This window comes from Luteimonas sp. 3794, assembly GCF_031456825.1.
Classification (GTDB): Bacteria; Pseudomonadota; Gammaproteobacteria; order Xanthomonadales; family Xanthomonadaceae; genus Luteimonas.
In genome coordinates, this window is record NZ_JAVDVJ010000003.1 from 282,145 (window position 1) to 335,387 (window position 53,243).

Consider the following 53,243-nt stretch of genomic DNA (forward strand, 5'->3'; position numbering starts at 1 on the left):
GGATCCAGCGAAGAAAAACCGGCGGCTTTGCGGCAATCGTAGAACGTTAGCGCGTCGTGTAGGAGCGCGCGTGCGCGCGATGACGCTGTTCCGGCAATGCCCATCGCGCGCAAGCGCGCTCCTACAGCCGTGCTGTTGCGATTACGGCTCGCAAGCCAGCGCTGAAAGTTCCAGACGCCCGTCGGCATACGCACGCAACACCGAGCCCTGCTCGAACCAGTCGCCCAGTACGATACGTCGGCAGTCTCGACCGCCAACCTGCAGTTCGTGGATCGCCGGGCGATGCGTATGGCCGTGGATCATCGTGTCGACGCCGTAGCGGCCGAACCAGTCCTCGACCGTGGCCGGCGCTACGTCGGTGACGGTTTCCATCGTGCCGTCGCCGCGCAGCGTGGCGGCACGCGCCTGGCTGGCGTCGCGCGCATGCTGGGCGAACGCGAGTCGCGCGGCCAAGGGCTGCGCCAGCATCTGCGCCTGCCACGCCGGATTGCGTACCTGCGCGCGTACCGCCTGGTACTGGACATCGCCGGTGCACAGCAGATCGCCGTGGGTCAGCAGCACGGGGCGGCCGTAGAGCGTGATCACCGCGGGATCGGGCAGAAGTGACATGCCGGCGCGACGCGCGTAGTCGTGACCGACGAGGAAATCGCGATTGCCGTGCATGAAGGCGACCGGCACGCCGGCGGTCGACAGCGCGGCCAGACGTTCGGCGACCTGGGCACCGGCTTCGGATGGATCGTCGTCGCCGACCCACGACTCGAACAGATCGCCGAGCACGTAGAGCGCATCCGCGCAGCGGGCTTCGCCGTCGAGGAATGCGAGGAACAGCGCGGTGATCTCCGGACGCGCCGGGTCCAGATGCAGGTCGGAGATGAAAAGCGTCGTCATGGCGCCATTGTAATCCGGCCGCCGGGGCCGGCCGGACGCGCCGGTTAGAATGCGCACTGTCCCCACGCCGAGTTCCGCGCATGTCCTGCCGCACCCGTTTCGCCCCCAGTCCCACCGGCTACCTGCACATCGGCGGCGCGCGCACCGCGCTGTACTGCTGGCTAGAGGCGCGGCGTCGCGGCGGCGAGTTCGTGCTGCGCATCGAGGACACCGACCGCGAGCGCAGCACCCAGGCCGCGATCGACGCGATCCTCGAAGCGATGGAGTGGCTGGGCCTGGGCTACGACGAGGGCCCGATTTACCAGACCCACCGGCTGGACCGCTACGCCGAAGTCGCCGAGCAACTGGTCGCGGCCGGCAAGGCGTATTACGCCTACGAGTCGAAGGCCGAACTCGACGCGATGCGCGAGGCCGCGATGGCCGCGGGCGACAAGCCGCGCTACAACGGCGCGTATCGCGAGCGCAACGCGCCGAAGCGCGACGACCCCAACCGCGTCATCCGGCTGAAGAATCCGCTCGACGGCACGGTGGTCTGGGAGGACAAGGTCAAGGGTCGCATCGAGATCGCCAACAGCGAACTCGACGACCTAGTGATCTTCCGCCCAGACGGATACGCGACCTACAACTTCGCGGTCGTCGTCGACGATCTGGACATGGGCATCACCGATGTCGTGCGCGGGGACGACCACGTCAACAACACCCCGCGGCAGATCAACATCTACCGCGCGCTCGGCGCCGACGTGCCGGCGTTCTCGCATCTGCCGATGATCCTCGACGAGCAGGGCGCCAAGCTCTCCAAGCGCACCGGCGCCGCCGATGTCATGCAGTACCGCGACGCCGGCTACCTGCCGCACGCGCTGCTGAACTACCTGGTGCGCCTGGGCTGGTCGCATGGCGATCAGGAGATCTTCTCGATCCCCGAGATGCAGCAGCTGTTCGACCTCAAGGACGTTAACGCCAAGGCCGCGCGTCTGGACATGGCCAAGCTCGGCTGGCTCAACCAGCAGTACCTGAAGTCCGACGACCCGGCCGCGGTCGCCGCGCATCTGGAATGGCATCTCCGCAATGACGGGTACGACCTGTCGGGAGGTCCGGCGCCGGCCGATGTCGTCATCGCGCTACGCGACCGCGTGCAGACGCTCAAGGAAATGTCCGAGCGTGCGGCGGTCTGGTATCGCCCGATCGCGGCCTACGACGAGAAGGCGGTCGCCAAGCACCTGAAGGCCGAAGCCCGCGCACCGCTGACCGATGTCCGCGCGCGCTTCGCCGCGCTGCCGGACTGGAACGTTGACGCGATCGACGCCGCGTTCCGAGCAACCGTCGAGACGCTGGAGCTGGGCATGGGCAAGGTTGCGCAGCCGCTGCGCGTCGCGATCACCGGGACCCAGGTCAGTCCGGACATCGGGCATACGGTGTATCTGGCGGGGCGCGAGGCAGCGCTCGCGCGGATCGATGTGGCGATCGGGATGATTCCGGAGGCCGACCCCGCCTGAGGCCGCGTCGCCATCGGGTCCGCGCGACGGGCGCCCGTCGCCGCGTCCTGGCATCGTGGTCAATAAGCCCCGCTTGCATGGGCTGGAACGATCGTCTTGGCCGATCATCGCCGCGGTCCGGCCGGGCTCACACAGGCGCCGGCGCCTCAGTGCGCGGTTACGATCCGCCGCCTGGCATCCAAGGTGACCACCGTGTCCGCCAGCGTCGGCAAGGACCGCAACGCCTGCCGGCTCACCCGCTCGTAGTGCTGCACGAACCGTGCGACGGCGCTCGCATCCATGCCGCCGCGACCGGGCTGGGCAGCCTGCAACGCCTGTTCCTGCTGCAGGCGCCAGTCGAACACCACGTCAAAACCCGGCGGCTGCAGGAACAGCAGCCGGTCGAGGCCGGCCCACAGGGCCGGGTAGTCGCGGGCGAGGGCGGTGTTGCACCAGCGGCGCCAGGTGCCGGCGGGGTCTTCGTCGCGTTCGAGTGCGTTGACCGGTTCAACGAGCGCGGTCGCGGGCTCGGGCGGGGTGCCGACGCACCAGCCTTCGAACAACAGCAGGTCGAGGCCGTCGACCGTCGGCCAGTCAGTTTCCGGCACGCGGCGGTCGCCGAGTTTGTCGAAGCGCGGCAGACGCATCTGCTTGCCGGTGCGCGCCGCGTCAAATGCGGCCAGACCCAGCGCGATTTCGTGGGTGCCGGGCGGCCCGCGGGTCGCGAGCAGCGGATGCACCTCGCGCGCAAGCGCCTGGCGGGCGTCGCGATCCAGATAGAGATCGTCGAGCGAAAGGACGGCGGCGCGCAGACCGCGTGCTTCGGCGGCATGCATCACCTGCGCGGCCAGGGTGGATTTGCCGGTGCCCTGCAGGCCGCTGATGCCGAGCACCTGCGGCGCGCCACCGGGCTGCAGGTCGGCGAGCAGGGTGTCGACGAGGGCGTCGGGCCAGGGCGAGGACGGTGCGGCGTTCATCGGGGGAACGATAGCGCGGCCTGCGTGTGCTGCGCCGCGGTTCGACATCGCGGCGGGCTGCGGCGATCATCGACGCATGACCACTGCGACCACCACCCTGCTGTCCGAAGCCCTCGACACCTTCGCCACGCTGTTCGACGAGGCGCAGGCCGCCGGCGAACCCGATCGCACCGCGATGACCGTCGCCACCGCCGCGCTCGACGGCCGGCCGTCGGCGCGCACGGTGCTGCTGAAGGCCTGGGACGACCGCGGCTTCGTGTTCTACACGCATCTCGATGGCCGCAAGGGTCGCGAGCTGCAGGAGAATCCACACGCGGCGCTGCTGTTCCACTGGCCGCGGGTGCGCAAGGGCGTGCAGGTGCGGATCGAGGGGCCGGTGGTGATCGTCGCCGACGACGAAGCGGATGCGTATTTCGCCTCCCGGCCGCGCGGCAGCCAGCTGGGCGCATGGGCGTCCAAGCAATCCGAGGAACTCGAGAATCGCGAGGCGTTCGAACAACGACTCGTCGATCTTGAACACGAGTTCGAAGGTCGCGACGTGCCGCGCCCGCCGCGCTGGTCGGGACTGCGCGTGCGGCCCGATCGCGTCGAATTCTGGTACGGCGCCGAATACCGCCTGCACGAGCGCTGGCTCTACGAATGCGACTGCGCCGGCGATTGCCGCAAGCGGATGTTGTATCCGTGACGAGCGGTCCGCGCCGGATCGTCTGCCTGACCGAGGAGCCGACCGAAGTCCTGTACGCGCTCGGTGAGCAGGACCGCATCGTCGGCATCAGCGGCTTCACCGTGCGTCCGCCGCAGGCGCGCAAGGAGAAGCCGAAGGTCAGCGCGTTCACCAGCGCGAAAATCGACGAGATCCTCAAGCTCGAACCGGATTTCGTCGTCGGGTTCTCCGACATCCAGGCCGATATCGCCGCTGAACTCGTGCGCCGTGGCGTCGAGGTGTGGATCAGCAATCACCGCAGCGTCGACGGCATCGTCGACTACGTGCGTCGGCTGGGTGCGCTGGTCGGCTGCGCGGCGCGCGCCGACGCCTACGCGGATGATCTGCGCCGCGGGCTGGATGCGATCGAAACGCAGAGCGCGCGGCTGTCCCGACGCCCGCGCGTGTACTTCGAGGAATGGGACGAACCGATCATCACCGGCATCCGCTGGGTCGCCGAACTGGTGCGCATTGCCGGTGGCGACGACGTGTTCCCGGAACTGTCGATCGAGCCGTTGGCGAAGGCGCGCATCCTCGCCAATGGCGATCCGGTGATCGCCCGCGCGCCCGACATCATTCTCGGCTCGTGGTGTGGCAAGAAATTCCGTCCCGAACGCGTCGCCTCGCGTCCGGGCTGGGATGCGATTCCGGCGGTGCGCGACGGCGAACTGCACGAGATCAAATCGCCGCTGATCCTGCAGCCGGGCCCGGCTGCACTGACCGACGGCGTGGCTGCGATCGCCCACATCGTGCAGGCCTGGGCCCAGCGGCACGACTGAGGCCCGTCCAGCGCGTCGAGGGCAGCATCGCTCCCGTCCCTCGCACCGGCACCCGGAACAGTGGGTTGCGGGCTCGTGCCCCCACCTGCGCCAGCAGACGCCTAGCATGGCGCCTCCCCACACCGCAGGTGCAGTCCCATGCAGCGCATCGCTCTTCTCGGCATCACCGGACGCGCGGGCTCGCGTATCGCCAGCGAACTGCTGGCCCGTGGCCATCGCGTGACCGGCATCGCCCGCAATACCGCCGATATCCCGGCCCAGGCCGGTCTGACCCTGCTTTCGGCCGATGCGGCACGTGCCGAGGCGATTGCGCCATTGCTGGAGGGGCACGATGCCGTCGTCAGCGCAATGCGGTTCGACGGTGGCCCGACGGCCGATGTGCTGCTCGATGCCGTGCGTCAGGCCGGCGTGCGCCGCCTGCTGGTCGTCGGCGGCGCAGGCAGCCTCGAAGTCGCGCCGGGCGTGGCGCTGATCGACACGCCGGACTTTCCCGAGGCTTACAGGCCCGAAGCCGGCGCGGGCCGCGCGTTCCTCGACACCCTGCGCGGCGTCGACGATGTCGACTGGACCTTCGTCTCGCCCGGGGCGGTGTTCGAGCCCGGCACGCGCACCGGTACGTTCCGCATCGGTGGCGATGCCTTGCTGGCGGATGCCGATGGCAACAGCGCGGTCTCGATGGAGGACTACGCGATCGCCTTCGCCGACGAGATCGAGCACCCCGCCCACGTGCGCGAGCGTTTCAGCGTGGCTTACTGATGGCAACGGCGGGACGCGGTACCGGCCGCTACTGGGCGCTGGTATTCGCCGGCGGTCTGATCGAGACGGTCTGGGTAGTCGGGCTCAAAGCGGCGACCACGCCACTGGGCTGGGCGCTGACGATCGGCGCGATCGCGCTGAACTTCGCGCTGCTGATGCGCGCGATCCGCTTCCTGCCGGTCGGTTCGGTCTATGCCGTGTTCTGCGGTCTCGGCGCCGCGGCGTCGGTGATCGCCGAGACCGTGTGGTTCGGCGAGCCGGTGCAGCCGGCGAAGATCGCGTTGATCGCCGTGCTGATCGTCGGCGTCATCGGTCTGAAGCTGGTGACGCCCCTCGCGCCGGGGCCCGACGTGGAGAAGTCGCCATGACCGGCTGGCTTTTCGTGTTCGCGGCCGGCCTGGCGGAAGTGGCCGGCGTGATCGCGATGAACGCGATCAAGCAGCGGCCGGGTGCGCTGGCCTATGCGCGGCTGGTGGCGTGTTTCGGCGTGAGCTTCGGCCTGCTGTCGCTGGGCCTCAAGAGCGGCATGTCGATCGCGATCGCCTACGCGGTCTGGGTCGGCATCGGCACGGTGGGCGCGGTGGTCGTCGGTATCCTGCGCTACGGCGAATCGGCGCGGCCGCTGCGGCTGTTCTGCGTCGCGCTGGTGCTGGCAGCGGTGGTCGGGCTCAAGCTGATCGGCTGAGCCCGCGTCGTCAGCGCGGGATGTCGCGATTGAAGCGCAGCGTGGTGCGGGCACCGTCTTCGGCGGTGATCTGCAGGTCGAGACGCAGCGTGTCCGGGCCGCTGACGCGCGCGACGGCGACATGTTCGACCAGGCCGTCGAGATCGACGGCATCGAAGGTCAGCGTCTGGCGCACGCCGCGCAGGTCGCGCGCATCGCCGGTGATCTGCACCGGCACCGACACGTCGCCGCGTTGCACGCTGACCAGCACCAGCGCCCGGTCGCGTGCCGGCTCGATCGCATAGCGCCGCGCGACCGCCGCGCCCATGTGCGCGGCCGGTACCACGCTCGCCATCACTTCGGCATCGCCGAGCATCGTCTGCGCGGGCATCGCCGCGTTCTGCGCGCTGGTCTGTGCGTCCGCTTCGTTGGAGGGCGCTTGTCCGCAGGCGGTCGCGAGCAACGCGAGTCCGGCGAGGCACAGCGCGCGCGTGATCTCAGTCATTGGCAGCCGACAGTTCGCCGCCGCGACGCGCGGCGTTGGCGATCGCGTCCGCCACCAGCGCGCGCAGCCCGCCGGCTTCGAAGGTCTCGATCGCCGCCTGGGTGGTGCCACCCGGCGAGGTGACGCGACGGCGCAGTTCGGACGGCGCCTCGTCGGACTCGACCAGCATCCGCGCCGCGCCGAGCACGGTCTGCAGCACCAGCGTGCGGGCATCTTTCGCCGGCAGGCCCTGCGCGATCGCAGCGTCTTCCATGGCTTCGGCGAGCAGGAAGATGTAGGCCGGGCCGCTGCCCGATACCGCGGTCACCGCGTCCATCCGCGCCTCGTCATCGATCCACACGGTCTCGCCCGCGCTCTCCAGGAGCGCCTGCGCGCGTGCGCGTCCGGCATCGTCGACGCGCGCATTCGCGAACAGGCCGGTCACACCGGCGCCGAGCAGGGCAGGCGTGTTGGGCATCGTGCGCACCACCGGCACGCCGCCGCCCAGCCAGCGGTCGAGCTGGGTCGCGGTGATGCCTGCCGCGATCGACAGCACCAGCGGCCGCGTGGCCTGGGCCAGGTCGGCCAGCGATTCACAGACCCCGCGCAGCACCTGCGGCTTGGTCGCCAGCACCCAGGTCGCAGCGCCGTCCACGGCCTGCGCCGCGTCGGCGAACGTGTGCACGCCGAAGTCGCGGGCGAGCGCATCGCGGCTGTCGGCGTTGGGATCGACGACGCGCACCGATGCGGCGTCGCCGCCGCGCGCGACCAGGCCGCCGATCAGGCTGCGCGCCATGTTGCCGCCACCGATGAAAACGATGGGTGCGGCAGGGGTGTCGTGGGTATCGGTCATGGCGGCTTCGCAGTCGGGAACGCGTCGATGGTAGCCGACCGTCTGCGTGGTACCGGTCAGCGCGCCGGGCGCGCGCCGAACAAGGCTGAGCCGACGCGCACCATCGTCGCGCCTTCCTGGATCGCCAGTTCCAGGTCGTCGCTCATGCCCATCGACAGCGTGTCGATGGCTGGGTCCTGCCCGGCCACGGTGTCGAACAGCCGGCGCATCCGCGCGAAGGCATCGCGCCGGCGTTCGGGCTCGGCATGCGGGGCGGGAATCGCCATCAGTCCGCGCAAGCGCAGGCTCGGCGCGGCACGGATCGCCGCGACCAGTGCGGGCACCTCGGACGGCGCGCACCCGTGCTTGCTGGACTCGTCGTCGATGTTGACCTGGACCAGCACGTTCAGCGCGCCGCGCGCAGCCGGGCGGTGCGCAGCCAGCGCGTCGACGAGTTTCATCCGGTCCACGGTCTGCACCCAGTCGAACAGCTCGGCGGCCTGTTTGGCCTTGTTCGACTGCAGATGGCCGATCAGATGCCACTCCAGGCCCAGACCGGCCAAGGCTTCGATCTTGCCGGCGGCCTCCTGCACGTAGTTCTCGCCGAACGCGCGCTGGCCGGCGTTGGTGAGCGCGGCGATGGCCTCGGCCGAATGGAACTTGGAGACCGCCAGCAGGCGCGCCTGCACTGGCCGCGCAGCGGCGCGGTCCGCGTTGTGGATCCGCGACATCACGGCGTCGAGGGCGGCACTGGCAGGGGTCGAAGTCACGGGCAACGGGGGCGTCCGGGGCAGTGTGGGTGCGCTGGTTTTGCGCGGGGAATACCGGTCTATACTGCCGCCGGGGACAGGGAGGCGCCAGCCGGGAAGGCTCGTTGCGCGCCCTGCGCGGATCATCATCAAGGGGTGTTGCATGGATATCGCCGAACTGTTGGCGTTCTCGGTCAAGAACAAGGCGTCGGACCTGCATCTGTCCGCAGGACTGCCGCCGATGATCCGCGTCGACGGCGACGTGCGCCGCATCAACATCCCCGCGCTCGAGCACAAGCAGGTGCACGCGCTGATCTACGACATCATGTCGGACAAGCAGCGCCGCGACTTCGAAGAGTTCCTCGAGGTCGACTTCTCGTTTGAGATTCCGGGTCTGGCCCGCTTCCGCGTCAACGCGTTCAACCAGAACCGCGGCGCTGGCGCCGTGTTCCGCACGATTCCGTCGGAAGTGCTGACGCTCGAGGACCTGAACTGTCCGCCGATCTTCCGCCAGCTGATCGACCAGCCGCAGGGTCTGATCCTGGTGACCGGTCCGACCGGTTCGGGCAAGTCGACCACGCTCGCGGCGATGATCGACCACATCAACAAGAACGAATACGCGCACATCCTCTCCGTCGAGGATCCGATCGAATTCGTGCACACCTCGCAGAAGTGCCTGATCAACCAGCGCGAAGTGCACCGTGACACCCACGGCTTCAACGAAGCGCTGCGCTCGGCGCTGCGCGAAGACCCTGACTACATTCTGGTCGGCGAGTTGCGCGACCTCGAAACCATCCGCCTGGCGCTCACCGCCGCGGAAACCGGTCACCTGGTGTTCGGCACGCTGCACACCTCCAGCGCGGCCAAGACCATCGACCGCATCATCGACGTGTTCCCGTCGGGCGAAAAGCCGATGGTGCGCTCGATGCTGTCTGAAAGCTTGCGCGCGGTGATCTCGCAGTCGCTGCTGAAGAAGGTCGGCGGTGGCCGTACCGCGGCCTGGGAAATCATGACCGGCATCCCGGCGATCCGGAACCTGATTCGCGAGGACAAGGTCGCGCAGATGTATTCGGCCATCCAGACCGGCCAGCAGTACGGCATGCAGACGCTCGACCAGCACCTGCAGGATCTGGTCAAGCGCGGCCTGATCACGCGCCCGGCCGCGAAGGAATACGCCAAGGACAAGCGTCTGTTCGAGTGAGCAGACGCGGGGATTTGGAATTCGGGATTCGGGATTAGAAAAAGCCAGGGCTCGCGATCGGGATGGATTCGTTCTTTCGAATCCCCAATCCCCAATCCCGGATCCCGGCTCCAACGGAGCCACCCATGAGCAGCATCGACTTCACCTCGTTCCTCAAGCTGATGGCCCACCAGAAGGCCTCGGACCTGTTCATCACCGCCGGCATGCCGCCGTCGATCAAGGTACACGGCAAGATCTCGCCGATCACCCAGAACCCGCTGACGCCGCAGCAGGCGCGCGATCTGGTGCTCAACGTGATGACCCCGCCGCAGCGCGAGGAATTCGAGAAGACCCACGAGTGCAACTTCGCGATCGGCGTCTCGGGCGTCGGCCGCTTCCGCATCTCGTGCTTCTACCAGCGCAACCAGGTCGGCATGGTGCTGCGGCGGATCGAGACCCACATCCCGAGCATCGAAGAGCTCAACCTGCCGCCGATCATCAAGACGCTGGCGATGACCAAGCGCGGCATCATCATCTTCGTCGGCGCCACCGGCACGGGTAAATCCACGTCGCTCGCGGCGATGATCGGCTACCGCAACCAGAACTCGACCGGCCACATCATCACGATCGAAGACCCGATCGAATTCGTGCACAAGCACGCCGGCTGCATCATCACGCAGCGCGAGGTCGGCATCGATACCGACAGCTGGGACGCGGCGCTGAAGAACACCCTGCGCCAAGCGCCGGACGTGATCATGATCGGCGAGGTGCGCACGCGCGAGGGCATGGACCATGCGATCGCGTTCGCCGAAACCGGGCATCTGGTGCTGTGCACGCTGCATGCGAACAACGCCAACCAGGCGATGGACCGCATCATCAACTTCTTCCCCGAAGACCGCCGCAACCAGCTGCTGATGGATCTGTCGTTGAATCTCAAGGGCGTGGTCGCGCAGCAGCTGATCCCGACCCCCGACGGCAAGAGCCGGCGCGTGGCGATGGAAATCATGCTCGGCACGCCGCTGGTGCAGGACTACATCCGCGAAGGCGAGATCCACAAGCTCAAGGAGGTCATGAAGGAATCGACCAACCTGGGCATGAAGACCTTCGACCAGGCGCTGTTCGAGCTCTACCAAGCGGGCGAGATCTCCTACGAGGACGCGCTGCGTTACGCCGACTCCGCGAACGAGGTGCGGCTGCGCATCAAGCTCGCCCAGGGTGGCGATGCGCGCACGCTGTCGCAGGGTCTGGACGGCGTCGAGGTGGCCGAGGTCCGCTGACTCCCCCCACACGGCGCGTCACCGGATCGGTTCGACGGCTATCCTCCACGTCGGCTGCCGTCAGGCGGCGGAGTCGGACGCGATACCCACACAAAAAGGACGATCCATGACGAAGACAGTAACCCGTTGCCTCCTCGCCACCGCGCTGATTGCGGTTGTACTGCCGGCTGCCCACGCACAGAGTGCGCTCGAGCGCATGCGTGGCCTCGGTGGGGGCAAGGCCCAGACGGTGCTCGATGTCGGCAGCGATGCGCTCAAAGGCCTGAGCCTCACCGATGCCGAGGTCGCCGCGCTGGGCGCAGAGGCGGCCGCCGCCTACGACGCCGAGAATACGGTTGCCGCAGCGAACGATCCGTACGCGCAGCGCCTTGCGAGACTTGTCTCGGGCTGGGAAAACGACGCGGGTCTGTCGCTGAATTTCAAGGTCTACAAGACGCCGGAGATCAACGCGTTCGCTCTACCCGATGGTTCTGTTCGGGTCTACAGCGGCCTGATGGACACACTGGACGATGACGAACTGCGTTTTGTCATCGGCCACGAGATCGGCCACGTCAAGCACGGCCACAGCAAGGCGCGTTTCCGCACCGCCTATCTCGCGCAGGCTGCACGCAAAGGCGTGGCCAGTGCCGACAACGTCGCGGGTGCTCTGGCATCGTCCGAACTGGGCGGGCTGGTGGAGTCGGTGGTCAAGGCCCAGCACTCGCAGTCCAACGAACTGGAATCCGACGGTTACGGTCTGGGACTGTTGCAGCGGGGCGGTTTCGAGCCGCAGGCCGCGGTGACTGCGTTGCAGAAGCTCGACGACGGCGGCCAGAAGGCCGACATGCTGTCCAGTCATCCGGATCCCGCCAGCCGCGCGCGCCGCATCCAGTCGCAGCTCCGCTGAGTTCCGCGCGACGCCCGCGTCCGCCGGGCGTCGCGATTGGGCACAGCGCAACGCTGTGTTGCCCAAGACCGTCACGTCGCAGCGGTATCGTGACGCTGCCTTGCCGCCAATTTGATCCCGTAAGGGAGACAATGGCACGCATTCATTCCTGAAGGAGATCGCTGATGGCCTACACCCTCCCCGAGCTGGGCTACGCGTACGACGCGCTCGAGCCGCACATCGATGCCAAGACGATGGAAATCCATCACACCAAGCATCACCAGACCTACATCAACAACGCCAATGCAGCGCTGGAAGGCACGCAGTGGGCGGACACGTCGGCAGAAGACCTGATCGCCGATCTCGATGCGTTGCCGGAAGACAAGCGCGGCCCGCTGCGCAACAACGCCGGCGGCCATGCCAACCACTCGCTGTTCTGGACGGTGATGTCGCCCAAGGGCGGCGGCAACCCGGTCGGCGATGTCGCCAAGCACATCGACAGCGATCTCGGCGGTTTCGACGCGTTCAAGGAGGCTTTCACCAAGGCCGCACTGACGCGCTTCGGCAGCGGCTGGGCCTGGCTGTCGGTCGACAAGGCGGGCACGCTCAAGGTCGAAAGCAGCGCCAACCAGGACAACCCCCTGATGAAGGGCATCGGCTCGGGCAATACCCCGATCCTCGGCCTTGACGTCTGGGAACACGCGTATTACCTGAACTACCAGAACCGTCGCCCCGACTACATCGCCGCGTTCTATAACGTGGTCGACTGGAACGAGGTCGAGCGTCGTTACCAGGCCGCTGTCGCCGGCTGATCCAGCGCCATTGAGACACCTGCAACGCCCGCCGCTCACACCGGCGGGCGTTCTGCTTTCTGCGTTCAGCGGAGGGCGTCTTCGGGTGCCGGGATGCGATCGACTGCCAGCACGCGACGCTCCGTCGCGAGCGCGATTTCGGCGATTTGCGTGCCCTGCCGGTCGTGCACCCAAGCCATACAGCAGCTCTGGCCGCCGGGTGCGCGGTAACTGCTCAGGAGGTTGACCACGGCGACCTCCACGCAGTGGCCGTTGTAGCGCACGGGAAACGCTGCCGCGTATTCGAAGGTGTAATGCCCGGCGCCGTGCCATGGCCTGGGCGCGTCGCCCGCGCGCTCGGGACACGCGGCGGCCGTGCCGGGGTGCTGCGCGAGTCCAGCAAGGCCCCGGCCGACCGCCGCGAGGAGTGCCGGTGGGTACGCCGTGTCCGCCGGCTGCGGCGCGACGCGATGGCGCAACGCATAGCGCACGCGCACCACGTCCTGCGCCGTGGGACCGGCGAAAGGACGGGCGAGGGTGATCGTGTCCTCGGCGTAGACGCTGTCGCGATAGACGACCAGGACGCGGCCATCGAGGGCGATGAGGTCGAATGCCTGGTCGCCGCCCCGGCCGTTGATCGAGAACGTCATGTGGTCGCGCGCGTCGGCATCGTCGAGCGCCGTCAGCGGGCGCGCGAAGCCGTCCGGTCCCTGACGGATCAGCTCGATCTGCGAGAACAGTCCGGTGCCACCGACATAGGTGTCGCGGACGAGGTCGAGACGGCCGTCGCTGTCGAGATCGCGCCGGCGGGCCGGGCGTTGCGCGGCAGACAGTCTGCCAGCGGCTCGCCATGTTCGTCTTCCAGGGTGACCTCGATCTCGATGCCCTCCCCATACCGGAGGGTCGAGACGACGGCCTCCACAGGATCGGCCGAACCGGTGGCGGCGGCGTCCAGGATCGCCTGACGCAGCCTGTCGACGGGCTGCTCGGCGCCCAGTGCCGTGGCGGGCAAGAGGGCGAGCGCCGCGATCAGCAGCGCACGCAATCCCGCGGGGCTCATTGCGCGGCGCGTCGAAGCGCGACCGCCACCGGGCAGTCCGGCCGGTGCGCGCCGGGGAGGTAGCCCAGGCTCATCAGGAATTCGCCAGTGATCTCGCCGCCGGTGAAGCGGAAGGTCTTCTTGAACAGCTTGACCCACGAGGCCTTGTCCCGCGGCGCGCCGTTTTCGGTCGCATGCGCGTCCAGCCATTCGACGAACCCCCCATGGGAGTCACGCAGGCCCTGGATCACTTGCGCGTTGTGGATCGCCGCATCCACCTTGAGCCGGTTGCGGATGATCGAGGCGTCGCCGAGCAGGCGCGCGCGATCCGCTTCGCCATAGGCGGCGACCGTGTCGACGTCGAAGCCGTCGTAGGCCGCGCGGAAGCCGCTCCGCTTGCGCAGGATGGTTTCCCAGCTCAGGCCGGCCTGGTTGATCTCCAGCAGCAGGCGTTCGAACAGCACGCATTCCTCGCGCTGCGGGAAGCCGTACTCGGTGTCGTGGTAGGGGCCGTGGACCGGATGGCCGGGGGCGATGTCGCAGTAGCCGCTCATCCACGCAGCATAGGGCGCGTGGGCAGGCGCCGCCATCGGGTGCGACCCGGGTTGCGGCTTCCACGCACCGCGGGTCACCATGCGGCGTCGCCCTTGCCGGATCCGTCGATGGAAATCGCCCACCGCCGCGTTGCCACCGTGCACTTCACCCTGTCCGACGACAGCGGCCAGCGCATCACCAGCACCCGCGGTCACGATCCGCTGGTCTACATGCACGGCAACGGCTCGATCATCGTCGGGCTGGAAGAAGCCCTCGAAGGCAAGAAGGCTGGTGAGCACTTCACCGTGGACATCCCGCCCGAGCGCGGATTCGGTCCGCGCCACGACAGTCTGGTGCAGACGCTGCCGCGCACGATGTTCAACGGCAGCGCGACGCCCGCGGTTGGCGAGAAGCTGCGCGCGCAGACCGAGAAGGGGCCGCTGGACGTGATCGTCACCGCGCTCGACGACAGCCAGATCACCGTCGACGGCAACAACCCGCTGGCCGGACGCACCTTGCGCGCCGAAGTGGAAGTCGTCGGCGTGCGGGTCGCGACACCCGACGAGCTGCAGTTCGGGCTCTAGTCGGCAGCGCCTGCTGCGCGGACGCGATTCCTGGCGTCATTCACTCCCGGTGCGGGCTCGCGAACACACCTCGGCAGCCTGCGTACACCCGGTTGGCTAGAATGGGCGCATGTCGTTCTTCGCCAACCACATGCTGGTCGCGCTGCCTGCGCTGCAGGATGCCCACTTCACGCGTGCCGTCGCGCTCATCTGCCAGCACGATGAAGACGGCGCGATGGGCGTGGTGATCAATCGTCCGTCGGAGTACACCTTCGGCGAGCTGCTGGACCAGATGCACATCACGCTGCGTGACGAGCGCCTGCGCGACCACCGCGTCCTGGCAGGCGGCCCCGTGCATCCCGAGCGCGGCTTCGTGCTGCATGACGGCCCGGGTGGCTGGGATTCGAGTCTGGAGATCGGCGAGGGCCTGCACGTGACCACATCGCGCGATGTGCTCGAGGCGATGGCGGCCGGCGAAGGTCCCGAACACGCGACCCTGGCGCTCGGCTGCGCCGGCTGGGGCAAGGGCCAGCTGGAGCGCGAACTCACCGAGCACAGCTGGCTGACCGTGCCAGCCGACCCGCAATTGATCTTCAACACTCCCCTCGACGCGCGCTGGCAGGCCGCCGCCGGGCGCATCGGCGTCGACATGATGCATGTCGCCAGCCACAGCGGACGCGCATGAGCGATCCCGCGCCCCCCGCGATCCGCCGCGATGGCACGGTGCTCGGCTTCGATGTCGGCTCGCGCCGGATCGGCGTGGCGGTCGGCAGCGCATTCGGCCACGGCGCGCGCGCGCTCGCGGTGATCGACGTGCATGGTGAGCAGATCGACTGGCAGGCGGTCGACCGCTTGCAGAAGGAGTGGCGGCCCGACGGCATGATCGTCGGCGATCCGCTGACGCTCGAAGGCGGCGATCAGCCGGCCCGGGCGCGCGCGCATGCGTTCGCGCGCGAACTGCGCGTGCGTTACCGGTTGCCCGTGGTGCTGGTGGACGAGCGCGCCAGCTCGATCGAAGCCGCGCAGCGCTTCGCGCTCGATCGCGCGGAAGGTCGCCGCAAGCGTCGCGATGCGGCGGCGCTCGATGCGGTGGCGGCCGCGGTGATCGTCGAGCGTTGGCTGGCAGCGCCTGGCGACGGCATACCGGTCTGAGGCCGGCCCGCGGCGGTCGGCCGCGGATCCGTGTGCGCTACGGGGCTCGGCGCGCGAACTGCAGGTACTGCCCAGCCGTTTGACAATCGCCTCGTTCCGGCCGCGCACCGCAGCCGCTCCACACGGCACTCGCCGCATCCGCGTCGCTGCGGGACAATGTCGCTCCCGCCGCTGCCTGTGTACCGCGATGATGTCCGCTCCTGATGCCCAGATCGACGCGACCGGCCGCCTGCGCCATCTGCTGACGCTCGAGGGGCTGCCGCGTACGACGCTCGAAGGCCTGCTCGACCGGGCGCAGACGATGGTCGATGCCGGGGAGGTCAATGCACGGCTGGCCGGCATCGCGGTGTGCACGTTGTTCTTCGAACCTTCGACGCGTACGCGTCTGAGCTTCCAGCGCGCCGCCCAGCGCCTCGGCGCCGACGTGCTCGGCTTCGACGCCTCCACCTCGTCGACGACCAAAGGCGAGACCGCGCTCGACACCTTCCGCAACATCGAGGCGATGGGCGTGCGGGGCTTCGTCGTGCGGCATTCGGATGACGGTGCCGTGGCCGCGCTCGCCGCGGCTGCCGCGCCGGACACCGCGCTCATCAACGCCGGCGATGGACGCAGCGCGCATCCGACCCAGGGCCTGCTCGACATGCTGACCCTGCGCCAGGCGAAAGGCGGCGACTTTTCGGGGCTCAAGGTCGTGATCGTCGGCGATGTCCGCCACTCGCGCGTTGCGCGCAGCGATCTGCATGCACTGCGCACGCTCGGCGCCGGCGAGATCCGCGTCTGCGGACCGGCATCGTTGCTTCCGGACGCTGCGTTGCTCGCCGGCTGCACGATCTCGCACGATTTCGATGCCGCGCTTGAAGGCGTCGACGCGGTGATGATGCTGCGCCTGCAGCGCGAGCGCATGGCCGAAGGGCTGGTCGATTCGCTCGAGGACTACCACCGCGACTACGGCCTCGATGCGCGACGCTTGCGCCGCGCCGCGCGCGACGCGGTCGTCTTGCATCCCGGCCCGATGAACCGTGGGGTCGAGATTGATGACGATGTGGCCGACGGCCCCCAATCGCTGATCCTGCGACAGGTCGCCAATGGCGTCGCTGCGCGCATGGCGGTGCTGGAGACGCTGCTCGGCTGAGCGGCCAGACCTTCGCGATTCCGGTATCGTGCGGCGTCCCCGAGCCGCGCCCAGATGATGTCCGCATACGATCCCGATGCCTCCCTGCCGGCGCAGGCCGCCGCAAGGCCCGCGCTTGCGCTGACCCCGCGCCAGCTGGTGATGATGGGGCTGGGCAGCGCGATCGGCGCCGGCCTGTTTCTCGGGTCCGGCGTCGGTATCCAGACCGCCGGCCCCGCGGTCCTGGTGTCCTACATGATCGCCGGCGCACTGGTGATCGTGGTGATGCACGCGCTGGGCGAGATGGCTGCCGCCAAGCCGGCCAGTGGCGCGTTCTCGGTCTACGCCGCCGACGCGATGGGCCCGGTCGCCGGCGCGACCGTCGGTTGGTTGTGGTGGCTGCAGGTGGTGATCGTGATCGCCGCCGAAGCGGTCGGTGCGGCCGGATTGCTGGCCTCGATCTGGCCATCGTTGTCGGTGCCCGGCCTCGCCTTGTGTTTCATGGTGCTGTTCACGGCGATCAACCTGCTGGGCGTGCGCAACTTCGGTGAGTTCGAATTCTGGTTCGCAATCCTCAAGGTCCTGGCGATCCTGGCGTTCATCGCGATCGGCGTGGCGCTGGTCGCCGGCTGGCTGCCGGCGGTGGTCTCGCCGGGCCTGTCGAACCTGCTGGGCCCCGACGGCTTCGCGCCACGTGGCTGGGCCGGCATCGGCGCGGCGCTGCTGGTCGTGGTGTTCGCCTTCGGTGGTACCGAGATCGTCGCGATCGCGGCGGCGGAAACCAGCGACCCGGCGAAAAGCCTCGCGCGTGCAATCCGCACCGTCGCCTGGCGCATTCTCGTGTTCTATCTCGGCTCGATCGCGGTGATCGTTGCGGTGGTGCCGTGGAACAGCCCGGCGCTGGCGTCACCATTTGCCGCGGTGCTGGAGATTGCGCGGATTCCCGGCGCGGCGACCGCGATCACGTTGGTCGCGGTAATCGCGCTGCTGTCGGCGCTCAACGCCAATCTCTATGGCGCGTCGAGGATGATCTGGTCGCTCGGTCGCCGCGGCGATGCGCCGGCGATGCTCGGCCGCAGCGACCGCCGCAATGTACCGATCGCGGCGGTCTTCGCCAGCGTGAGCTTCGGTTTTGCCGCGGCCGCGCTGGAACTCGCATTTCCGCAGCGGGTGTTGCCGCTGCTGCTGAGTGTCGTCGGGGCGACCTGCCTGCTGGTCTGGACGCTCGCATTGATCTCGCAGTTCATCCTGCGCCGCCGCGCGGATCGCGCGCACACGCCGTTGCCGTTCCGGATGCGTGCGTTCCCTGTGCCGACGCTCGCCGCGTTGGCGGTGCTCGCGGTGATTTTCGCGATGCTGATCGCATCGCCCGACACGCGCGCGCAGTTCCTGTCGATGGCCGCGCTGACGCTGGCCATCGCCGGACTCAACGCGCTCGCGCAGCGCCTGCGACGGGCGCCGCCGGCAGGCTGAGGCGCCTCAGCGCCGCTGCGCGAACAACCAAGGCCACAGCGCCTCGGTGCGATAGGCCGCATCCCAGCTGTTGTGGTTGGCGTCTGGGAATTCGGTGTAGCGCACGTCGGCGCCGGCATCGCGCAGCGCGGCGTGCATGCGGCGCGATTGTTCCGGCGGCACGACGTCGTCGAGCGCGCCGTGGAAGATCCAGCTCGGAATCGCGCGCAGCTGACGCGCGGCATCGGCGAACGGATCGGCCGCGGATTGCGTGGACTCGACATACAAGGTGTCCAGATCGGGCCGCGTGCCGGGCGGGGTGATGCCGCCGCACACGGGGACCAGCGCGGCGAAGCGTGCCGGCTCACGCAGCGCCAGCGACCAGGTGCCGTAGCCGCCACGCGACATGCCCGTCAGCGAAGTCCGCCTGCGGTCGCCGTCGAACTCGTCGGTTGCCGCATCGAGTGTCGCCAGTGCCATCGTCGCGGTGTCGCCTTCCCAGGACTCGCTTTCTGGCGACTGCGGAAACACCACCAGCGCCGGGAAATCCGCCGCATGCGCGCGCACGTACGGCCCGAGTCCGGCCTGGATCTGCTTCTCGCCATCGTCGCCGCGTTCGCCGGAGCCGTGCAGGAACAGCACCACCGGCAACGGACGCGGTAGCTGTGCCGACGGTACGAAGACCTGGTACGCGTAGCGGCGCCCGTTCGAGGTCAGCTCGCGGCGCACGAAGCTGCCGGGTGACGTGGTGGAAGAGGGGAGGGCGCTTACGCAGCCCGCCAACATGGCAGCGCCGCCGGCAAGGGCGAGGCCGCGCAGCAGGCGGCGGCGCGTATGAGAATCGGGCTGATGCATCGCGCGTCTCCAATGATTTGATTGAACGGATTATGGAAGTTCGCGTGCGACGCCGTGAATGGTCGGACTGGATGCCCGGCCAGCGCCCGGCGCTATCAGCCTACAGCGCGTGCTCCGGTTCGACGTTGCGCGAACAGCCATTGCCAGAGTGCTTCGCTCCGATAGGCCGCATCCCAGCTGTTGTGATCGGCATCGGGGAACTCGGTGTAGCGCACGTCGCGCGCGCCTGCAGCCGTCAGTGCATTGGCCATGCGGCGCGATTGTCGCGGGGGCACGACATCGTCCCTGCCGCCGTGGAAGATCCAGGTCGGCATCCCGCGCAGGCGCGCCGCTGTAGCGGCGAAAGGATCCGCTGCGCCAGCCACGCTATGCGCGCGCAGGCCCGGACTCGGATCATCCCAGTCGACCGTGATACCTCCGCAAATGGGCACCAGAGCCGCGAACGTATCCGGTCGTTGCAGCGCCAGCTCCCAAGTGCCGTACCCGCCCATGGAGATGCCACTCAGATAGATCCGGTCGGGATCCACTTCGAACGCCTGACGCGCCAAGTCGAGCGCCGCGAGCGCGATCGGTCCGCCCCGATCCGTCCATTCCATGTCGTCGGGGATCTGTGGAAACACCACCAGCGCCGGGAAATCCGCTGCATGCGCGCGTACGTACGGACCGAGGCCGGCCTGGATCTGCTTCTGCCCATCGTCGCCGCGCTCGCCCGAGCCGTGCAGGAACAGCACTGCCGGCAATGGACGCGGCAGTTGCGCCGACGGCACGAAGACCTGGTAGGCGTAGCGGCGGCCGTTCGAGGTCAGCTCGCGCCGCACGAATCTGCCGGGTGACGTCGTCGAGGAGGGAAGGGCGCTTACGCAGCTCGACAGCATGGCAGCGCCGCCGGCAAGGGCGAGGCCGCGCAGCAATTGGCGTCGGGCGGTACTGGACATGCGCTCACTCCGTATGGGTCAGGCGAAGGTCCACAGGCCCAGCGCCAGCAGGTGCAGGACGACCATCGCGAGGAACACCTTACGGTAGGCGGGCTTGGCGCGTTTGTGGCGCAGCAGCTGCTGCGCGAGTCCTGCGGCGGGCCAGCCGCCGAGCAGTTCGAGCAGATGCAGATGCGCCTCGGGCGTGCGCCAGCGGCCGCGCTGCGCGGCGTGTTTGTCGAACGCATAGGCGGCTGCAGTCAGGACATTGAATCCGGCCAGCGCGGCGAGCGCAAGGTGCGGCAGGCGTCGGGAGACGACCCCGGCACCGAGCAGCGCGCACCAGATGACGATCGCGATCAGCGGGCCGCGCGTACCGCCTGCAGGTGTAGATGCCGGCGCACGCGCATCGCGGGGCTTCGACGCGGCGCGCGCAGTGCGTGGTGTCTGCGTTGAGCCGACCGCGGCCACGTGCACCGCGCGCCAGCGTCCATCGGCCTGCTGCTGCGGCGTATAGCGCACGCGTGTGCCGACGTCGGGCCGTGCGCCGCTGCGGTCGAAATCGCGGACATGGAAGAAGACGCGATCCGGATCACCGGCAGCGGCGTCCTCGGGCGTGATGAAACCGAAGCCGCGCGCGTCGTCCCAGCGTTCGATCCGGCCGAATCCGGCGCGTGCGCGCATCGTCGTCGCCTCAGCGCAGCATGATCGCGGTGGCAAGGCCGAGGAAGCTGAAGAACCCCACGATATCGGTGACCGCGGTGACGACGACGGTGCCGGCGACAGCGGGATCGACGCCCATGCGCTTGAGCAGCAGCGGCAGCAAGGTGCCGGCGAGTGCGGCCGAGCAGAAGTTGATCACCAGGGCGGCGAAAATCACCAGTGACAACACCCAGTCGTGGAACCACACCAGCGCGACGAGGCCGACCAGACTGCCGATCAACAGGCCGTTGATCAGTGCGACGCGTAACTCTTTCCACAACAGGATGCGCGCATTGCTCGCGCCGACCTGGCCTAGCGCGATGCCGCGCACCATCAGCGTGAGCACCTGCACCGCGGCATTGCCGCCGATGCCGGCGACGATCGGCATCAACACCGCGAGCGCGACGATCTGCTCGATCGTCGCTTCGAAGCGGCCGATGACGAACGCGGCCAGGAACGCGGTGCACAGGTTGATGCCCAGCCACACCACGCGACCGCGCACGGCGCGCTTGATCGGCGAGAACAGATCCTCGTCTTCGTCGAGACCGGCGGCGGACAGCGCCTGGTGCTCGGCTTGCTCGCGGATGATGTCGATCACGTCGTCGACCGTGATGCGGCCGAGCAGGATGTTGCCGTCGTCGACGACCGGCGCCGAGACCCAGTCGTTGTCGGAGAACTGGCGCGCGACCTGCTCGGCAGATTCGCCGACATGGATCGAATCGAGCTCGTCGTCGATCAGCTTGTTGATCGGCGTGCCGGGTTCGCGCGTGACCAGATCCTGCAGCGCGACCCAGCCCGCCAGCTGATGGCGGCGGTTGACGACGTACAGGTGATCGGTGTGCTCGGGCAGTTCGCCGCGCAGGCGCAGGAAGCGCAACACCACGTCGACGGTCGTGTCCGCGCGCACCGTGACGACATCGGGATTCATCAGGCGGCCGGCGGTGTCCTCGGGGTAGGAGAGCACCTGTTCCAAGCGCTCGCGATTCTCGCGATCCATCGCCCGCAGCACTTCGTCGATCACCGCATCGGGCAGGTCCTCGACGAGATCGGCGAGGTCGTCGATGTCGAGATCCTCGACCGCGGCGACGAGCTCGTCGGCATCCATGTCCGCGATGAGGCTTTCGCGCACCTCGTCGCCGACGTGGACCAGCACCTCGCCGTCGTCTTCGGGATCGACCAGGCCCCACACGACCATGCGCTTGTCGTGCGGCAGCGATTCGAGGAGGTTGCCGATCTCGGCCGGTGCGAGCGTATTGACCAGCCGGCGCACCGGTCCGAGTCGACCGCTGTCGAGCGCATCGGACAACAGACGCAGCTGACGCGCGGTCTTGTCGGGGCGGACGGCTTCGGCCATGGAGAGCTCCGTTGCGCGTCGCGACAGTCTCGGCGCGACAGGGGGTCAGGTGTGCATCGCGGCATTATCCGGGAAAGCGGATGTCCTGCGCCATCGTCCGCATGCCGGATCGCAGGTGCGCTTCATCGATGCAGGCGATGCGCCGTGTCGAACCTCAGTCCGCGCCGTACACCGGTTGCATCGCATCGAGCCAGCGTTCGATGCCGGCGCGGTCACGCGCACGCAGCAACGCGGGCGCGCGGGCGCGCAACTGGCCGAGATCCAGGGCGCGGATCGCGCGTCGCACTTCCAGCAGGGGCGAGGGGTGCAGGCTCAGCTCTTCGATCCCGAGTGCCAGCAGCAACGGGGTGAAGCGGGCATCGCCGGCAATTTCGCCGCAAATGGAAGTGGGCATGCCGCGGGCACGGGCAACGCGCACCACACTGTGCACCAGTCGCAAAACCGCCGGATGCAGCGGCGAGTACAGATCGCCGAGCGCGTCGTTGTTGCGGTCGGCCGCGAGCAGGTACTGCACCAGATCGTTGGTGCCGATAGAGATGAAGTCGAGATCGCGAGCGAAGGTCGGCAGCGCGATCGCCGCCGACGGCACCTCGATCATCGCGCCGAGCGCGAGTCGTGCGGCGGTTTCCCGACCCTCGCGGGCCAGGTCCCGCAGCACGCGCGTGAGCATCTGCCGCACCGCGATGACTTCCTCGCGGCCGCTGACCATCGGCACGAGAATCCGCACCGGCCCGTAGCCGGAGGCGCGTGCGATCGCGCGCAGCTGGGTTTCCATCAGGCCGCTACGCGCCATCGACAGCCGCACGCCGCGCAGGCCGAGCGCGGGGTTGGGCTCGTTGCGCAAGGCCAGGCCGCTGTTGTCGGCCTTGTCGGCGCCGATGTCGAGGGTGCGGATCGTCACCGTGCGTCCGGTCATACCGAGCACCAGATCGCGATACGCACGGAACTGCGCGTCCTCGTCCGGCACCTCGCGGCCCTGCAGGAACAGGAACTCGGTGCGGTAGAGGCCGATGCCGGCCGCGCCGAGTGCATGCGCTTCGGCGACGTCCTCGCGCGATTCGGCATTCGCGTACAGGCGGATGTCGACACCGTCGAGGGTCTTGCTGGGTTCGCGACGCAGGCGCCGCAGTTGCTTGCGCTCGCGCTTCTCCTCGCGCAGGCGGGCGCGGTAGACACGCAGGTCGGTCGGGCCAGGCTCGACGACGATCTCGCCGGTGCCGCCATCGATGACCAGTACGTCGCCGTCGTTGACCGCGCTAAGCGCCTGCGGCGCATTGACGATCAACGGCAGGTGCAGGCTGCGGGCGAGGATCGCCGAGTGCGACAGCATGCTGCCGCCCGAGGTCACGATGCCGAGCACGCCCTGCGCATGCAGTTGGCCGATCTCCGAGGGTGCGATCGCATCGGTGACCAGGATTTCGCCAGCGACGCCCTGCAGTTCCGCCTCGTGGTCATGCAGCGCTGCGTGCACCCGTCCGATGACGTGGTCGATGTCCTCGATGCGGCTGCGGAAATAGGCATCGTCCATGCCTTCGAACACGGCTGCCAGCCGATCGCGTTGCAGACGCAGCGCATAGTCGGCGCCGTAGAGCTCCGAGCGGACGAGTTCGTCCAGGCCCTGCAGCAGTTCGGGGTCTTCCAGCAGCAGGGTGTGCAGGTCGAGGAATTCGCCGACCTCGTGCGCCAGCGCGCCATGCAGCTGGTCGCGCATGGCGCGGATCTCGCTGCGTACCTGTTCGATCGCGGCATGCAGTCGCGCCAGTTCGGTTTCGGCGTCGCCCGGCGCGATGCGCGCCTCGGCGACTTCAAGCGCATGCGGCTCGCGCACGCGCGCCCGGCCGAGCGCGTTGCCACGGGAGGCGCCCTGTCCGTGGAGGCCCTGCCGCATCAGCCCTCCTCGTCGAACCTGCGCTCGAACAGCGAGGCGGCTGCCTCCATCGCGGCGGCTTCGTCCTCGCCATCGAGCCGCAGCACCACCTGGGTCCCGTGACCGGCTGCCAAGAGCATCACGCCCATGATGCTCTTGGCGTTGACCTCACGGCCCTTGGCGACGAGGGTGGCATTGCAGCGGAAACCCGACAGCGCCTGCACGAGCTTGGCGGTCGCACGGGCGTGCAGCCCCAGCTTGTTGGCGACGAGCAGTTCGCGTTCGATCATCGGGAAGTCCTGGTACAGCGCGGGGGAAAGAGGGAAAAGCGTTGCGGCTCAGGCATCGTCGAGCAGAACGCCGTTGCGGGCGCCCGCCGCGGCCGTGGCCGGCAGTTCGTCGAGCGCCTGCTCAGGATAGTTCATGACCCGCAGCAGCATCGGCAGACTCAGGCCGGAGACGCGCCGGGCCGGCGTGCCCAGACGCGCGAGCTGCGCGGCGACGTTGCTCGGGCTGGCACCGTAGAGATCGGTGAGAATCAGCACGCCATCGCCCCCGTCGACGCGGCGCATTGCCGCACTTGCGTGTGGCAATGCCGTATCGGGATCCGCGTCGAACGGCATCTCGAACACGTCCGTCTTCAACGGAAGCTGCTGCATCAGACGGGTCGCCACCGCGAGCATCGCGGAACCGATTCCCTCGTGGGTCAATAGAAGTACGCCGACGGCCATCCGTGGACGTTAGCAGAGCAAGGGGATCGCCCGGAAGCGTCGCGCGCGCGATGTTGCATCCGGACCGGCGTCGCTGCGATGCCGCAGGTGTTCAGTCGATCTCGCGATGATAGGTCGCCACATCGCGCCACCCCTGTTCGCGGGCGTGACGGGCCAGCGTTTCCGCCAGGTACACCGAGCGGTGCCGGCCGCCGCTGCAGCCGAAGGCGACGGTCACGTAGCTGCGCGTATCACTGCGCAGCCGCGGCAGCCAGTTGCCGAGGAATTGCGAGACCTGGGCGATGAACTCGCCGACGTCCGCCTGGCCTTCGAACCAGGTGCGCACGTCGGCATCGCGGCCCGATAGCGGACGCAGCCGCGGATCCCAGTGCGGGTTCGGCAGGGCGCGCGCATCGAAGACGAAGTCGGCATCCGCCGGTACGCCGCGCCGGTAGGCGAAGGACTCGAACAACAGCGAGACCGACTGGTCCTGGGCCAGATCGAGTTCGGTGACGATGCGCCTGCGCAACTGGTGGACGTTGAGGTCGCTGGTGTCGATGACGGTGTCGGCCAGGCTGCGCAGCGGACGCAGCAGACCGCGTTCCAGCGCGATGGCATCGGCGAGCGACAGGCCTGCGCGGCTCAGCGGATGCCGGCGGCGCGTGTCGGCGAAGCGGCGCAGCAGCACCTCGTCGCCGGTTTCGAAGAACACCAGGCGCGGGTCGAGGCCCAGGGCGCCGACATCCGACAGCCAGCCCGGCACCTTCGACAGATCGGTGTGGCGGTTGCGCACGTCGATGCCGACCGCCAGCCGACGCGGCGGTTCGTCGGCGCGGGTGAGGTTGGCGACGAAGTCCGCGAGCATGCCCGCGGGCAGGTTGTCGACGCAGTAGAAGTCGAGATCCTCGAGCGTCCGCAGCGCAACCGACTTGCCGCTGCCCGACAGGCCACTGACGACATAGAACAGCGGTGGCGCGGTGTCCGCCATCAGGCGCCCCGCTCGAGGAACTGCGAATGCCGGGCGAGAAACGCCGCGGCGGGATCGAGCCCCTTGGTGCGCAGGATGTGGATGCGCGTGGCTGCCTCGGCCAGGACCGCCAGGTTGCGTCCGGGCATCACCGGCAGGGTGATCAGCGGCACGTCGAGATCGAGCACGCGGCGCACGCCCAGGTCGCCGGTCAGGCGCACCATGCCGTCGCCATCGCCGGCCATCGTGTCGGCATTGGGCCGGCTGAGATGGATGATCAGGCGCAGATATTTGTTCCGCTTCACCGCGGTGTCGCCGAACATCTCGCGGATGTTGAACACGCCCAGGCCGCGCAATTCCAGCAGGTCCTGCAGCAGTTCGGGGCAGGTGCCGTCGAGCACGTCGGGCGCGATCTGGGTGAACTCGGGCGCATCGTCGGCCACGAGGCGGTGACCGCGGGTGATCAGTTCCAGCGCCAGCTCGCTCTTGCCGGAACCCGATTCGCCGGTGATCAGCACGCCGATCGAATACACCTCCATGAAGACGCCATGCAGGGTGATCCGCGGCGCGAGTTGCCGCGCCAGGTGGTACTGGAACAGGTTCAGCAGCTCATGGCCGCGGTTGGGCGACGTCCACAGGGGTGTCTGCGATTCGTCCGCCGCTTCGCGCAGATCCTCGGGGCAGGGCTGGTCCTTGCTGATCACCAGTGCGAGCGGCCGGTACTGCATCACGCGCTCGATGGTTTCCCAGCGCAGGCGCGAATCCAGACCGTCGAGCCACGACAGTTCCTCGGTGCCGAGGATCTGCACCTTGTTGGGATAGATGATGTTGAGATAGCCCGCGAGCGAGGGCCGGCGCGCGATGGTCTCGACCGATTCGAGCACCTTGCGTCCACCGTGCTGGCCCGCGAGCCAGCGCAGCCCGAGGCGCTCATGCAGCAGCGCGAACAGCTCCTGGGCCTGGATGCTGGCGTTCACGCGCGGGCCGCGTCGGTATCGGCGCGCGGGGTGATTTCGAGCAGCAGGGTGCGCAGCCGGGCGAGATCGCGCGCGGCCCGCAGGTCGTCGCGGAAGTCGGCACTGGAGAAATGTTCGACCAGACCGGCGAGCGTCTGCAGGTGCTGTTCGACCTGGTGGTCAGGCACGCACATGGCGAACACGAGATCGACGGGCTGGCCGTCGGTGGCATTGAAATCGATCGGATGCGAGAGCCGCAGGAACGCGGCGCGCGGTTCGCGGAACGCGGTGCTGCGTGCGTGCGGGATCGCGACGCCGCGACCGATGCCGGTACTGCCCAGCTGCTCGCGCTCACGCAGGGCGTGACCGAGCAGCGGGGTCAGTGTCGGGGAATTGCCGGCGAGCAGCCGCGCGGCGGAGTCGAAAACGACATCGCGTGAACCGGGCGCGACCAGCATCACGATGCGGTCGGCCGATAGCAGATCGGAAAAAGACATGCCGCGCGGTGCCCCGAAGGCAATTCGTGGGAGCAGCAGCCTAGCCGAAAGTCCCGTCGCGTGCAGGGTTCTCGCCGCGATGGTGGTCGACGACCTTCTTGCGATGCTTGACCAGCAAACGGTCGACTTTGTCGGCGAGCTGGTCGATCGCAGCGTACATGTCGGCCGCCGTCGCGTCGGCGTGCAGGGTTTTGCCGGCGATGATGGCGGTGGCCTCGGCCTTGTGGATCAGCTTTTCGACACTGAGCTGGACACGCACATGCAATGGCTGATCAAAGTGCTTGGCCAGCTTCTGGAACTTGGTGTCCACCTGGTCTCGCAGTGCAGGCGTCACCTCGAGCTGGTGGCCATGGGTCTCGACATGCATCGGCAACCTCCTTCAACGGTTCGGGAAGGACCCGTCCGCGATCGACGCGGGCGATCGGGTCCAGAGTAGCGCGACCGGGGCGCGGTGCAAGCGCCGTCTGTCACGTCTCTATCGACCACCGTAGAGCGCTGGAAGTTCAGGCGATGCGAACGCGCTCGTGCGACGAAACGATGTGCAGCGCTTCGCGGTATTTCGCCACCGTGCGGCGCGCGACCGGAACCCCGGCCGCTTTCAGCAGTTCCGCCAGACGAGCGTCGGACAGGGGCTTGCGCGGATCCTCCGCTTCGACGAGGCCCCGAATCATGTGCTGGATCGCGGTGCTCGATGCCTCGCCGCCGCCTTCGGTGCCGACGCCGGAATCGAAGAAGTCCTTCAGCGACAGCGTGCCGCGCGGCGTGTGCACGTACTTGCGCGCGACCGCGCGCGACACCGTGGACTCGTGCATGCCGATTTCCTCGGCCACCTCGCGCAGGGTCAGCGGTCGCAATGCACGCTTGCCGAACTCGAGGAACCCCGATTGCTGCCGCACCAGGCAGCGCACGACCTTGAGCAGGGTTTCGCCGCGCGCCTCGATGTTCTTCAACAACCAGCGCGCTTCCTGCAGGCGGCCCTTGAGGTACCCCGCATCGCTGGCGCAGGCGTGCTGGATCATCTGCTCATAGCCGCGATGGATGATCACGCGCGGGAAGTGGTTGCCGGCGAGGCTGACCCGCCAGACGCCGTTCTGCCGGGCGATCACGCAGTCCGGCGTAACGTAGTTGTCGTGCGGCACGTTGCCGATCTGCGCACCTGGCCGTGGGTCGAGACTGCGCAAAAGCTGCAGCGCGGTCGCGGCCTCCTCGGGCGAACAGCCCAGCGCGTCCGCAAGGCCCGGCGCGCCGAGTTTGGGCAGGCGTTCGATATGGTCGCGCGCGGCCAGAAGTGCCGTCGCGCGCCCGGGGGTGTCGGCGTGCAACGCATCGAGCTGCAGGCGCAGGCATTCGCCCAGATCGCGGGCGCCCACGCCGACCGGGTCGAAGCGCTGCACCCGGCACAGCACGGCGGCCACCTCGGCAGTCGTGGCATGTGTTTCGGGCCGCAGTGTCGCCACGATGTCGTCCAGCGATTCGCGCAGGTAGCCGTCATCGTCGATGGCATCGATCAGGGCGATGCCGATGTTGCGGTCGCGCGCCGACATCGTGCTCAGATGGAGTTGCCAGGACAGATGGTCCTGCAGGCTTTCGGACTGCACCATGCGGTCGGCGGCATCGCCGTCCCCGTCGTGATCGCCATGGCCCTGGCCACTGCCACCGACGCGTTCGTGCCAGCCGTCATCAGCTTCCCAGGCGGATACGGGTTCCGCATCGTCGCGGTTGCCGGCCTCGTGTTCCGCCCGGCTGTCCTGTTCCTGCGTGCTGCCGCGTTCGGACGGCGGCTGCACGGAAATCGATTCGGGCTCTTCCCAGTCGAGCAGCGGATTGCTCTCGACGGCGGTGGTGATCTCGGTTTCGAGTTCCACGGACGACAGCTGCAGCAGATGCAACGCCTGACGCAACTGCGGCGTCAGCACCAGATGTTGCCCCAGCGATGTCTGCAGACGTGGCTTCATCGACTCCGGAACTCCCTGACCGGATGCGTGCGCCGACTACAGACGGAAGGATTCCCCCAGGTAGACGCGACGCACGTCGGGATTGGCGAGCAGCGCTTCCGGAGCCCCCTGCGCCAGCACGCCGCCGTCGCTGAGGATATACGCCCGGTCACAGATCCCCAAGGTCTCGCGGACATTGTGGTCGGTGATCAGCACACCGATCCCGCGTTGCTTGAGATGGGTGACGATCCGCTGGATCTCCCCGACCGAGATCGGGTCGACGCCGGCGAAGGGTTCGTCGAGCAGCATCATGCGCGGATTCGCCGCGAGCGCGCGTGCGATCTCGACCCGGCGCCGTTCGCCGCCCGACAGACTGGCGCCCGCCTGGTCTGCGACATGGGTGATCTGCAGTTCGTCCATCAGGTCGGCGAGCGCCTTCTGGCGGCCGGCCCTGTCGAGGTCCTCGCGCAGCTCCAGCACCAGCATGATGTTGTCGGCGACGCTGAGCTTGCGGAACACGGACGGTTCCTGCGGCAGGTAACCGACGCCGCGCTTGGCGCGGGTGTACATCGGTTCGGCGGTGATGTCGTGGCCGTCGAGCACGATGCGTCCGGCATCGGCGGGCACCAGGCCGACGATCATGTAGAAGCACGTGGTCTTGCCGGCGCCGTTGGGGCCGAGCAAGCCGACGACCTCGCCAGACTCGAGCGTCAGCCCGAAGTCCTTGACGATCTCGCGCTGCTTGTAGCGCTTGCGCAGACCTTCGGCGACGAGCATCAGCGGCCGCCCTGCGCTGCCGGGGCCGGCTGCTGCGCCGGCGTCTGGTTGCGCGGCTGGAACTGCATGCGCACGCGGCCCTGGCCTTCGCCGCCGCCCTGCACCCGGCCTGTCGACATGTTGTAGACGATGCGTTGGCCTTCGATCTTGCCCTGGCCCGGCTGGTTGACCACGGCATTGCCGGTCAACACCACGGTATCGCTTTGCATGTCGTAGTCGGCCTGGGCGGCTGTCGCATCGACCCAGCCCCCATCGTCCATCTGCTGCTTCATCCGCACCGGCCCCCCGTTGAGGATCACGCGCTGGAACTCACCGCTGCGTCGGCGCAGGTCCGCGCGCGTAGCCTGGATCTCGAGCGTGCCCTGGGTAATCGTGACGCCGCTGGTGAGCAGGCACGGCAAGCGCTCGTCGCTGACCGAACAGTCACTGGATCCGGCGTCGACGTCGATCGGCTGGTTGCGGTCCGATGCCTTGGCCAGCGCGGCGGTGGGCAGTGCGAACGCGGCGATCAGCAGCACACTAGCGGCGGGAATTCGGTTCATTGCGGAATTTCACCTTGGAAAGAAGCTCGATCCGTCCCGAATCGAGGTCGGCACGCATGCCGGTGCCCTGCATTGTAGAACCGGGCTGTTCGACGTCGACCAGCGCCTCGGACGTGGCCTGGTTGCGCTGGGGGAAGACATTCATCGATTCGGTGCGCATGCGGGTCGGGCGCGAAGCGCCTTCCGGGCTGTCGGCGGTGACATCGCCGCGCAGCCGCACCTCTTCGTTGTCCTCGGACACCCAGCCGGTCTGCGAGCGGATCTCCCAGCGCCCGTCGCCTTCTTTTTCCGGCACGTGGAACAACGGGGTGACCAGTTCGAGGGTGCGCGCGCCCGGGGTCTGTTGCAGCTGCGGGGCCTGGAGCGAGAACGCCTCGCGGCCTTCGTTGTCGAGCGCGACGATGTCGAAGTCGCGCAGCAGATAGTCGGTGCGGCCGTCGACGGGATCCTCGGTGACGATGGTGTCCTTCTGCCGCCAGGCGGACCATCCCGAGATCAGCGCGCCGAGCAGCAGCACGACGGTCAGGGTCAGGCGCCAGTTCACGACACCCGCCCATCGGCGTGGATGCCGGCCAGGCGACCTTGCGCGTGCAGGATGAGATCGCACAGTTCACGGCCCGCACCGCGACCGCCGCCGGCGCGCGTGCGCCAGTGGGCACTGTCGTACGCGCAGGCGTGGGCATCGGCCGGGGAGACCGCGAATCCCACCGCGCGCATCGCGCCGACATCCGCAAGGTCGTCGCCCATGAAAGCGACTTCGTCCAGTGTGATGTCGAGCGAGGCACACAGCGACTCGACGCGCTCGCGCTTGTCGGCGACATGCACATGCGCCTCGACACCGAGATCGGCGGCGCGGCGCTCGACGATGCCGCCCTTGCGCGCGGTCACCAGCGCAACCGCGATGCCGACCTTGCGCAGCAGCACCAGGCCCTGGCCGTCATGGACATGAAAGGTCTTGATCTCGCGGCCTTCGCTGTCGAAGCCCAGGCTGCCGTCGGTCAAGGTGCCGTCGACGTCGAAGCATGCGAGGCGCACGCGGGCTGCGCGGGCGAGAATCGCCTCGGAGACATCGGCAAAGAGGGCGGGGGCGTCGTGCATGGTTTCGAAAGTATCGGGCATTGAATGAATGGGCGCCGGCTCAGACCACGCGGGCGCGCAGCAGATCCTGGATATTGAGGGCACCGACCACGCGACGATCGCCGTCAATGACTGGCAGCATCGTGATCTTGCGGGTTTCCATCAGTCGGGCCGCCTCAACCGCCAGCGCATCGGCGGCGATCGCGATCGGGTCGCGGGTCATCACGTCGGCGATGCGCGCATCGCGGACATCGATGGCGGGGTCGGTCAGCGTGCGGCGCAGATCGCCATCGGTATACAGGCCGATCAGACGCTGCGCCGGGTCGACGATCACCGTCATCCCCAGACGCTTGCGGCTCATTTCCATCAGTGCATCGGCCAGCGAGGCATCCGCGGTCACGGTGGGTATTTCGCCGCCGCCGTGCATGACATCGCGGATGTGCAGCAGCAAGCGGCGGCCGAGGGCGCCGGCCGGGTGCGAGCGGGCGAAATCGTCGGCGGTGAAACCGCGCGCTTCCAGCAGCGCCACTGCCAGCGCATCGCCCATCGCCAGCGACGCCGTGGTGCTGGCGGTAGGTGCCAGCGCCAGCGGGCAGGCTTCCGCCGGGACACTGATGTCGAGATGGATGTCGGCGGCGGTCGCCAGCGTCGCCCCGGCGCGGCCGGTGACTGCGATCAGCGGATTGCCCTGGCGCTTGAGCACCGGCAGCAGCATCAGGATCTCGTCGGACTCACCCGAGTACGACAGCGCCAGCACGATGTCGGCGTCGGTGATCATGCCGAGGTCGCCGTGGCCGGCTTCGCCCGGATGCACATAGAAGGCCGGGGTGCCGGTCGAGGCCAGCGTCGCGGCGATCTTGCGCGCCACATGCCCGGACTTGCCCATGCCCATGCACACCACTCGCCCACGGCATTCGAGAATGCGCGCGCATGCAGCGGAGAATTCACCGTCGAGGCGCGCCGAGACCGCCTGCAGGCCTTCGACTTCGACCGCGAAGACGCGTCGTCCGCTCGCCGCAAAATCGGAACCCGCGATGGCTGCATCTCGCGGCGGGTGGACCATATCCGGCACAGGGCTTTTCCGTTAGGCTAAGCCGTTCATTTTATGCGCTTTCCGGCGTGAATGCCCCGCGACAGGCGGCGTCGGCGATGACGGCTCATCCGCGCTTCACGCAGCGCGCGTAGCGACGTTCACGGCCCGGCAGCGCGGCCACAGGACCCGATTCTTGGATACCCAGACCATCACCGACCTCATCCAGCAGGGTCTGCCCGACGCCGTGGTGCACGTGCAGGGCGACGACGGCGTGCACTTCGAGGCGCTGGTCGTCTCGCCCGCGTTCGCCGGCAAGCTGCCGCTGGCGCGTCACCGCATGGTGTACGCGACGCTCGGCGCGCTGATGGGCCGCGAGATCCACGCGCTCGCGCTGAACACCAAGACGCCCGACGAGCATGCGGCCGCCACCGGCGCAGGGCAGGGCTGATGGACAAGATCATCGTCACCGGCGGCGCCACGCTGCAGGGCGAGGTGCGGATTTCCGGCGCCAAGAACGCGGTGCTGCCGATCCTGTGCGCCACGCTGCTCGCCGATACGCCGGTCGAAGTCACCAACGTGCCGCACCTGCACGATGTGCTGACGACGACCAAACTGCTGTCGGGTCTCGGCGCCGGCGTCGAACACGATGTCGAGAACGGGCGCGTGACTGTCGATCCGCGCAGCGTCACCAGCCACGTCGCGCCCTACGAGCTGGTGCGCACCATGCGCGCCTCGATCCTCGTGCTCGGCCCGCTGCTGGCCCGTTACGGCGCAGCGGAAGTGTCATTGCCCGGCGGTTGCGCAATCGGTGCGCGGCCTGTGGATCTGCACATCAAGGCGCTCGAAGCGCTGGGCGCGACGATTACTGTCGAACACGGTTTCATTCGCGCGAGCGCCGAGCGCCTGCGCGGTGGCCACGTGGTGTTCGAGACGATCAGCGTCGGCGCGACCGAAAACGTGCTGATGGCGGCGACGCTCGCCGACGGCACGACGCTGATCGACAACGCCGCGCGCGAGCCGGAGATCGTCGATCTGGCCGAATGCCTGATCGCGATGGGGGCCGACATCCGCGGCGCCGGCACCTCGCGCATCGAGGTGCGCGGTGTCGAGCGTCTGCATGGCGCGACGCATGCCGTCGTCGCCGACCGCATCGAGACCGGCACCTTTCTCGTCGCTGCGGCGATGACCGGTGGTCGGGTGACCGCGGTCGGCGCGCGGCCGGACACGCTGGGCGCGGTGATCGAGCGCCTGCGCCATGCCGGCGCGACGGTCGAGATCGACGGTGAGCGCATCACGGTCGACATGCAGGGGCGTCGCCCGCGCGCGATCGACATCGTCACCGCGCCGCATCCCGGTTTCCCCACCGACATGCAGGCGCAGTTCATGGCGATGAACTGCATCGCCGAGGGCACCGGCACCATCGACGAGACGATCTTCGAGAACCGCTTCATGCACGTCAGCGAGCTGATGCGCCTGGGCGCGGAAATCGACATCGACGGCCCGCGCGCCAGCGTGCATGGTGTGAAGCGGCTCAGCGGCGCGCCAGTGATGGCGACCGACCTGCGCGCATCGGCATCGCTGATCCTCGCCGGGCTCGTAGCCGACGGCGACACGACAATCGACCGCATCTACCACCTCGATCGCGGCTACGAGCACATCGAACGCAAGCTCTCCGGTCTCGGTGCGCGCATCCGGCGGGTGAAGTAGTCCATGGCGTTCAAGGGCCGCTTGTCGAACCGGCGCATCGCGGTGTTCGCGACGATGGCGGTGCTGCTGCTCGCACTGGGATGGTTGCGCTACACCAATGCGGCCGCGCTCAGCGGCATGCCGTTCAAGGAGATGGACTGGAACGAGGACGGTGCGCTCACCCGGAGCGAAGTGCTGCAGGGGTTCTTCACCGTCACCGCGGTGCGGACGCAGCGGGGTCACCGCAGTTGCGTCGACTATCGCCGGCGTGGTTCTGCCGAATCGATCCGGGTGGAGTGCAGGACCGAAACCGCGCCCTAGAGATCGGGTTGTGACACGCGCAAAGAAAAGGCCCCGCACTGCGGGGCCTTCCGCGTGAAGCGAGATGCGACGGTCAGTTGACCGACTGCAGGCGCATGTCGATGTGGTCCTTGCCGTCCCGGCGCTGCAGCAGGCGCGCAGGCACCGGCATGCCGTCGACGACCCAGGCGATGATCTCGCGGCGCCCGTCGGTACGAACGACCTTGGTCGCCTGCATCGAACGGCCGCCGACGGTCACCTGCTCGGTGCCCTGACGCTCGAACACCTGGCGCCTGGCGCGGCCGTCTTCGACCAGGCGGTAACGCAGCGGCGACTTGCCCGCCTGCACGTCGCGCACCAGCACCAGATTCATCAGCATGCCGTCGAGATCGCCGGCCTGCAGCTTCACCGGTCCACTCTGGCCATCGCGCACATCGCCTGCAAACCGGGCCTCGCCCGCGTTCCAGTCGTAGGTGGTGTTGAGTTCGCGGTTCTTCATGAGCATCGCCGCAAGGCCGGATTCGCCGCGCTGGGCGTCGCTGCTCGATACCGGCCGCCACTGTTCACCGTTCGCCTCGAAGACCGTGTTCTGCTCCAGACGCGCGCCGGCGCCGGCCACCTGCAGGGCGTACTTCCAGCGGTTGCCGCCTTCCTGCGCGAGGTTCATGTTCGCCTGCGCGCGCATGCCCATGTAGTTGGCCTGATAGGTGGCGGTGAACGGCTCGATCGCCAGCGCGGGCAGGGCGGCGAGGGCGAGCAGGGCGGCGCCGGTGGCGGTCAGCAGTCGGGTCATGGGGGCTCGTGTCTTCATCTATGGTGCTCCTTGGTATTCGACCAGGCGCAGGTCCACCGCGTCCTCGCCATCTTCGCGTTGCAGGATCCGGACCGGCGTCGGTACACCGTCCGCGACCCAGATGATCATCTCGTCGTTGCCACCGTTGGTGCGTGAAACGCGCAACGCCGAGTAACTGATGTCGCCGACTTGCACGAGTTCCGGTTCGGCGGCTGCCTGATACGCGTACTGGCGGACGCGGCCGCCGTCGACGAAGCGGTACTGCAGCGAAGCGTTCGGCGCGGCATCACGCATCACCGCCAGGTTGATCAGCAGCGCGCTCATGTCGCCGGGCTGCAGCGGTACCGGGTCACGGCGACGCTTGCTCAGATCGCCGGTCCAGCGCGCCACGTTCTTCGTCCAGTCGTAGACGCCCTCGACCTTGCGGTTGAAGAACACCGCGGCCTTGCGCGTCGTGCTCTGGCGAAGTGGGCGGTAAACGGTCCCGACAACGTCGAACAGCGTGTCCTGTTCCAGGTTCAGACCGAGGATGCCGGCGAAGCCGCGGTTGCCGCGGATGCCGAGATCCACCTGCCACTGCGCGCCCTGCGGCTGCAGGCGCATGGTCGCCGTGCCGGCCTGCTTGCCCTGGTACCAAGCATCGTAGGTGGCGACGAACGGCTCGAGCGCCGCGGCGCGCGCGGCGCTGGGCCACGCAACGATCAGCAGGGCGGTCGCGAACAGGGAGAGGAGGGCGCGCATGGGACCGGCATCATGCGAAGCGGCGGGTGGCTGCCAGCTGAAGCGGCCCGTCGGCGCGCCGGCCATCGACATGAACCCCATCTTCATGCAGCCGCACGCGCCCGGCCGCGATCCACCGCAGCGTTTCCAGCAGCAGCGGATGTTCGTGGGTCAGCACCCGCGCCGACAGGTGTGCGGCGTCGTCGCCCGGCAGCACGGGGACACGGGCCTGGGCGATCACCGGGCCGCCGTCGAGTTCGGCGGTCACGTAATGCACGCTCGCGCCATGCTCGGTTGCGCCGGCATCGAGCGCGCGCTGATGCGTATGCAGTCCCTTGAAGGCGGGCAGCAGCGACGGGTGGATGTTGATCATCCGGCCCGCGCGCGAGGCCAGCACGTCGGCGCCGATCAGACGCATGTAGCCGGCGCAGACGATGAGGTCGGGGGCCGCGGCGTCGAGCGCGCCGAACAGGGCGTGGTCGTGCGCGGCGCGATCGGTGAAATCGCGCGGGCGGATCGCGTAGGCCGGCAGCCCGGCATCGCGGGCGCGGACGAGCGCCTGCGCGTCGCCCCGGTCCGACCACGCGCCGACGACTTCCGCGTCCAGCGTGCCGGCCGTGATCGCGTCGAGGATGACTTGCAGGTTGCTGCCGCGGCCCGAGGCCAGCACTGCCAGTCGCAGACTCATGGCCGCGCACCGGTCCGGTCGAACAGTGCGCGGATCTCCGGGCGCTGGAGGCTCAAAAGCGTCGCGATGGCCAGCGCGGTACCGAGCGGCACATGCAGACACAGCAGCGCCGAGAGGGTCATGCATAGCTGCATACGTGCGCGCCGCAACAGATGCAGCCCGGACCAGAGGCACAGCGCGCCGCCAGCGAGTGATGCCAGGGTCAGCACCGCGAACACCGCGAGGGTCGCAAGGCCGGTGGGATCGCCGAACCCGTCAGCCGCTTCCTGGCTGAAGCCGAACACCAGGATGAGGCCGAAAGCGCCTGCGCCGGCCAGCGACAGGCCACCCAGCACGAGATGCAGCACACCGAGCGCGCGCAGCTGGCCGGACGCCACCTCTGCCGACGCAGGACTACGCGCCACCCGCGACGCGGTGGCCGGCGGCGCGTACGGAGATGCGGGCTCGTGATCGGCCGACACGACGCCCGGATCAGCCGATGCGGACGCGATCGCCGTCGCCGGCTTCGACCACTTCGCCGATCGTCCAGTGGCCGAGGCCCAGGCCGTCCAGCGCGCTGCCGAAGGCGGCCGCGCTGTCGGCCGGCACCACCAGCACGAAGCCGATGCCGCAGTTGAACGTGCGCCACATCTCGTGATCGGCGACCGCGCCTTCGCGCTGCAGCCATTCGAACACCGGCGGCTGCGGCCACGACTTGGCGTCGATCGTCAGGCCGAGGCCCTCGGGAATCACGCGGATGATGTTCTCGGTCAGGCCACCGCCGGTGACGTGGGCCATCGCGTGCAGCTGCGGGCCGAGGTCGCCACGCAGCAGTTCCAGCACCGGCTTCACGTACAGCGTGGTCGGCGCCATCAGCGCATCGACCAGGTTGACGCCGCCGACCTCAAGATCGGCCGGGCGGCCGGCACGCTCGAAGATGCGGCGGATCAGCGAATAGCCGTTCGAGTGAGGACCGCTCGATGCGATGCCGACCAGCACGTCGCCGGCCTGCACCTGGCTGCCGTCGCGCAGTTCGGATTTTTCGACCGCGCCGACGGTGAAACCGGCCAGGTCGTATTCGCCGATGCCGTACATGTCCGGCATCTCGGCGGTCTCGCCGCCGATCAGCGCGCAGCCCGACAACTCGCAGCCGCGCGCGATGCCGCCGATGACGGCCGCGGTGGTGTCGATGTCGAGCTTGCCGGTGGCGAAGTAGTCGAGGAAGAACAGCGGCTCGGCGCCCTGTACCAGCACGTCGTTGACGCACATGGCGACCAGATCGATGCCGATCGTGTCGTGGCGGCCGAACTGCTGGGCCAGCTTGAGCTTGGTGCCCACGCCGTCGGTGCCGGAGACCAGCACCGGTTCGCGGTACTTGCCCGACAGGTCGAACAGCGCGCCGAAACCGCCCAGGCCGCCCATGACCTCGGGCCGGAAGCTGCGCTTGACCAGCGGCTTGATGCGTTCGACGAGTTCGTTGCCCGCGTCGATATCGACGCCTGCATCGCGGTAGGTCAGGGGAGTGGGAGCGGTCACGGCAGCCGTCGCAAGGCGGGAAGACCGCGGATTTTAGCAGCCGGCCGGCCCGCAGTCGTGCTCCGCTCGCCGATGTCGCCACGGACCGCCCGCATCGTTTATGGCACCATCGCGCCTCGATGACGCCCCGATCCAGGACTTGCCGGATGCACCGCCAGAAGCGCTCGCTCAATATGATGACGTGGCTGCTGGCCGCGCTGCTGGGCACGTTCGCCGTGTCCGGAACCGCCTCCGCGCAGCGCGTGGAAGGTGACCGCGCCGCGGCTGTCGGCCTGTACGCGGCCGAGATTCCGGTGCGCAGCCAGAGTGAAACCGAGCGCGAGGCCGGTTTCGCGCGTGGCCTGGCGCAGGTGCTGGGCAAGCTGTCGGGTGACCGGAACGCGGCCCAACGCCCGGGTGTATCGCAGGAACTGCGTCGCGCCGCCCAGTACGTCGAGGGTTACGACTACCGCCAGGACGAGGGGGTGTCCTCGCGCGGGTCGCCGACCTTCACCACCACGCTGGTGGTGCGCTTCCGCCAGGCCGATGTCGATGCCGTGGCCGGTGCGCTTGGCCTGCCGGTGTGGCCGGATCCGCGTCCCAAGCCGGTGATGTGGCTGGCGATCGATGACGGTTCCGGACCGCGCCTGGTCGCGCTGCAGCAGAACAACGTGGCACGTCCGACGCTGCAGCGCGCGATCGAGCGCGGCTACCGCCTCGGCCTGCCGTCCGGCAATGCCGCCGAACAGGCTGCGGTGGGTGCGATCTGGCGCGGTGACACCGCGTCTGTCGCGCGCATCTCGTCGCGCTACAACCCGCCGATGCAGCTGATTGGCAAGCTCTATCGCGAAGGCTCAGGCTGGAAGGCCGATTGGATCTTCGTCGACAGCGGCCGCGTGCTCGCGCGCTGGAGCGAGACCGGCGCGGATGCCCGGCGCACGCTGGCCAGCGGCGCCGACGGCGCGGCGGATGCACTGACCAGGCGCTATGCGCGCACCAGCCCGGCCGGCGCGCCGTCGACGCAGGCGATCGTGTTCTCCGGCATCAACAGCAGCGCCGACTACATCAAGCTGTCCGCGCAGCTGCAGCGCATGTCAGTGGTGCGCGGCATCCGTCCGGTGCGGGCGACGCCGATGGGGCTGGAGGTCGAACTCGACCTGCTGACCGGCATGACGGGTTTCCGCCGGATGGCCGACGAAAACGTGTTCGTGGAAGCCGACGGCAACATCGAGGGCGTCACGCCCGTGTTCCATCTGCGTTGACCCCTTCTCCGCTGTACCGCACGGACCGCCACCGATGATCCAGACAGACCCCGCAAACGCCGATGTCGCGCGTTTTCTCAAGCGCCTGCAATGGGGTCTGGTGGTCTTCGCGGCGGGCTATGTGATCTGGCTGCTCGGCCCGATCCTTACGCCGTTCGTGCTGGCGCTTCTGCTCGGCTGGCTCGGCGATCCGCTGGTCGACCGCATCGAGCGCCGCGGCCGCTCGCGCGCGGTCGCGGTCACGCTGGTGTTCCTGCTGATGACCCTGCTGCTGGCGCTGGTGCTGATCATCCTGGTGCCGATGATCGAGCGGCAAATCGTCACCTTGATCGACAGCCTGCCGGAGTATCGCGACTGGCTGCTCGGCACCGCGCTGCCGTGGGTCGAGCAGCGCACCGGCTACGAAGTGGTGTCGTGGCTCGACACCGACCGCATGATCGAGCTGATCCGCAGCCACTGGCAGCAGGCCGGCGGCGTCGCGGCCACGATCCTGGCCTACGTCTCGCGGTCGGGTTTCGCGATCCTCGCGTTGGTCATCAATCTGGTGCTGGTGCCGATCCTGGCGTTCTACTTCATGCGCGACTGGGACCTGCTGGTCGAGCGCGTCGCCGCGCTGATCCCGCGCGACCACATCGTGACCGCGACCCGGCTCGCGCGTGAGACCAGCGAGTCGCTCGGCGGCTTCCTGCGCGGCCAGTTTCTGGTGATGCTGGGGCAGGGCGCGATCTACGCGGTCGGCATGTCGCTGGTCGGCCTGCGGCTGGGCCTGCTGATCGGCATGATCGCCGGCCTGATCAGCTTCATTCCGTATCTCGGCGCGACAGTCGGCATCCTGCTCGCCCTGATCGCGGCCATCGTGCAGGCGCAGGGGTTCGACTGGCAGTTGCTGATCCTGATCGGCGTGGTGTTCACCGTCGGCCAGCTGGTCGAGAGCTACGTGCTCACCCCGCGCCTGGTCGGTGACCGCATCGGTCTGCACCCAGTCGCGGTGATCTTCGCGGTGCTGGCCGGTGGTCAGTTGTTCGGTTTTCTCGGCATGTTGCTGGCGCTGCCGGTTGCCGCGGTGGCCAATGTGCTGCTGCGCTACGCACACGAGCGCTATCTGCACAGCCGTCTGTATGAAGGCGACAAGCCGGAGATCGAGATCGCGGGCGCGGCTGCATCACAACGCCCGGTGATCATCGTGACCGGCGCCGAGGGTGGGAACGTCGAGCGGTGAGCCGGACATGAGTGGTCCATCGCTCCAGCTGCCGCTGGCGCTCCGGTATCCGCCGGACCAGCGGCTCGAAACCTTCGTCGCCGATGACACCGCGCTGCTGCCGCAACTGCGCGATTTCGCGTTGGCCGGTGTGCGCCGCGGCCTGTACGTCGAGGGCGCAGCCGGTACCGGCAAGACCCATCTCGCGATCGCGCTGTGCGCGGAAGCCGACCGGCTCGGCCGCCGCGCGGTATATCTGCCGCTGCGCGGCATCGCCGGCCGGCTGCGCGATGCCGCGCAGGCACTCGATGGACACGATCTGGTCGCGATCGACGACGTCGACGTGATCGCCGGCGACCGCGACGACGAAGTCGCGCTGTTTGATCTGCACAACCGCCTGCACGATGCCGGGCGCGCGGTGTTCTACACCGCATCGGCCGCGCCGGAAGCGCTCGCGCTCGGCCTGCCGGATCTGCGTTCACGGCTGGGCCAGTGCATCCGCGTACCGCTGCCGGTGCTCGACGACACCGGCCGCCATGAGTTGCTGCGCCTGCGGGCAGAGCGCCGCGGCCTGCAGGTCGACGCCGCCACCATCGATTGGCTGCTGCGTCGCGTCGACCGCGATCTGCCTGCGATCACCGCGCTATTGGATCGCCTCGACCACGCTTCGCTCGCCTCACAGCGACGCTTGACTGTCCCGTTCGTACGGCAGGTGCTGGCGCTCGACTGAGCGCTGAAGTAGCAAGAGCCGTTCGCAGCGCTGGGTAGAGCAACGCGAAACCCGTCGCGTTGCGGTTGCAAACATCGAGTGTGCAGCTGACGAAGTCGTCATTTCCGCCTTCGCGGGAACGACGGGCAAATGTGGGTTTGATCAGCGCTGTCTTAACCCAGCGCCACATCCAGCTGTGCCAAACGCTCCGGCGTGCCGACATCGGTCCAGCGCCCCACATGATGCGCACCAGTCACGCGGCCGTTTTTCATCGCTGCGCGCAGCAACGGTGCCAGCTTGAATCGCGGCGGCTCCAGATCGACGCCCGGCGCGCTGCCGATGATGTCGCGCCAGTTGTGCAGCAGGGCTGGACGGTAGACGCCGATCCCCGCGAACGTCAGCTTCGCGTCGCCATCGCTGCGTACCCGCGCGCAATCGAGTGCGAAGTCGCCGGCCGGGTTGTGCGCGGGGTTGTCGACGAGCACCAGATGCGCATCACCGTCGGGCTCTGCCGGCAGATGTGCGAAGTCGTAGTCGCTCCAGATGTCGCCATTGACCGCGATGAAAGGCGCATCGCCGAGCAGGCGAAACGCATGCAGCATGCCGCCGCCTGTTTCCAGCGGTGGTGCACCTTCATGCGAGTAGTGCAGCCGTAGTCCCCAGCGGCTGCCGTCGCCGAGCGTCGGTTCGAAGCGTTCGGCGAGCCAGGACACGTTGACCACGACATCGCGCACGCCGAGCGCGGCAAGTTTCTCCAGATGCCAGACGATCAGCGGTTTGCCGCCTGCGGCCAGCAGCGGTTTGGGCGTCGTATCGGTCAGCGGCCGCATGCGTTCGCCCAGGCCCGCGGCGAAGATCAGGGCCTGACGATGGCGGGCAGGTGCAGTCGCGTTCGGCACGGCGGATCCAGCAGGGCGGGCGCGACAGCGTAACCGTCAGGCTGATTGCGGGCGAGCCGGCCCGCGGCTGAATGCCGACGGCGGATCGCGCGGTCCAGGACCCATCCCGGGCGCATCATCGGCGGCATCTCCGCAACCGCGCATCCTCAGGAGTCCGTCATGGCTTCGATCGCCCGTCACCGTTTTCGCACCGGAGTCGCATTGTTCGCGGCGCTCGCGCTCGCCGCCTGCGCGTCATCACCGCGCACCACCGACGCCGAGAAATACGCGCTCTATGACGCGCATGCCGGCGAGGCTGTCGACCATTTCCGCTATTTCGGTTCGATCAATGGCTGGACGCCACTCGGCGAGTCGGCGCTTGCAGTGTGGACGCGCCCGAGCGAGGCCTGGCTGCTGGATCTCTCGGGTCCTTGTCAGGATCTGACATTCACGCCCGCGATCGGCCTGACCAGCAACATGAGTCGCGTCAGTGCGCGCTTCGACAAGGTGCTGGTACGCAGCCGCTCGTCGATCAATATCCCCTGCCACATCCAGCAGATCCGCCCGCTGGACATCAAGGCGGTCCGCGCCGCCGAGAAGCGCAATCCCGAAGGCGAGCCCCCGATGGATCAGGCGTCGGACGCGGGGACGTAACCGGCGACGCTGCCGGTCTGGCGTTCGAACAGGTACTTGCGCATTTCGCCTTCGAGGAAGGCGCGGTGCTTGGGATCGAGCGGCGAGAGCCGGTTCTCGTTGATCAGCATGGTCTGGTGCGCCAGCCAGCGCGCCCAGGCAGGCTTGCCGATCTCGGCGAAGACCTGCTTGCCGAGTTCGCCGGGCCAGGGAATGAAATCAAGACCCTCGGTTTCGGTCTGGTCGTGTACGCAGAAGACGCGTCGGCTCATGGTCAATCCTCCAGGGCGATGCGCGGCGCGAGCAGCAGCGTGCGGATCGGGGCGGGAATGCCGAGCGTCGCGAGTTCGTCGCGCGCCACCCAGCGCAGGCGGTCATTGTCGCCCACCCGGTGACGGGCAGGGAGGCTGTGCCAGTGCAGCGGCTGCATCCGCAGCTTGAAATGGGTGAAGCCGTGCTGCACCGGCAGCAGGCGTTGCGGCGTATCGAGATCGACGGCGTCGACTAGGCCCGATGCGTGCGTGCGCAGCCAATCGACTGCGCGCGTGTCGTCTTCGGCCTGCGGCAGCGACCACAACGATGCCCAGATGCCGGTCGGCGGGCGCTTTTCGAGCAGCACACGGCCTTTGCCGTCTTCCAGCAACAGCACGCTGGCTTCGCGCTCGGGCAGCGCTTTGGTCGGCCGCGGTGTCGGCAGTTCGTCGACGCGCCCCTGTGCGAACGCGGCGCAGTCCTCGCTGACCGGACACAGCAGGCAGGCCGGGTTGTGGCGCGTACACAGCGTCGCGCCGAAATCCATCTGGGCCTGGGTGTAGTCGGCCAGCCGCGTGTCCGGCAGCAGCACTCCGGCGATCGACCACAACTGTTTTTCGACCTTCGGTTGCGCAGGCCAGCCTTCGACAGCATGGCGCCGCGCGAGGACACGTTTGACGTTGCCGTCGAGGATCGGAAACGGATCGCCCCAGGCCTGCGACAGGATCGCGCCGGCCGTGCTGCGGCCGATGCCGGGCAGGGAGAGCAGGGCGTCGAGGTCGCGCGGCATATCGCCTTGGTGCAGTTCGACGCAGCGCTGCGCGGCCGCATGCAGGTTGCGCGCGCGGGCGTAGTAGCCGAGCCCCGACCACAGCGCGAGCACAGTGTCTTGCGGCGCATCGGCCAGTGCGCGCACATCGGGCAGCGCGTCGACGAAGCGCTCGAAGTACGGAATCACGACTCGCACCTGGGTCTGCTGCAGCATGATTTCCGACAGCCACACGCGATACGGCGTGCGCGGGTGCTGCCACGGCAGATCGTGGCGGCCGTGCACGTCGAACCACGCCAGCAGGCGCGTCGCGTAATCGGTGCGTGCGATCACGGCGGCGTGTCCCCGCTGCCGTCGTCGAATGTGATCTCCACGCCTTCCAGTACCGCGCCTGACACTTCGACGCGATCGGCCGTCAGCTGTCCGCGTAATGGCGGCAGCGGTGAACCGGTCGCGAGTGCATCGAACCAGCCGAGCATCGCGTCGATGCGCGCCTCGCCATCGAAGCGTGCGTGTTCGTGTTCGAGCCGCAACCCGACCGGCGCCGATGCATCCACCGGACCGTCGTAGCGCAGTGCGAACGGCAGCGCCTGTGTCGAATCCGACAGCGGCGCCGGCAGCGCAGGCCATGCCTCGGGCCAGCGCGCGATGCGGCCGTCGAGTGCGAGCGAAAGTCGCTCGCCCAGCGCGACCTGGCCACCGGCGATCAGATCCGGCACCACGCCTGCGCCGCGAAGCGCGAGACCCATCGGCGCGAACCCCAGCGCGTTGCCGTCGCCGCCGACGTGCAGCGCACCATGCAGACCGAGCACGAACGGCAGCGGCTCGGCCGCGTCGATGCCCTGCCAGCGCGCATCGATTGCGATGCGCAGCGGCGACAACGCGAAGCCGGGCATGTCGGCGTCGATGCGCGTGGCTTCGGCCTGCAGCGTGGTGTCGAGCCGACCGGCTGCATGCACCAGCGCGAGCGTGCCACGTGCTTGAAGATCGCGGGCATCGACCGCGCGGTTCGCGTGCAGCTGCAGCCGGAACGGTGCCTGCAGCGCGTCGAGATGCGCGGTGCCTGCGATGCGCGCGTCGATCGCACGGTCGGCCTGCAAGGCGGGGAGGTCCAGCGCCAGCTCGTCGACATACCAGCCATCGCCGTCCAAACGCCCGCGCACGATGCGTACGCCTTCGGTGATCGCCGGCACCTTGCCGTCGCCCGGTGGACGCGCATCGAGCCAGCGCAGCAACGAAGGCAGGTGCAGGCGCGGTGCGTCGAGTTCTACGCGAGTGATTTCCAGATCGGCCCCGCGGCTGCGGATGGTCTTCCACGGCAGCGACAGCAGTATGCGTTCGGCTTGGAGCATCGGTACATCGGACGGGTGCGATCCGGGCGCGGTGATGCTGACCTCGCGCACCACCAGCTGCGGCGTGCCGCGCAGGCGGTACTCGACGTCGCCTTCGAACGTGATGCGCAGGCCCAGCGTGGGTTCGAGGCGGGCCAGCACCAGGCGCAGCGCGCGTTCGGGCGGTAACAGCACTTGCACCAGCAGTGCGGCGACGATCGCCAGCACCAGCGCGATCAGCAGCAGACGCAGCCAGCGCAGGCGCCGCGGCGCCGATGGCTCCGGCGCCGGAGCAGGGTTGCTCACGCCCCCAGCGTCTCCGGCAGCATCGCGTCAACGAAGGCTTCGGCGTCGAACACGCGCAGGTCTTCCGGACGCTCGCCGATGCCGGCGAAGCGGATCGGAATGCCGAATTCGCGGGCCAGCGCGAACACCACGCCGCCCTTGGCGGTGCCGTCGAGCTTGGTCACGACCAAGCCAGTGACCTGCGCCGCGGCATTGAACTGGCGCAGCTGCGACAGCGCGTTCTGGCCGGTGGTGCCGTCGATGACCATCAGCACTTCGTGCGGCGCGGTCGGATCGATCTTGCCGAGCACCCGGCGGATCTTGCCGAGCTCGGCCATCAGGCCCTGCTGCGTGTGCAGGCGGCCGGCGGTGTCGGCGATCAGGATGCCGGTGCCGCGCGACTTCGCCGCCTGCAGTGCATCGAATGCGACCGCGGCCGGATCGGCGTCTTGCCCCTGGGCGACGACGGGCACGCCATTGCGCTCGCCCCAGGCCTTGAGCTGGGCGACCGCGGCCGCGCGGAACGTGTCGCCCGCGGCCAGCATCAGCTGGTGGCCTTCGTCCTTGTAGCGCTTGGCGAGCTTGCCGATCGTCGTGGTCTTGCCGACGCCGTTGACGCCGACGGTCAGGATCACGAAGGGCTTGGCATTGGTGTCGATGACCAGCGGCCTGGCCACAGGTTCGAGCATCGCGATCAGATCGCCACGCAGCGCCTTGAGCAGATCGTTGGCATCGACGAACGCGCGCGCCTTCATGCGCTTGCGCAAGGACTCGACCAGCTCGGTGCTCGCCGCGACGCCGACGTCGGCCGTCAGCAGCGCGGTCTCGATCTCGTCGAGCAGATCCTCGTCGAGCTTGGGATTGCGCGAGAACAGGCCGCCGAAGCTTTTCGCGAACGTGCTGCCACCCAGGCGCTCGCGCCAGCCCGACTTGCCCGGTGCGGCGGCGGGCATGGTGCTTGCGAACACGTAGTCGGCGAGTGCCGCCGCCGGATCCACGAACGCAGGCGGCGGCGGGACCGGCGTTGCAGACGCTTCGGAAGCGATCGGGACGGCGACCGGCACGATCTCGACGGCTGCCGGCGCGACATCAGTGGACGGGCTGCTGCCCTCGGGCGCGTGCAACGCTGCTGCGCCAGGCTCGACGGTGCCGGCATCGTGCGTCGTGACCGTCGGCGCCGCCGATGGCGGAGGTGTCACGGGCGGAGCGGGCGGCGATGCAGGCGCAGCAGGCGGCGCGAACGCAGCAGCGATCTCTTCGGCGCTGAGGCGGCGTCGGCCGCTGTCGGCCTCGGGCTTGTCGGAGGATTTGTCGCGCTTGAACCAGCTGACCATGCGGCCTTCGTAGCCTGGATGGGGGAGAATGGCGCGCATGGTATCACCCGACTTTCAGCGTCCCCGTGCGGGCGCACGCGCATGAATACCCCTCGTCACGGCGGCTCAGGCAGGCCGTCATCGAACGTCAACCGCAACACCGGCCCGGGCCGGGTGCGCATCGTCGGCGGTCGCTGGCGAGGCACGCGTCTCGATGTCCCCGATGTGGCCGGCCTGCGGCCGACCTCTGACCGAGTTCGCGAAACCCTGTTCAACTGGCTGCTGCCGGTGCTGCCCGGCGCACGCGTGCTCGATCTTTTCGCCGGCACCGGTGCGCTGGGGCTCGAAGCGGTGTCGCGCGGCGCGGCCAGCGCGGTGCTGGTCGAACGCGACATCGGGCTCGCCGCGGCCCTGGCCGCGACCGCGGCGCGCCTGCCCGGCGGCGAGGTGGTCTCGGTCCAGCGCGGCGATGCGCTGTCGATGGCGGCCGGTCTGCCTGCCGGCAGCATCGATGTCGCCTTCGTCGATCCGCCATTCGCGGCCGACCTGTGGGCGCAGGCGTTCGCCGCGCTGTCGCCCGCGCTCGCGGCGGATGCCTGGCTGTACGTCGAATCGATGGCCGAACGGCCGGCGTCGCCCGGGACGGGTTGGCAACTGCACCGCGAGCTGCAGACCCGCGAAGCGCACTGCGCGCTGTACCGGCGCGCCGGCTGATCGCCACCCGCGCCGCTGCTACACTTGCCGCCCGCGCCACGTTCCATCCGATTCCTTCGACAGCGAACGCAAGTCATGAGTGCGAGCCGCAACCGCATCGCGGTCTATCCCGGGACCTTCGATCCGATCACCAACGGCCACGTCGACCTCGTCGATCGTGCCGCGCCGCTGTTCGAAAAGCTGATCGTCGGTATCGCCGAGAGTCCGGCCAAGCGCCCGGCGATGACGCTGGACGAGCGTGTCGAACTGGCGCGTGTCGCGACCGCCCATCACGCCAATGTCGAAGTCATCGGCTTCGATTCGCTGCTCGCGCACTTCGTGCACGAGGTCGGCGCCGGCGTGTTGCTGCGCGGCCTGCGCGCGGTGTCGGATTTCGAATACGAGTTCCAGCTCGCCAGTATGAACCGGCATCTGATTCCGGATGTCGAAACGCTGTTCCTGACCCCGGCCGAGCAGTACGGCTTCATCTCCTCCACGCTGGTGCGCGAGATCTCGCGTCTCGGCGGTGACGTGTCGGGCTTCGTGCCCGCCGCAGTCGATCGCGCATTGCGCAAACACTCGCAACGTTGACGTTGCCCATCAAACACCAGAGAACACAAGAGGGAATGCCATGAAGTCCATCACCCGCGCACTGCTGATCGCCTGCCTCGTCCTGCCGGTCATCGCCTGTAGCAAGGAAGAAGCGCCGCAGCAGGTCGAGGTCGCGCCGGTCGCGGTGCCCACCACCGAGGACAAGACGGCGTGGAACGCTTATCTCAACGACGTAGCCGGCCGCCACATGGAAGGCGTCAACAATTCGCCCTACGTCTATCTGGTGCCGCCGGCGCCCGCGCCTGCAGCCGATGCGCCGCCCGCGGACACCACCACTGCCGATGGCGACCCGACAATGTCGACGCCGGTCGACGGCGCCTACGAGCGTCTGCTGGAAAAGGCCGAGCAGGATGTGTCCCGCGGCATCACCCGCGGCAACCTGCTGATCTTCGCGGGCCTGGATTCGACGCGTACCGCGGATCTGGTCGTGGCCTCCTTTGCCAAGGTCGGCACCGGCACGATGAATGGTGTGCGCGTTCTGTTCATCGGCAGCGCCGCGGACAGCGAGCGGGTCAAGGCCGTGGTCGAGCCGACCGGTTCGGAATACGTGTTCATCGACAACGCGGCCTGATCCACTGCTGTAACGGCGGCCGGCGCGTCCGGCCGGTCGTTTCCTACAACGCCACCGCGCGAAAGCTCGGTGGCGTTGTCGTTTCCGGCGTAGTCGCGCGATGAAGGCAGTTCCATCGATGGAACGCCGGGGCCAGGGGCCAGCCTCTACAATGCGCGGATGTCTCTCAAGATCAACGCGCTCTGCGTCAACTGCGACGTCTGCGAGCCGGCCTGCCCGAACCAGGCGATTGCCCAGGGCGAGACGATCTACGTCATCGACCCGGCGCGCTGCACCGAATGCGTGGGCCACTTCGACGAGCCGCAGTGCGTCGTCGTCTGCCCGGTCGAATGCATCGACCCCGATCCCGATATCCCCGAAACCCAGGTGCAGTTGCTCGCCAAGCTGGCGCGCCTGCAGCAGGAGGCGTCATGAGCCGTTCCCGCTTCGCGTTCGCCGGCATGCCGGCGCTGCTGCTGTCGATACTGCTGCTCGCGGTCGCGCCGTCCTGCGCACGCGACGTCCGTGGGCCGGACGCGCCTGCGGTCAGCACCGCGCAGAGCTCGGCGACGCCGCCCGGCAACGCGGTCGCCTCGGCGCATGCGCTCGCCACCGAAGCCGGTCTGCAGGTCATGCGCGAGGGCGGCAATGCCTTCGACGCGGCGGTCGCGACCTCGGCGGTGCTGTCGGTGGTCGAGCCGATCTCGTCCGGCCTCGGCGGCGGCGGGTTCTTCCTGCTGCACGACGCATCGAGCGGCCGCGACATCTTCGTCGACGCGCGCGAGACCGCACCGGCCAGCGCGCACTCGGACCGCTACCGCAAGCCTGACGGCAGCTTCGACCGGGACCGCGCCGAGAACGGACCGTGGTCGGCCGGTATTCCGGGCCTGCCCGCCGCGTTCGTGCATATCGCCGAAACCTACGGCGCGCTGCCCCTGTCGAAGTCACTGGCGCCTGCGATCCGCATCGCCGAAGAAGGCTTCCCGGTCTACGCGCGTTTCGCGCGCGGCTACCAGTCGCGGCGCGCGGTGATGGAGCGCTATTCCGGCACGCGCGCGGTGTTCCTCGCCGAAGGCCGCGCGCCGGAAGAGGGCGACGTGTTCCGCCAGCCCGATCTCGCACGCACGCTGCGCCTGCTGGCCGAACGCGGTTTCGACGGGTTCTACGGCGGTGAGACCGGCGCGAAGCTCGTGGCCGGTGTCAACGCGGAAGGTGGCGAGTGGACTGCCGCGGACCTGGCTGCGTACAAGGTCGTCGAGCGCGCGCCGATCCGCTTCCGCTATCACGACTGGGACGTCGTCACCGCGCCGCCGCCGTCGTCGGGCGGCATCGCGATGGCGCAGATGCTGCAGATTCTCGAGCCCTGGGACCTGACCAAACTCGACGATGCCGCGCGCACGCATCTGGTCGTCGAATCGATGCGCCGCGCGTTCCGCGACCGCACGTTCTATCTGGGCGATCCGGACTTCGTGACGATTCCGCAGCGCACGCTGCTGAGCCGCGACTACGCCGCCGGCCTGCGCGCGACGGTCAACCCGACCAGGGCGACTCCCAGCGATCTGCTGTCGGGCGAGGCGACGCCGCTGGAAGACGAAGAGACCACGCATTTTTCGATCATCGATGCCGCCGGCAATCGCGCCGCAGTCACCCAGACGGTCAACCTGCTGTTCGGCAGCGGACTCGTCGCGCCCGGCACCGGTGTGCTGCTCAACAACGAGATGGACGATTTCGCGCTGCAACCCGGCGTGCCGAACGCATTCGGCGTGATGGGCTTCGATGCGAACGCGCCGCAGCCCGGCAAGCGTCCGCTGAGTTCGATGACGCCGACCTTCCTCGTGTCCGACGACCGCGTGGCCGTGCTCGGTACGCCCGGCGGCAGCCGCATCATCACGATGGTGCTGCTGGGCATCCTCGGTTACGACGCCGGTCTCGACGCGCATGGCGTCGCTGCACTGCCGCGCTACCACCACCAGTGGATGCCGGACACGATCTCCGCCGAGTCCGATGCGTTCTCCGCCGACACCGCAGCGAAGCTGCGTGCGATGGGTCATACCGTCGATCTGCCCGGCGATCGCGCGGCCGGTGGCCGCGGGTCCAGCCACGTCTGGGGCAACCTGCAGACCATCGAATGGAACCGCGCGAACGGCACGCTGACCGGCGGCAGTGATCCGCGCAATCCGGTGGGCTCGGCGAAGGTGGAAGCGGCCGCGCGCTGATCGGCCGCGCTTACAATCGGCCACCGATCTGACGCGGGAGGGCGTCATGAAGCTGTGGTCGATCCAGGGCAATACCCAGAAGCTCGACGGCGGTTCGATGTTCGGCAACGCGCCGCGCGCGATGTGGACCAAGTGGGCGACGCCCGATGACCTCAACCGCATTCCGCTGGCGACGCGCGGTCTGCTCGCCACGCCGCTCAACGGCAAGACCGTGCTGTTCGAGACCGGGATCGGTGCGTTCTTCGAACCGAAACTGCGCGAGCGATTCGGCGTGCAGGAAGACCGGCACGTGCTGCTCGATTCGCTGCGCGAAGCAGGCTTCGACCACACTGATATCGACGTCGTGGTGCTGAGCCACCTGCATTTCGATCACGCCGGCGGCCTGCTGGCGTCGTGGTCGGAAGGCGCTGCGCCGCAACTGCTATTTCCGAACGCGACCTTCGTGCTGTCCACGCCGCACTGGCTGCGCGCGAAGCGGCCACATGCGCGCGACCGCGCGAGTTTCATTCCCGGCTTGTGCGAGCTGCTCGAGGCCACGGGCCGGCTGGAATTCATCGAGGGCGCGCATGCGCCGTCGCTCGGAGACGCGGTGCGCTTCCATTACAGCGACGGGCACACGCCCGGCATGATGCTGGCCGAGATCCTCGGCCCCGACGTGCACGACGGGGCGCATCACGGCGGCGTGGTGTTCTGCGCCGATCTCGTGCCTGGCCTGCCGTGGGTGCATGTGCCGATCACGATGGGCTACGACCGCTTTCCCGAGCTGATCATCGACGAGAAGCAGGCCTTTCTCGCCGACATGGCTGCGCGCGGCGTGCGCCTGTTCCTGACCCACGATCCCGACATCGCGCTGGTGCAGGTCGTGCGCGACGACGCCGGCCGCTTCAGCGCGATCCATCCGACCGCGGCACTCGCCGCCCGTTCCCTGCAGCACGCTCACGAGACCACACCATGACGCCACGCATCTCGCTTCTCATCGCATCGCTGCACGTGCTGCTCTACCTCGTGCTGACGATCCGCGTGGTCATGCACCGCAATGTCCACAAGATCGGCATCGGCACGGGCGGTGATGAAGCCCTCTCGCGCAAGGTGCGGGTGCATGCCAACTTCGTCGAATACGTGCCGCTGGGCCTGTTGATGCTTGCCCTGCTGGAACTGGCGGCGATCAACACCGCGCTGCTGTGGACCTTCGGCATCGCGCTGCTGGTCGCGCGCGTGCTGCACGCCATCGGGCTGGGCGGCTCGGCCGGTTATTCGTTCGGTCGCGCGACCGGTGCGCTGCTGACGTTCGCGACCCTGTTCGCGATGGCAGCATTCGGTATCTGGCGTTTCGTTATCGGCGCAATGATCGTCGCCTGACGCGCAGGTTTGGAGAAAGCGTGCCCTGCTGCAACAGCGGTTTCCTGTGGGAGCGCGCTTGCGCGCGATCCGGGCGTGACCGGGAATGCCGCATCGCGCGCGAGCGCGCTCCTACAGGGGGCGGGGTGATCCGCGTCGCCAGGGGGGCGTTACGCCGGACGGCGGCTGGCGATGGTGCTCAATCCACCCGCGTGCCGAAGATCTTGTCGCCTGCATCGCCGAGGCCGGGCAGGATGTAGCCCTTCTCGTTGAGGCGCTCGTCGATCGACGCGGTGTAGACCTCGACATCCGGGTGGACCGCTTCGAGTGCCTTCAGGCCTTCCGGCGCCGCCACCAGGAACAGGCCCTTGATGCGGCTCGCGCCGGCGGCCTTGAGCATCGCAACCGTCGCGATCAGGGTGCCGCCGGTCGCCAGCATCGGATCGAGGATCAGCGCCGTGCGGTCGGCCATGTCGCCGACCAGATTCTCGTAATAGGGCACGGCTTCGAGCGAATCCTCGTCGCGCTTGATGCCGACCACGCTGACCTTGGCCGCCGGAATGAGCTCGAGCACGCCCGGCAGCATGCCGATGCCGGCGCGCAGGATCGGCACCAGGGTGATCTTGCGGCCCTTGATGCGGCGCACGCGCACGGTGCCGGCCCAGCCGTCGACATCGGCGTCCTCGGTTTCCAGGTCCGCGGTGGCCTCGTAGGTCAGCAGCGTGGCGACCTCGGCCGACAGTTCGCGGAAGGTCTTGGTGCTGTTGTCGGCGCGGCGCATCAGGCCGAGCTTGTGCTGGACCAGCGGGTGGCGGACTTCGACGATCTTCATGGCACGGCCTGGCATGGGGAGCTGCCTAGGATATTTCAGTCGCGCTCGCGCGACCTCACGCGGGGCGGGCCGCGCAGGTCTCGAAAACGCGGAAGGCCGGCAAATGCCGGCCTTCCGATTCTGCTGTGGATGCGCAAATCAGAACTGGTAGCGCACGCCCGCCAGCCACGAGCGGCCGAAACCTTCCATTTCGAGCACGCGGTTGCGCTGGCCCTGGAATCGGATCTGGCGAGTGTCC

General features: G+C 68.4%; 65 protein-coding genes and 1 pseudogene (1 of these 66 running past the window's edge). 29 read left to right on the forward strand and 37 right to left on the reverse strand.

Going from position 1 to position 53,243, the window contains the following annotated elements; all coding sequences use genetic code 11:
• Window positions 1–141: 141 nt before the first annotated feature.
• On the reverse strand, window positions 142–888 hold the full coding sequence (gene lpxH, locus J2X52_RS07535; RefSeq protein WP_310150949.1) for a UDP-2,3-diacylglucosamine diphosphatase: 747 nt from the start codon (window positions 886–888) through the stop codon (window positions 142–144).
• Between the two features lie 80 nt (window positions 889–968).
• Between lpxH and gltX the strand changes: the two genes are divergently transcribed.
• Complete coding sequence (gltX, locus tag J2X52_RS07540; RefSeq protein WP_310150952.1) at window positions 969–2,381, forward strand: glutamate--tRNA ligase; 1,413 nt, start codon at window positions 969–971, stop codon at window positions 2,379–2,381.
• Window positions 2,382–2,527: 146 nt separating this feature from the next.
• Here gltX and J2X52_RS07545 read toward each other — a convergent pair whose 3' ends face one another.
• The gene (locus J2X52_RS07545) at window positions 2,528–3,337 is read right to left on the reverse strand and encodes a kinase (RefSeq protein WP_310150955.1); all 810 of its coding nucleotides are present in this window, start codon (window positions 3,335–3,337) and stop codon (window positions 2,528–2,530) included.
• Window positions 3,338–3,413: 76 nt separating this feature from the next.
• Between J2X52_RS07545 and pdxH the strand changes: the two genes are divergently transcribed.
• The 5 genes from pdxH (at window position 3,414) to J2X52_RS07570 (ending at window position 6,260) form a co-directional block, all read left to right on the forward strand.
• The gene (gene pdxH, locus J2X52_RS07550) at window positions 3,414–4,022 is read left to right on the forward strand and encodes a pyridoxamine 5'-phosphate oxidase (protein ID WP_310150957.1); all 609 of its coding nucleotides are present in this window, start codon (window positions 3,414–3,416) and stop codon (window positions 4,020–4,022) included.
• The gene (locus J2X52_RS07555; RefSeq protein ID WP_310150960.1) at window positions 4,019–4,819 is read left to right on the forward strand and encodes a cobalamin-binding protein; all 801 of its coding nucleotides are present in this window, start codon (window positions 4,019–4,021) and stop codon (window positions 4,817–4,819) included. The genes pdxH and J2X52_RS07555 overlap by 4 nt, the downstream gene beginning before the upstream one ends.
• 138 nt (window positions 4,820–4,957) lie before the next feature.
• Entirely contained in the window at window positions 4,958–5,575 is a 618-nt protein-coding gene (locus J2X52_RS07560) for an NAD(P)-dependent oxidoreductase (RefSeq protein ID WP_310150963.1), read from the forward strand.
• Complete coding sequence (locus J2X52_RS07565; protein ID WP_310150967.1) at window positions 5,575–5,943, forward strand: multidrug efflux SMR transporter; 369 nt, start codon at window positions 5,575–5,577, stop codon at window positions 5,941–5,943. The genes J2X52_RS07560 and J2X52_RS07565 overlap by 1 nt, the downstream gene beginning before the upstream one ends.
• Window positions 5,940–6,260, forward strand: coding sequence for an SMR family transporter (locus J2X52_RS07570; RefSeq protein WP_310150969.1), 321 nt, complete (start codon window positions 5,940–5,942; stop codon window positions 6,258–6,260). Before J2X52_RS07565 ends, J2X52_RS07570 begins: the two co-directional genes overlap by 4 nt.
• A 10-nt stretch (window positions 6,261–6,270) precedes the next feature.
• Here the strand turns inward: J2X52_RS07570 and J2X52_RS07575 are convergent, their stop codons facing one another.
• From J2X52_RS07575 to J2X52_RS07585, 3 genes are read right to left on the reverse strand one after another with little or no spacing between them, the layout of a single operon-like run.
• Complete coding sequence (locus J2X52_RS07575; RefSeq protein WP_310150971.1) at window positions 6,271–6,744, reverse strand: DUF4426 domain-containing protein; 474 nt, start codon at window positions 6,742–6,744, stop codon at window positions 6,271–6,273.
• On the reverse strand, window positions 6,737–7,576 hold the full coding sequence (proC, locus tag J2X52_RS07580) for a pyrroline-5-carboxylate reductase (protein WP_310150974.1): 840 nt from the start codon (window positions 7,574–7,576) through the stop codon (window positions 6,737–6,739). Before proC ends, J2X52_RS07575 begins: the two co-directional genes overlap by 8 nt.
• A gap of 56 nt (window positions 7,577–7,632) precedes the next feature.
• Entirely contained in the window at window positions 7,633–8,286 is a 654-nt protein-coding gene (locus J2X52_RS07585) for a YggS family pyridoxal phosphate-dependent enzyme (RefSeq protein ID WP_310151226.1), read from the reverse strand.
• A 181-nt stretch (window positions 8,287–8,467) separates the two neighbouring features.
• Here J2X52_RS07585 and J2X52_RS07590 point away from each other — a divergent pair, with 181 nt between their 5' ends.
• The 4 genes from J2X52_RS07590 to J2X52_RS07605 all read left to right on the forward strand — a co-directional run bounded on the left by J2X52_RS07590 (window position 8,468) and on the right by J2X52_RS07605 (window position 12,438).
• The gene (locus J2X52_RS07590) at window positions 8,468–9,505 is read left to right on the forward strand and encodes a type IV pilus twitching motility protein PilT (RefSeq protein WP_232137070.1); all 1,038 of its coding nucleotides are present in this window, start codon (window positions 8,468–8,470) and stop codon (window positions 9,503–9,505) included.
• Window positions 9,506–9,630: 125 nt separating this feature from the next.
• A complete protein-coding gene (locus J2X52_RS07595; protein WP_310150980.1) occupies window positions 9,631–10,761 on the forward strand; it encodes a PilT/PilU family type 4a pilus ATPase in 1,131 nt (376 codons plus the stop codon).
• 106 nt (window positions 10,762–10,867) lie between these two features.
• On the forward strand, window positions 10,868–11,647 hold the full coding sequence (locus J2X52_RS07600) for a M48 family metallopeptidase (RefSeq protein ID WP_310150982.1): 780 nt from the start codon (window positions 10,868–10,870) through the stop codon (window positions 11,645–11,647).
• A 164-nt stretch (window positions 11,648–11,811) separates the two neighbouring features.
• Entirely contained in the window at window positions 11,812–12,438 is a 627-nt protein-coding gene (locus J2X52_RS07605) for a superoxide dismutase (RefSeq protein ID WP_310150985.1), read from the forward strand.
• Window positions 12,439–12,503: 65 nt separating this feature from the next.
• Here the strand turns inward: J2X52_RS07605 and J2X52_RS07610 are convergent, their stop codons facing one another.
• The 3 genes from J2X52_RS07610 to J2X52_RS07620 all read right to left on the reverse strand — a co-directional run bounded on the left by J2X52_RS07610 (window position 12,504) and on the right by J2X52_RS07620 (window position 14,010).
• Window positions 12,504–13,067 (reverse strand): hypothetical protein, encoded by a 564-nt coding sequence (locus J2X52_RS07610; protein ID WP_310150988.1) that lies wholly within the window; start codon window positions 13,065–13,067, stop codon window positions 12,504–12,506.
• A 68-nt stretch (window positions 13,068–13,135) separates the two neighbouring features.
• Complete coding sequence (locus J2X52_RS07615) at window positions 13,136–13,477, reverse strand: hypothetical protein (RefSeq protein WP_310150991.1); 342 nt, start codon at window positions 13,475–13,477, stop codon at window positions 13,136–13,138.
• Window positions 13,474–14,010 carry a DNA-3-methyladenine glycosylase I gene (locus tag J2X52_RS07620; protein ID WP_310151228.1) on the reverse strand — a complete coding sequence of 179 codons (537 nt, stop codon included), beginning with the start codon at window positions 14,008–14,010 and terminating at the stop codon, window positions 13,474–13,476. Before J2X52_RS07620 ends, J2X52_RS07615 begins: the two co-directional genes overlap by 4 nt.
• 108 nt (window positions 14,011–14,118) lie before the next feature.
• Here J2X52_RS07620 and J2X52_RS07625 point away from each other — a divergent pair, with 108 nt between their 5' ends.
• The 5 genes from J2X52_RS07625 (at window position 14,119) to J2X52_RS07645 (ending at window position 18,289) form a co-directional block, all read left to right on the forward strand.
• Window positions 14,119–14,574 carry a peptidylprolyl isomerase gene (locus J2X52_RS07625; RefSeq protein ID WP_310150994.1) on the forward strand — a complete coding sequence of 152 codons (456 nt, stop codon included), beginning with the start codon at window positions 14,119–14,121 and terminating at the stop codon, window positions 14,572–14,574.
• Window positions 14,575–14,683: 109 nt separating this feature from the next.
• Entirely contained in the window at window positions 14,684–15,238 is a 555-nt protein-coding gene (locus tag J2X52_RS07630; protein ID WP_310150996.1) for a YqgE/AlgH family protein, read from the forward strand.
• Window positions 15,235–15,705: a Holliday junction resolvase RuvX gene (gene ruvX, locus J2X52_RS07635; RefSeq protein WP_310150999.1), complete on the forward strand. Its 471-nt coding sequence runs from the start codon at window positions 15,235–15,237 to the stop codon at window positions 15,703–15,705. The genes J2X52_RS07630 and ruvX overlap by 4 nt, the downstream gene beginning before the upstream one ends.
• A 190-nt stretch (window positions 15,706–15,895) precedes the next feature.
• The gene (locus J2X52_RS07640; protein WP_310151001.1) at window positions 15,896–16,837 is read left to right on the forward strand and encodes an aspartate carbamoyltransferase catalytic subunit; all 942 of its coding nucleotides are present in this window, start codon (window positions 15,896–15,898) and stop codon (window positions 16,835–16,837) included.
• 57 nt (window positions 16,838–16,894) lie between these two features.
• Entirely contained in the window at window positions 16,895–18,289 is a 1,395-nt protein-coding gene (locus J2X52_RS07645; protein ID WP_310151003.1) for an amino acid permease, read from the forward strand.
• A gap of 6 nt (window positions 18,290–18,295) precedes the next feature.
• On the opposite strand, the gene J2X52_RS07650 is transcribed toward J2X52_RS07645, so the two are convergent.
• From J2X52_RS07650 to J2X52_RS07730, 17 genes are all read right to left on the reverse strand, one after another.
• The gene (locus tag J2X52_RS07650; RefSeq protein WP_310151006.1) at window positions 18,296–19,123 is read right to left on the reverse strand and encodes a prolyl oligopeptidase family serine peptidase; all 828 of its coding nucleotides are present in this window, start codon (window positions 19,121–19,123) and stop codon (window positions 18,296–18,298) included.
• 95 nt (window positions 19,124–19,218) lie between these two features.
• On the reverse strand, window positions 19,219–20,058 hold the full coding sequence (locus tag J2X52_RS07655) for a prolyl oligopeptidase family serine peptidase (protein ID WP_310151010.1): 840 nt from the start codon (window positions 20,056–20,058) through the stop codon (window positions 19,219–19,221).
• Window positions 20,059–20,076: 18 nt separating this feature from the next.
• Window positions 20,077–20,721: a DUF1294 domain-containing protein gene (locus J2X52_RS07660; RefSeq protein WP_310151013.1), complete on the reverse strand. Its 645-nt coding sequence runs from the start codon at window positions 20,719–20,721 to the stop codon at window positions 20,077–20,079.
• Window positions 20,722–20,731: 10 nt separating this feature from the next.
• Complete coding sequence (mgtE, locus tag J2X52_RS07665) at window positions 20,732–22,093, reverse strand: magnesium transporter (protein WP_310151014.1); 1,362 nt, start codon at window positions 22,091–22,093, stop codon at window positions 20,732–20,734.
• 154 nt (window positions 22,094–22,247) lie between these two features.
• Window positions 22,248–23,981, reverse strand: a complete 1,734-nt coding sequence (gene ptsP / locus J2X52_RS07670; RefSeq protein ID WP_310151017.1) for a phosphoenolpyruvate--protein phosphotransferase — start codon at window positions 23,979–23,981, stop codon at window positions 22,248–22,250.
• The gene (locus J2X52_RS07675) at window positions 23,981–24,250 is read right to left on the reverse strand and encodes an HPr family phosphocarrier protein (protein WP_310151019.1); all 270 of its coding nucleotides are present in this window, start codon (window positions 24,248–24,250) and stop codon (window positions 23,981–23,983) included. Before J2X52_RS07675 ends, ptsP begins: the two co-directional genes overlap by 1 nt.
• 48 nt (window positions 24,251–24,298) lie before the next feature.
• Window positions 24,299–24,691: a PTS sugar transporter subunit IIA gene (locus J2X52_RS07680; RefSeq protein WP_310151022.1), complete on the reverse strand. Its 393-nt coding sequence runs from the start codon at window positions 24,689–24,691 to the stop codon at window positions 24,299–24,301.
• A 91-nt stretch (window positions 24,692–24,782) separates the two neighbouring features.
• Window positions 24,783–25,658 (reverse strand): RNase adapter RapZ, encoded by an 876-nt coding sequence (gene rapZ, locus J2X52_RS07685; protein ID WP_310151026.1) that lies wholly within the window; start codon window positions 25,656–25,658, stop codon window positions 24,783–24,785.
• Entirely contained in the window at window positions 25,658–26,614 is a 957-nt protein-coding gene (gene hprK / locus J2X52_RS07690; protein WP_310151028.1) for an HPr(Ser) kinase/phosphatase, read from the reverse strand. The genes rapZ and hprK overlap by 1 nt, the downstream gene beginning before the upstream one ends.
• Window positions 26,611–27,090 carry a PTS sugar transporter subunit IIA gene (locus tag J2X52_RS07695; RefSeq protein WP_310151031.1) on the reverse strand — a complete coding sequence of 160 codons (480 nt, stop codon included), beginning with the start codon at window positions 27,088–27,090 and terminating at the stop codon, window positions 26,611–26,613. The genes hprK and J2X52_RS07695 overlap by 4 nt, the downstream gene beginning before the upstream one ends.
• A 40-nt stretch (window positions 27,091–27,130) precedes the next feature.
• A complete protein-coding gene (gene raiA, locus J2X52_RS07700; protein WP_310151033.1) occupies window positions 27,131–27,457 on the reverse strand; it encodes a ribosome-associated translation inhibitor RaiA in 327 nt (108 codons plus the stop codon).
• A gap of 136 nt (window positions 27,458–27,593) precedes the next feature.
• The gene (locus J2X52_RS07705; protein ID WP_310151036.1) at window positions 27,594–29,045 is read right to left on the reverse strand and encodes an RNA polymerase factor sigma-54; all 1,452 of its coding nucleotides are present in this window, start codon (window positions 29,043–29,045) and stop codon (window positions 27,594–27,596) included.
• A 36-nt stretch (window positions 29,046–29,081) separates the two neighbouring features.
• Window positions 29,082–29,801 (reverse strand): LPS export ABC transporter ATP-binding protein, encoded by a 720-nt coding sequence (gene lptB, locus J2X52_RS07710; protein WP_310151039.1) that lies wholly within the window; start codon window positions 29,799–29,801, stop codon window positions 29,082–29,084.
• Window positions 29,801–30,343 (reverse strand): lipopolysaccharide transport periplasmic protein LptA, encoded by a 543-nt coding sequence (gene lptA / locus J2X52_RS07715; RefSeq protein WP_310151041.1) that lies wholly within the window; start codon window positions 30,341–30,343, stop codon window positions 29,801–29,803. Before lptA ends, lptB begins: the two co-directional genes overlap by 1 nt.
• A complete protein-coding gene (gene lptC, locus J2X52_RS07720; RefSeq protein ID WP_310151043.1) occupies window positions 30,321–30,887 on the reverse strand; it encodes an LPS export ABC transporter periplasmic protein LptC in 567 nt (188 codons plus the stop codon). Before lptC ends, lptA begins: the two co-directional genes overlap by 23 nt.
• The gene (locus J2X52_RS07725) at window positions 30,884–31,441 is read right to left on the reverse strand and encodes an HAD-IIIA family hydrolase (RefSeq protein WP_310151047.1); all 558 of its coding nucleotides are present in this window, start codon (window positions 31,439–31,441) and stop codon (window positions 30,884–30,886) included. Before J2X52_RS07725 ends, lptC begins: the two co-directional genes overlap by 4 nt.
• A gap of 40 nt (window positions 31,442–31,481) precedes the next feature.
• A complete protein-coding gene (locus J2X52_RS07730) occupies window positions 31,482–32,483 on the reverse strand; it encodes a KpsF/GutQ family sugar-phosphate isomerase (RefSeq protein WP_310151049.1) in 1,002 nt (333 codons plus the stop codon).
• A 163-nt stretch (window positions 32,484–32,646) separates the two neighbouring features.
• Between J2X52_RS07730 and J2X52_RS07735 the strand changes: the two genes are divergently transcribed.
• The 3 genes from J2X52_RS07735 to J2X52_RS07745 are packed head-to-tail and all read left to right on the forward strand — an operon-like array spanning window position 32,647 to window position 34,460.
• On the forward strand, window positions 32,647–32,901 hold the full coding sequence (locus tag J2X52_RS07735; protein WP_310151052.1) for a BolA/IbaG family iron-sulfur metabolism protein: 255 nt from the start codon (window positions 32,647–32,649) through the stop codon (window positions 32,899–32,901).
• Window positions 32,901–34,160 (forward strand): UDP-N-acetylglucosamine 1-carboxyvinyltransferase, encoded by a 1,260-nt coding sequence (gene murA / locus J2X52_RS07740; protein ID WP_310151055.1) that lies wholly within the window; start codon window positions 32,901–32,903, stop codon window positions 34,158–34,160. The genes J2X52_RS07735 and murA overlap by 1 nt, the downstream gene beginning before the upstream one ends.
• Window positions 34,161–34,163: 3 nt before the next feature.
• On the forward strand, window positions 34,164–34,460 hold the full coding sequence (locus J2X52_RS07745) for an EF-hand domain-containing protein (RefSeq protein WP_310151058.1): 297 nt from the start codon (window positions 34,164–34,166) through the stop codon (window positions 34,458–34,460).
• A 73-nt stretch (window positions 34,461–34,533) separates the two neighbouring features.
• Here the strand turns inward: J2X52_RS07745 and J2X52_RS07750 are convergent, their stop codons facing one another.
• From J2X52_RS07750 to purM, 5 genes are read right to left on the reverse strand one after another with little or no spacing between them, the layout of a single operon-like run.
• Window positions 34,534–35,232, reverse strand: coding sequence for a DUF3108 domain-containing protein (locus J2X52_RS07750; RefSeq protein WP_310151062.1), 699 nt, complete (start codon window positions 35,230–35,232; stop codon window positions 34,534–34,536).
• An 18-nt stretch (window positions 35,233–35,250) separates the two neighbouring features.
• Window positions 35,251–35,973 (reverse strand): DUF3108 domain-containing protein, encoded by a 723-nt coding sequence (locus J2X52_RS07755; protein ID WP_310151065.1) that lies wholly within the window; start codon window positions 35,971–35,973, stop codon window positions 35,251–35,253.
• Between the two features lie 10 nt (window positions 35,974–35,983).
• The gene (purN, locus tag J2X52_RS07760; protein ID WP_310151068.1) at window positions 35,984–36,640 is read right to left on the reverse strand and encodes a phosphoribosylglycinamide formyltransferase; all 657 of its coding nucleotides are present in this window, start codon (window positions 36,638–36,640) and stop codon (window positions 35,984–35,986) included.
• Window positions 36,637–37,101 carry a hypothetical protein gene (locus J2X52_RS07765; protein ID WP_310151071.1) on the reverse strand — a complete coding sequence of 155 codons (465 nt, stop codon included), beginning with the start codon at window positions 37,099–37,101 and terminating at the stop codon, window positions 36,637–36,639. The genes purN and J2X52_RS07765 overlap by 4 nt, the downstream gene beginning before the upstream one ends.
• 10 nt (window positions 37,102–37,111) lie before the next feature.
• Window positions 37,112–38,155, reverse strand: coding sequence for a phosphoribosylformylglycinamidine cyclo-ligase (gene purM / locus J2X52_RS07770; RefSeq protein WP_310151075.1), 1,044 nt, complete (start codon window positions 38,153–38,155; stop codon window positions 37,112–37,114).
• 146 nt (window positions 38,156–38,301) lie between these two features.
• Between purM and J2X52_RS07775 the strand changes: the two genes are divergently transcribed.
• The 3 genes and pseudogenes from J2X52_RS07775 (at window position 38,302) to hda (ending at window position 41,324) form a co-directional block, all read left to right on the forward strand.
• Window positions 38,302–39,396 carry a DUF2066 domain-containing protein gene (locus J2X52_RS07775; RefSeq protein WP_310151078.1) on the forward strand — a complete coding sequence of 365 codons (1,095 nt, stop codon included), beginning with the start codon at window positions 38,302–38,304 and terminating at the stop codon, window positions 39,394–39,396.
• A gap of 34 nt (window positions 39,397–39,430) precedes the next feature.
• Window positions 39,431–40,498, forward strand: a pseudogene (locus J2X52_RS07780) (AI-2E family transporter); the annotation flags it as partial.
• 124 nt (window positions 40,499–40,622) lie between these two features.
• On the forward strand, window positions 40,623–41,324 hold the full coding sequence (gene hda, locus J2X52_RS07785; RefSeq protein ID WP_310151081.1) for a DnaA regulatory inactivator Hda: 702 nt from the start codon (window positions 40,623–40,625) through the stop codon (window positions 41,322–41,324).
• A 152-nt stretch (window positions 41,325–41,476) separates the two neighbouring features.
• Here hda and murU read toward each other — a convergent pair whose 3' ends face one another.
• Window positions 41,477–42,202: an N-acetylmuramate alpha-1-phosphate uridylyltransferase MurU gene (gene murU / locus J2X52_RS07790; RefSeq protein WP_310151084.1), complete on the reverse strand. Its 726-nt coding sequence runs from the start codon at window positions 42,200–42,202 to the stop codon at window positions 41,477–41,479.
• Window positions 42,203–42,361: 159 nt separating this feature from the next.
• Between murU and J2X52_RS07795 the strand changes: the two genes are divergently transcribed.
• Window positions 42,362–42,835, forward strand: coding sequence for a DUF6491 family protein (locus J2X52_RS07795; RefSeq protein WP_310151086.1), 474 nt, complete (start codon window positions 42,362–42,364; stop codon window positions 42,833–42,835).
• Here the strand turns inward: J2X52_RS07795 and J2X52_RS07800 are convergent.
• From J2X52_RS07800 to ftsY, 4 genes are read right to left on the reverse strand one after another with little or no spacing between them, the layout of a single operon-like run.
• Window positions 42,811–43,086: an oxidative damage protection protein gene (locus tag J2X52_RS07800; protein WP_310151089.1), complete on the reverse strand. Its 276-nt coding sequence runs from the start codon at window positions 43,084–43,086 to the stop codon at window positions 42,811–42,813. The two genes, J2X52_RS07795 and J2X52_RS07800, sit on opposite strands and share 25 nt — an antisense overlap.
• Before the next feature lie 2 nt (window positions 43,087–43,088).
• Window positions 43,089–44,168 carry an A/G-specific adenine glycosylase gene (mutY, locus tag J2X52_RS07805; protein ID WP_310151091.1) on the reverse strand — a complete coding sequence of 360 codons (1,080 nt, stop codon included), beginning with the start codon at window positions 44,166–44,168 and terminating at the stop codon, window positions 43,089–43,091.
• Window positions 44,165–45,472: an AsmA family protein gene (locus J2X52_RS07810; protein WP_310151094.1), complete on the reverse strand. Its 1,308-nt coding sequence runs from the start codon at window positions 45,470–45,472 to the stop codon at window positions 44,165–44,167. Before J2X52_RS07810 ends, mutY begins: the two co-directional genes overlap by 4 nt.
• Window positions 45,469–46,785, reverse strand: a complete 1,317-nt coding sequence (gene ftsY, locus J2X52_RS07815) for a signal recognition particle-docking protein FtsY (protein ID WP_310151230.1) — start codon at window positions 46,783–46,785, stop codon at window positions 45,469–45,471. Before ftsY ends, J2X52_RS07810 begins: the two co-directional genes overlap by 4 nt.
• An 81-nt stretch (window positions 46,786–46,866) precedes the next feature.
• On the opposite strand from ftsY, the gene rsmD reads away from it, so the two are divergent.
• From rsmD to J2X52_RS07850, 7 genes are all read left to right on the forward strand, one after another.
• Window positions 46,867–47,478 carry a 16S rRNA (guanine(966)-N(2))-methyltransferase RsmD gene (gene rsmD, locus J2X52_RS07820; protein ID WP_310151097.1) on the forward strand — a complete coding sequence of 204 codons (612 nt, stop codon included), beginning with the start codon at window positions 46,867–46,869 and terminating at the stop codon, window positions 47,476–47,478.
• 75 nt (window positions 47,479–47,553) lie between these two features.
• Window positions 47,554–48,048, forward strand: coding sequence for a pantetheine-phosphate adenylyltransferase (coaD, locus tag J2X52_RS07825; protein WP_310151099.1), 495 nt, complete (start codon window positions 47,554–47,556; stop codon window positions 48,046–48,048).
• A 40-nt stretch (window positions 48,049–48,088) separates the two neighbouring features.
• Entirely contained in the window at window positions 48,089–48,640 is a 552-nt protein-coding gene (locus J2X52_RS07830) for a hypothetical protein (RefSeq protein WP_310151102.1), read from the forward strand.
• Between the two features lie 159 nt (window positions 48,641–48,799).
• Window positions 48,800–49,054, forward strand: a complete 255-nt coding sequence (locus J2X52_RS07835; RefSeq protein WP_310151105.1) for a YfhL family 4Fe-4S dicluster ferredoxin — start codon at window positions 48,800–48,802, stop codon at window positions 49,052–49,054.
• Window positions 49,051–50,835: a gamma-glutamyltransferase gene (gene ggt, locus J2X52_RS07840; protein ID WP_310151108.1), complete on the forward strand. Its 1,785-nt coding sequence runs from the start codon at window positions 49,051–49,053 to the stop codon at window positions 50,833–50,835. Before J2X52_RS07835 ends, ggt begins: the two co-directional genes overlap by 4 nt.
• A 46-nt stretch (window positions 50,836–50,881) precedes the next feature.
• Window positions 50,882–51,790, forward strand: coding sequence for an MBL fold metallo-hydrolase (locus J2X52_RS07845; protein WP_310151111.1), 909 nt, complete (start codon window positions 50,882–50,884; stop codon window positions 51,788–51,790).
• Window positions 51,787–52,194 carry an MAPEG family protein gene (locus tag J2X52_RS07850; protein WP_310151115.1) on the forward strand — a complete coding sequence of 136 codons (408 nt, stop codon included), beginning with the start codon at window positions 51,787–51,789 and terminating at the stop codon, window positions 52,192–52,194. Before J2X52_RS07845 ends, J2X52_RS07850 begins: the two co-directional genes overlap by 4 nt.
• 178 nt (window positions 52,195–52,372) lie before the next feature.
• On the opposite strand, the gene upp is transcribed toward J2X52_RS07850, so the two are convergent.
• Window positions 52,373–53,005: a uracil phosphoribosyltransferase gene (gene upp, locus J2X52_RS07855; protein ID WP_310151117.1), complete on the reverse strand. Its 633-nt coding sequence runs from the start codon at window positions 53,003–53,005 to the stop codon at window positions 52,373–52,375.
• Between the two features lie 138 nt (window positions 53,006–53,143).
• A protein-coding gene (locus J2X52_RS07860; protein ID WP_310151121.1) for a TonB-dependent receptor crosses the window boundary here: on the reverse strand, window positions 53,144–53,243 show its end. It continues 2,726 nt past the right edge of the window; only the last 100 of its 2,826 coding nucleotides appear in the window; the start codon falls outside the window, past its right edge; its stop codon occupies window positions 53,144–53,146.

Coding starts and splice junctions, on each gene's coding strand:
- ptsP (WP_310151017.1), bottom strand. CDS start 23,981: ATGCGGCAGGGCCTCCACGGACAGGGCGCCTCCCGTGGCAACGCGCTC.
- J2X52_RS07615 (WP_310150991.1), bottom strand. CDS start 13,477: ATGAGCCCCGCGGGATTGCGTGCGCTGCTGATCGCGGCGCTCGCCCTC.
- J2X52_RS07755 (WP_310151065.1), bottom strand. CDS start 35,973: ATGCGCGCCCTCCTCTCCCTGTTCGCGACCGCCCTGCTGATCGTTGCG.
- gltX (WP_310150952.1), top strand. CDS start 969: ATGTCCTGCCGCACCCGTTTCGCCCCCAGTCCCACCGGCTACCTGCAC.
- ruvX (WP_310150999.1), top strand. CDS start 15,235: ATGAGCGATCCCGCGCCCCCCGCGATCCGCCGCGATGGCACGGTGCTC.
- J2X52_RS07750 (WP_310151062.1), bottom strand. CDS start 35,232: ATGACCCGACTGCTGACCGCCACCGGCGCCGCCCTGCTCGCCCTCGCC.
- J2X52_RS07640 (WP_310151001.1), top strand. CDS start 15,896: ATGTCCGCTCCTGATGCCCAGATCGACGCGACCGGCCGCCTGCGCCAT.
- J2X52_RS07545 (WP_310150955.1), bottom strand. CDS start 3,337: ATGAACGCCGCACCGTCCTCGCCCTGGCCCGACGCCCTCGTCGACACC.
- rsmD (WP_310151097.1), top strand. CDS start 46,867: ATGAATACCCCTCGTCACGGCGGCTCAGGCAGGCCGTCATCGAACGTC.
- J2X52_RS07795 (WP_310151086.1), top strand. CDS start 42,362: ATGGCTTCGATCGCCCGTCACCGTTTTCGCACCGGAGTCGCATTGTTC.
- murA (WP_310151055.1), top strand. CDS start 32,901: ATGGACAAGATCATCGTCACCGGCGGCGCCACGCTGCAGGGCGAGGTG.
- J2X52_RS07585 (WP_310151226.1), bottom strand. CDS start 8,286: ATGTCGCGGATCCACAACGCGGACCGCGCCGCTGCGCGGCCAGTGCAG.
- J2X52_RS07695 (WP_310151031.1), bottom strand. CDS start 27,090: ATGTCTTTTTCCGATCTGCTATCGGCCGACCGCATCGTGATGCTGGTC.
- J2X52_RS07620 (WP_310151228.1), bottom strand. CDS start 14,010: ATGAGCGGCTACTGCGACATCGCCCCCGGCCATCCGGTCCACGGCCCC.
- J2X52_RS07745 (WP_310151058.1), top strand. CDS start 34,164: ATGGCGTTCAAGGGCCGCTTGTCGAACCGGCGCATCGCGGTGTTCGCG.
- J2X52_RS07565 (WP_310150967.1), top strand. CDS start 5,575: ATGGCAACGGCGGGACGCGGTACCGGCCGCTACTGGGCGCTGGTATTC.
- J2X52_RS07655 (WP_310151010.1), bottom strand. CDS start 20,058: ATGTCCAGTACCGCCCGACGCCAATTGCTGCGCGGCCTCGCCCTTGCC.
- J2X52_RS07650 (WP_310151006.1), bottom strand. CDS start 19,123: ATGCATCAGCCCGATTCTCATACGCGCCGCCGCCTGCTGCGCGGCCTC.
- lptB (WP_310151039.1), bottom strand. CDS start 29,801: ATGCTCGTCGCCGAAGGTCTGCGCAAGCGCTACAAGCAGCGCGAGATC.
- J2X52_RS07660 (WP_310151013.1), bottom strand. CDS start 20,721: ATGCGCGCACGCGCCGGATTCGGCCGGATCGAACGCTGGGACGACGCG.
- pdxH (WP_310150957.1), top strand. CDS start 3,414: ATGACCACTGCGACCACCACCCTGCTGTCCGAAGCCCTCGACACCTTC.
- J2X52_RS07845 (WP_310151111.1), top strand. CDS start 50,882: ATGAAGCTGTGGTCGATCCAGGGCAATACCCAGAAGCTCGACGGCGGT.
- J2X52_RS07800 (WP_310151089.1), bottom strand. CDS start 43,086: ATGAGCCGACGCGTCTTCTGCGTACACGACCAGACCGAAACCGAGGGT.
- J2X52_RS07680 (WP_310151022.1), bottom strand. CDS start 24,691: ATGGCCGTCGGCGTACTTCTATTGACCCACGAGGGAATCGGTTCCGCG.
- lptA (WP_310151041.1), bottom strand. CDS start 30,343: ATGAACCGAATTCCCGCCGCTAGTGTGCTGCTGATCGCCGCGTTCGCA.
- J2X52_RS07600 (WP_310150982.1), top strand. CDS start 10,868: ATGACGAAGACAGTAACCCGTTGCCTCCTCGCCACCGCGCTGATTGCG.
- rapZ (WP_310151026.1), bottom strand. CDS start 25,658: ATGGCGGACACCGCGCCACCGCTGTTCTATGTCGTCAGTGGCCTGTCG.
- J2X52_RS07595 (WP_310150980.1), top strand. CDS start 9,631: ATGAGCAGCATCGACTTCACCTCGTTCCTCAAGCTGATGGCCCACCAG.
- J2X52_RS07835 (WP_310151105.1), top strand. CDS start 48,800: ATGTCTCTCAAGATCAACGCGCTCTGCGTCAACTGCGACGTCTGCGAG.
- J2X52_RS07775 (WP_310151078.1), top strand. CDS start 38,302: ATGCACCGCCAGAAGCGCTCGCTCAATATGATGACGTGGCTGCTGGCC.
- J2X52_RS07560 (WP_310150963.1), top strand. CDS start 4,958: ATGCAGCGCATCGCTCTTCTCGGCATCACCGGACGCGCGGGCTCGCGT.
- J2X52_RS07575 (WP_310150971.1), bottom strand. CDS start 6,744: ATGACTGAGATCACGCGCGCGCTGTGCCTCGCCGGACTCGCGTTGCTC.
- J2X52_RS07830 (WP_310151102.1), top strand. CDS start 48,089: ATGAAGTCCATCACCCGCGCACTGCTGATCGCCTGCCTCGTCCTGCCG.
- raiA (WP_310151033.1), bottom strand. CDS start 27,457: ATGCATGTCGAGACCCATGGCCACCAGCTCGAGGTGACGCCTGCACTG.
- J2X52_RS07645 (WP_310151003.1), top strand. CDS start 16,895: ATGTCCGCATACGATCCCGATGCCTCCCTGCCGGCGCAGGCCGCCGCA.
- J2X52_RS07610 (WP_310150988.1), bottom strand. CDS start 13,067: ATGACGTTCTCGATCAACGGCCGGGGCGGCGACCAGGCATTCGACCTC.
- J2X52_RS07625 (WP_310150994.1), top strand. CDS start 14,119: ATGGAAATCGCCCACCGCCGCGTTGCCACCGTGCACTTCACCCTGTCC.
- lpxH (WP_310150949.1), bottom strand. CDS start 888: ATGACGACGCTTTTCATCTCCGACCTGCATCTGGACCCGGCGCGTCCG.
- ggt (WP_310151108.1), top strand. CDS start 49,051: ATGAGCCGTTCCCGCTTCGCGTTCGCCGGCATGCCGGCGCTGCTGCTG.
- proC (WP_310150974.1), bottom strand. CDS start 7,576: ATGACCGATACCCACGACACCCCTGCCGCACCCATCGTTTTCATCGGT.
- mgtE (WP_310151014.1), bottom strand. CDS start 22,093: ATGGCCGAAGCCGTCCGCCCCGACAAGACCGCGCGTCAGCTGCGTCTG.
- purN (WP_310151068.1), bottom strand. CDS start 36,640: ATGAGTCTGCGACTGGCAGTGCTGGCCTCGGGCCGCGGCAGCAACCTG.
- J2X52_RS07725 (WP_310151047.1), bottom strand. CDS start 31,441: ATGCACGACGCCCCCGCCCTCTTTGCCGATGTCTCCGAGGCGATTCTC.
- upp (WP_310151117.1), bottom strand. CDS start 53,005: ATGAAGATCGTCGAAGTCCGCCACCCGCTGGTCCAGCACAAGCTCGGC.
- J2X52_RS07850 (WP_310151115.1), top strand. CDS start 51,787: ATGACGCCACGCATCTCGCTTCTCATCGCATCGCTGCACGTGCTGCTC.
- J2X52_RS07605 (WP_310150985.1), top strand. CDS start 11,812: ATGGCCTACACCCTCCCCGAGCTGGGCTACGCGTACGACGCGCTCGAG.
- hda (WP_310151081.1), top strand. CDS start 40,623: ATGAGTGGTCCATCGCTCCAGCTGCCGCTGGCGCTCCGGTATCCGCCG.
- J2X52_RS07590 (WP_232137070.1), top strand. CDS start 8,468: ATGGATATCGCCGAACTGTTGGCGTTCTCGGTCAAGAACAAGGCGTCG.
- J2X52_RS07675 (WP_310151019.1), bottom strand. CDS start 24,250: ATGATCGAACGCGAACTGCTCGTCGCCAACAAGCTGGGGCTGCACGCC.
- J2X52_RS07570 (WP_310150969.1), top strand. CDS start 5,940: ATGACCGGCTGGCTTTTCGTGTTCGCGGCCGGCCTGGCGGAAGTGGCC.
- J2X52_RS07730 (WP_310151049.1), bottom strand. CDS start 32,483: ATGGTCCACCCGCCGCGAGATGCAGCCATCGCGGGTTCCGATTTTGCG.
- J2X52_RS07705 (WP_310151036.1), bottom strand. CDS start 29,045: ATGAAGCCACGTCTGCAGACATCGCTGGGGCAACATCTGGTGCTGACG.
- ftsY (WP_310151230.1), bottom strand. CDS start 46,785: ATGGTCAGCTGGTTCAAGCGCGACAAATCCTCCGACAAGCCCGAGGCC.
- coaD (WP_310151099.1), top strand. CDS start 47,554: ATGAGTGCGAGCCGCAACCGCATCGCGGTCTATCCCGGGACCTTCGAT.
- J2X52_RS07630 (WP_310150996.1), top strand. CDS start 14,684: ATGTCGTTCTTCGCCAACCACATGCTGGTCGCGCTGCCTGCGCTGCAG.